The 53,736-nt window shown below is 71.2% G+C and carries 71 protein-coding genes, 1 tRNA gene and 2 pseudogenes (1 of these 74 only partly in view); 65 read left to right on the plus strand and 9 right to left on the minus strand.

The features are described 5' to 3' along the window. The 4 genes and pseudogenes from ABZ172_RS04820 to ABZ172_RS04835 form a co-directional block, all read left to right on the plus strand. Positions 1-485 (plus strand): annotated as a pseudogene (locus ABZ172_RS04820) (DNA primase); the annotation flags it as partial. Positions 486-487: 2 nt separating this feature from the next. Next, the gene (locus ABZ172_RS04825; RefSeq protein ID WP_356880242.1) at positions 488-1,966 is read left to right on the plus strand and encodes an ATP-binding protein; all 1,479 of its coding nucleotides are present in this window, start codon (positions 488-490) and stop codon (positions 1,964-1,966) included. Between the two features lie 452 nt (positions 1,967-2,418). Continuing rightward, the gene (locus tag ABZ172_RS04830) at positions 2,419-2,616 is read left to right on the plus strand and encodes a helix-turn-helix domain-containing protein (RefSeq protein ID WP_356880244.1); all 198 of its coding nucleotides are present in this window, start codon (positions 2,419-2,421) and stop codon (positions 2,614-2,616) included. Continuing rightward, positions 2,616-3,764: a tyrosine-type recombinase/integrase gene (locus ABZ172_RS04835; RefSeq protein WP_356880246.1), complete on the plus strand. Its 1,149-nt coding sequence runs from the start codon at positions 2,616-2,618 to the stop codon at positions 3,762-3,764. The genes ABZ172_RS04830 and ABZ172_RS04835 overlap by 1 nt, the downstream gene beginning before the upstream one ends. A 199-nt stretch (positions 3,765-3,963) precedes the next feature. On the opposite strand, the gene ABZ172_RS04840 is transcribed toward ABZ172_RS04835, so the two are convergent. Both ABZ172_RS04840 and ABZ172_RS04845 read right to left on the minus strand, forming a co-directional pair. Further along, positions 3,964-5,211, minus strand: a complete 1,248-nt coding sequence (locus ABZ172_RS04840; RefSeq protein WP_356880248.1) for a hypothetical protein — start codon at positions 5,209-5,211, stop codon at positions 3,964-3,966. A 288-nt stretch (positions 5,212-5,499) separates the two neighbouring features. Beyond that, positions 5,500-6,003: a helix-turn-helix transcriptional regulator gene (locus ABZ172_RS04845; RefSeq protein ID WP_356880250.1), complete on the minus strand. Its 504-nt coding sequence runs from the start codon at positions 6,001-6,003 to the stop codon at positions 5,500-5,502. A 212-nt stretch (positions 6,004-6,215) separates the two neighbouring features. On the opposite strand from ABZ172_RS04845, the gene ABZ172_RS04850 reads away from it, so the two are divergent. The 20 genes from ABZ172_RS04850 to ABZ172_RS04945 all read left to right on the plus strand — a co-directional run bounded on the left by ABZ172_RS04850 (position 6,216) and on the right by ABZ172_RS04945 (position 17,232). Then, the gene (locus ABZ172_RS04850; protein WP_356880252.1) at positions 6,216-6,428 is read left to right on the plus strand and encodes a helix-turn-helix transcriptional regulator; all 213 of its coding nucleotides are present in this window, start codon (positions 6,216-6,218) and stop codon (positions 6,426-6,428) included. Further along, positions 6,425-6,706, plus strand: coding sequence for a hypothetical protein (locus ABZ172_RS04855; RefSeq protein WP_356880254.1), 282 nt, complete (start codon positions 6,425-6,427; stop codon positions 6,704-6,706). Before ABZ172_RS04850 ends, ABZ172_RS04855 begins: the two co-directional genes overlap by 4 nt. A gap of 88 nt (positions 6,707-6,794) precedes the next feature. Then, positions 6,795-7,130, plus strand: coding sequence for a hypothetical protein (locus ABZ172_RS04860; protein WP_356880256.1), 336 nt, complete (start codon positions 6,795-6,797; stop codon positions 7,128-7,130). 8 nt (positions 7,131-7,138) lie between these two features. Further along, positions 7,139-8,110 (plus strand): hypothetical protein, encoded by a 972-nt coding sequence (locus ABZ172_RS04865; protein ID WP_356880258.1) that lies wholly within the window; start codon positions 7,139-7,141, stop codon positions 8,108-8,110. A 69-nt stretch (positions 8,111-8,179) separates the two neighbouring features. After that, positions 8,180-8,362: a hypothetical protein gene (locus tag ABZ172_RS04870; protein WP_356880260.1), complete on the plus strand. Its 183-nt coding sequence runs from the start codon at positions 8,180-8,182 to the stop codon at positions 8,360-8,362. Further along, on the plus strand, positions 8,359-8,637 hold the full coding sequence (locus ABZ172_RS04875) for a hypothetical protein (RefSeq protein ID WP_356880262.1): 279 nt from the start codon (positions 8,359-8,361) through the stop codon (positions 8,635-8,637). The genes ABZ172_RS04870 and ABZ172_RS04875 overlap by 4 nt, the downstream gene beginning before the upstream one ends. Beyond that, complete coding sequence (locus tag ABZ172_RS04880; RefSeq protein ID WP_356880264.1) at positions 8,634-8,876, plus strand: hypothetical protein; 243 nt, start codon at positions 8,634-8,636, stop codon at positions 8,874-8,876. The genes ABZ172_RS04875 and ABZ172_RS04880 overlap by 4 nt, the downstream gene beginning before the upstream one ends. Positions 8,877-8,967: 91 nt before the next feature. Next, on the plus strand, positions 8,968-9,846 hold the full coding sequence (locus ABZ172_RS04885) for a PD-(D/E)XK nuclease-like domain-containing protein (protein WP_356880266.1): 879 nt from the start codon (positions 8,968-8,970) through the stop codon (positions 9,844-9,846). Beyond that, entirely contained in the window at positions 9,843-10,667 is an 825-nt protein-coding gene (locus tag ABZ172_RS04890) for a hypothetical protein (RefSeq protein ID WP_356880268.1), read from the plus strand. The genes ABZ172_RS04885 and ABZ172_RS04890 overlap by 4 nt, the downstream gene beginning before the upstream one ends. A gap of 2 nt (positions 10,668-10,669) precedes the next feature. Then, positions 10,670-11,050 (plus strand): hypothetical protein, encoded by a 381-nt coding sequence (locus ABZ172_RS04895; RefSeq protein WP_356880270.1) that lies wholly within the window; start codon positions 10,670-10,672, stop codon positions 11,048-11,050. Beyond that, positions 11,047-11,484: a hypothetical protein gene (locus tag ABZ172_RS04900; protein ID WP_356880272.1), complete on the plus strand. Its 438-nt coding sequence runs from the start codon at positions 11,047-11,049 to the stop codon at positions 11,482-11,484. Before ABZ172_RS04895 ends, ABZ172_RS04900 begins: the two co-directional genes overlap by 4 nt. Then, positions 11,481-12,284, plus strand: a complete 804-nt coding sequence (locus ABZ172_RS04905; RefSeq protein WP_356880274.1) for a WhiB family transcriptional regulator — start codon at positions 11,481-11,483, stop codon at positions 12,282-12,284. Before ABZ172_RS04900 ends, ABZ172_RS04905 begins: the two co-directional genes overlap by 4 nt. A gap of 69 nt (positions 12,285-12,353) precedes the next feature. Beyond that, positions 12,354-13,226 (plus strand): hypothetical protein, encoded by an 873-nt coding sequence (locus tag ABZ172_RS04910; protein WP_356880276.1) that lies wholly within the window; start codon positions 12,354-12,356, stop codon positions 13,224-13,226. Then, positions 13,223-13,873: a cell surface glycoprotein gene (locus tag ABZ172_RS04915; RefSeq protein ID WP_356880278.1), complete on the plus strand. Its 651-nt coding sequence runs from the start codon at positions 13,223-13,225 to the stop codon at positions 13,871-13,873. Before ABZ172_RS04910 ends, ABZ172_RS04915 begins: the two co-directional genes overlap by 4 nt. Next, positions 13,870-14,040 (plus strand): hypothetical protein, encoded by a 171-nt coding sequence (locus ABZ172_RS04920; RefSeq protein WP_356880280.1) that lies wholly within the window; start codon positions 13,870-13,872, stop codon positions 14,038-14,040. The genes ABZ172_RS04915 and ABZ172_RS04920 overlap by 4 nt, the downstream gene beginning before the upstream one ends. Continuing rightward, a complete protein-coding gene (locus ABZ172_RS04925; RefSeq protein ID WP_356880282.1) occupies positions 14,037-14,432 on the plus strand; it encodes a hypothetical protein in 396 nt (131 codons plus the stop codon). The genes ABZ172_RS04920 and ABZ172_RS04925 overlap by 4 nt, the downstream gene beginning before the upstream one ends. Before the next feature lie 77 nt (positions 14,433-14,509). Further along, positions 14,510-14,878, plus strand: coding sequence for a hypothetical protein (locus ABZ172_RS04930; protein ID WP_356880284.1), 369 nt, complete (start codon positions 14,510-14,512; stop codon positions 14,876-14,878). 86 nt (positions 14,879-14,964) lie between these two features. Further along, complete coding sequence (locus ABZ172_RS04935) at positions 14,965-15,933, plus strand: hypothetical protein (RefSeq protein WP_356880286.1); 969 nt, start codon at positions 14,965-14,967, stop codon at positions 15,931-15,933. Next, positions 15,930-16,145, plus strand: coding sequence for a hypothetical protein (locus ABZ172_RS04940; protein WP_356880288.1), 216 nt, complete (start codon positions 15,930-15,932; stop codon positions 16,143-16,145). The genes ABZ172_RS04935 and ABZ172_RS04940 overlap by 4 nt, the downstream gene beginning before the upstream one ends. Positions 16,146-16,494: 349 nt before the next feature. Further along, positions 16,495-17,232, plus strand: a complete 738-nt coding sequence (locus ABZ172_RS04945; RefSeq protein WP_356880290.1) for a hypothetical protein — start codon at positions 16,495-16,497, stop codon at positions 17,230-17,232. 60 nt (positions 17,233-17,292) lie between these two features. Here the strand turns inward: ABZ172_RS04945 and ABZ172_RS04950 are convergent, their stop codons facing one another. Then, entirely contained in the window at positions 17,293-17,532 is a 240-nt protein-coding gene (locus tag ABZ172_RS04950) for a helix-turn-helix domain-containing protein (RefSeq protein ID WP_356880292.1), read from the minus strand. 216 nt (positions 17,533-17,748) lie between these two features. Here ABZ172_RS04950 and ABZ172_RS04955 point away from each other — a divergent pair, with 216 nt between their 5' ends. From ABZ172_RS04955 to ABZ172_RS05120, 34 genes are all read left to right on the plus strand, one after another. Beyond that, positions 17,749-18,000: a hypothetical protein gene (locus ABZ172_RS04955; RefSeq protein WP_356880294.1), complete on the plus strand. Its 252-nt coding sequence runs from the start codon at positions 17,749-17,751 to the stop codon at positions 17,998-18,000. Beyond that, entirely contained in the window at positions 17,997-18,293 is a 297-nt protein-coding gene (locus tag ABZ172_RS04960; RefSeq protein WP_356880296.1) for a hypothetical protein, read from the plus strand. Before ABZ172_RS04955 ends, ABZ172_RS04960 begins: the two co-directional genes overlap by 4 nt. After that, positions 18,293-19,285, plus strand: a complete 993-nt coding sequence (locus ABZ172_RS04965) for a hypothetical protein (RefSeq protein WP_356880297.1) — start codon at positions 18,293-18,295, stop codon at positions 19,283-19,285. Before ABZ172_RS04960 ends, ABZ172_RS04965 begins: the two co-directional genes overlap by 1 nt. Then, positions 19,282-19,434 (plus strand): hypothetical protein, encoded by a 153-nt coding sequence (locus ABZ172_RS04970; RefSeq protein ID WP_356880299.1) that lies wholly within the window; start codon positions 19,282-19,284, stop codon positions 19,432-19,434. The genes ABZ172_RS04965 and ABZ172_RS04970 overlap by 4 nt, the downstream gene beginning before the upstream one ends. Before the next feature lie 9 nt (positions 19,435-19,443). Then, positions 19,444-19,992: a hypothetical protein gene (locus ABZ172_RS04975; RefSeq protein ID WP_356880301.1), complete on the plus strand. Its 549-nt coding sequence runs from the start codon at positions 19,444-19,446 to the stop codon at positions 19,990-19,992. Continuing rightward, complete coding sequence (locus tag ABZ172_RS04980) at positions 19,989-20,495, plus strand: hypothetical protein (protein ID WP_051800407.1); 507 nt, start codon at positions 19,989-19,991, stop codon at positions 20,493-20,495. The genes ABZ172_RS04975 and ABZ172_RS04980 overlap by 4 nt, the downstream gene beginning before the upstream one ends. Beyond that, complete coding sequence (locus ABZ172_RS04985) at positions 20,492-21,109, plus strand: hypothetical protein (protein WP_356880303.1); 618 nt, start codon at positions 20,492-20,494, stop codon at positions 21,107-21,109. The genes ABZ172_RS04980 and ABZ172_RS04985 overlap by 4 nt, the downstream gene beginning before the upstream one ends. 492 nt (positions 21,110-21,601) lie before the next feature. Further along, positions 21,602-22,009 (plus strand): hypothetical protein, encoded by a 408-nt coding sequence (locus ABZ172_RS04990; protein WP_356880305.1) that lies wholly within the window; start codon positions 21,602-21,604, stop codon positions 22,007-22,009. Positions 22,010-22,028: 19 nt separating this feature from the next. Continuing rightward, positions 22,029-22,412, plus strand: coding sequence for a DUF6221 family protein (locus ABZ172_RS04995; protein ID WP_356880307.1), 384 nt, complete (start codon positions 22,029-22,031; stop codon positions 22,410-22,412). A 64-nt stretch (positions 22,413-22,476) separates the two neighbouring features. Next, the gene (locus ABZ172_RS05000) at positions 22,477-22,710 is read left to right on the plus strand and encodes a hypothetical protein (RefSeq protein WP_356880309.1); all 234 of its coding nucleotides are present in this window, start codon (positions 22,477-22,479) and stop codon (positions 22,708-22,710) included. Between the two features lie 270 nt (positions 22,711-22,980). Then, complete coding sequence (locus ABZ172_RS05005) at positions 22,981-23,337, plus strand: hypothetical protein (protein ID WP_356880311.1); 357 nt, start codon at positions 22,981-22,983, stop codon at positions 23,335-23,337. A gap of 171 nt (positions 23,338-23,508) precedes the next feature. Beyond that, entirely contained in the window at positions 23,509-23,988 is a 480-nt protein-coding gene (locus tag ABZ172_RS05010; RefSeq protein ID WP_356880313.1) for a hypothetical protein, read from the plus strand. Continuing rightward, positions 23,978-25,606 (plus strand): hypothetical protein, encoded by a 1,629-nt coding sequence (locus ABZ172_RS05015; RefSeq protein ID WP_356880620.1) that lies wholly within the window; start codon positions 23,978-23,980, stop codon positions 25,604-25,606. Before ABZ172_RS05010 ends, ABZ172_RS05015 begins: the two co-directional genes overlap by 11 nt. Positions 25,607-25,615: 9 nt before the next feature. Further along, the gene (locus ABZ172_RS05020; protein WP_356880315.1) at positions 25,616-27,091 is read left to right on the plus strand and encodes a phage portal protein; all 1,476 of its coding nucleotides are present in this window, start codon (positions 25,616-25,618) and stop codon (positions 27,089-27,091) included. After that, positions 27,088-28,053: a hypothetical protein gene (locus ABZ172_RS05025; RefSeq protein ID WP_356880317.1), complete on the plus strand. Its 966-nt coding sequence runs from the start codon at positions 27,088-27,090 to the stop codon at positions 28,051-28,053. Before ABZ172_RS05020 ends, ABZ172_RS05025 begins: the two co-directional genes overlap by 4 nt. A 53-nt stretch (positions 28,054-28,106) precedes the next feature. Next, positions 28,107-28,823, plus strand: coding sequence for a hypothetical protein (locus ABZ172_RS05030; RefSeq protein WP_356880319.1), 717 nt, complete (start codon positions 28,107-28,109; stop codon positions 28,821-28,823). Positions 28,824-28,838: 15 nt separating this feature from the next. Further along, entirely contained in the window at positions 28,839-29,702 is an 864-nt protein-coding gene (locus tag ABZ172_RS05035) for a P22 phage major capsid protein family protein (RefSeq protein WP_356880320.1), read from the plus strand. Positions 29,703-29,716: 14 nt separating this feature from the next. Continuing rightward, on the plus strand, positions 29,717-30,082 hold the full coding sequence (locus ABZ172_RS05040; protein ID WP_356880322.1) for a hypothetical protein: 366 nt from the start codon (positions 29,717-29,719) through the stop codon (positions 30,080-30,082). A gap of 1 nt (position 30,083) precedes the next feature. Continuing rightward, on the plus strand, positions 30,084-30,437 hold the full coding sequence (locus ABZ172_RS05045; protein ID WP_356880324.1) for a hypothetical protein: 354 nt from the start codon (positions 30,084-30,086) through the stop codon (positions 30,435-30,437). A 16-nt stretch (positions 30,438-30,453) separates the two neighbouring features. Next, the gene (locus tag ABZ172_RS05050) at positions 30,454-31,044 is read left to right on the plus strand and encodes a hypothetical protein (protein WP_356880326.1); all 591 of its coding nucleotides are present in this window, start codon (positions 30,454-30,456) and stop codon (positions 31,042-31,044) included. Then, entirely contained in the window at positions 31,041-31,394 is a 354-nt protein-coding gene (locus ABZ172_RS05055) for a phage head closure protein (RefSeq protein ID WP_356880328.1), read from the plus strand. Before ABZ172_RS05050 ends, ABZ172_RS05055 begins: the two co-directional genes overlap by 4 nt. Beyond that, positions 31,391-31,564 carry a hypothetical protein gene (locus tag ABZ172_RS05060; RefSeq protein ID WP_356880330.1) on the plus strand — a complete coding sequence of 58 codons (174 nt, stop codon included), beginning with the start codon at positions 31,391-31,393 and terminating at the stop codon, positions 31,562-31,564. The genes ABZ172_RS05055 and ABZ172_RS05060 overlap by 4 nt, the downstream gene beginning before the upstream one ends. Before the next feature lie 2 nt (positions 31,565-31,566). Beyond that, positions 31,567-31,983, plus strand: a complete 417-nt coding sequence (locus tag ABZ172_RS05065) for an HK97-gp10 family putative phage morphogenesis protein (RefSeq protein ID WP_356880332.1) — start codon at positions 31,567-31,569, stop codon at positions 31,981-31,983. Next, complete coding sequence (locus ABZ172_RS05070) at positions 31,980-32,432, plus strand: DUF3168 domain-containing protein (protein ID WP_356880334.1); 453 nt, start codon at positions 31,980-31,982, stop codon at positions 32,430-32,432. Before ABZ172_RS05065 ends, ABZ172_RS05070 begins: the two co-directional genes overlap by 4 nt. 66 nt (positions 32,433-32,498) lie before the next feature. Continuing rightward, positions 32,499-32,912, plus strand: a complete 414-nt coding sequence (locus tag ABZ172_RS05075) for a phage tail tube protein (RefSeq protein WP_356880336.1) — start codon at positions 32,499-32,501, stop codon at positions 32,910-32,912. Positions 32,913-32,924: 12 nt separating this feature from the next. Further along, positions 32,925-33,326: a hypothetical protein gene (locus ABZ172_RS05080; RefSeq protein WP_356880338.1), complete on the plus strand. Its 402-nt coding sequence runs from the start codon at positions 32,925-32,927 to the stop codon at positions 33,324-33,326. A 20-nt stretch (positions 33,327-33,346) separates the two neighbouring features. After that, a complete protein-coding gene (locus ABZ172_RS05085) occupies positions 33,347-33,643 on the plus strand; it encodes a hypothetical protein (protein ID WP_356880340.1) in 297 nt (98 codons plus the stop codon). Next, positions 33,643-35,607, plus strand: a complete 1,965-nt coding sequence (locus tag ABZ172_RS05090) for a phage tail tape measure protein (protein ID WP_356880342.1) — start codon at positions 33,643-33,645, stop codon at positions 35,605-35,607. The genes ABZ172_RS05085 and ABZ172_RS05090 overlap by 1 nt, the downstream gene beginning before the upstream one ends. Positions 35,608-35,617: 10 nt before the next feature. Further along, positions 35,618-38,374 (plus strand): hypothetical protein, encoded by a 2,757-nt coding sequence (locus ABZ172_RS05095; RefSeq protein WP_356880344.1) that lies wholly within the window; start codon positions 35,618-35,620, stop codon positions 38,372-38,374. A 9-nt stretch (positions 38,375-38,383) separates the two neighbouring features. Next, positions 38,384-38,881: a hypothetical protein gene (locus ABZ172_RS05100; protein WP_356880346.1), complete on the plus strand. Its 498-nt coding sequence runs from the start codon at positions 38,384-38,386 to the stop codon at positions 38,879-38,881. Between the two features lie 60 nt (positions 38,882-38,941). Beyond that, positions 38,942-39,745, plus strand: coding sequence for an N-acetylmuramoyl-L-alanine amidase (locus ABZ172_RS05105; protein ID WP_356880348.1), 804 nt, complete (start codon positions 38,942-38,944; stop codon positions 39,743-39,745). A 2-nt stretch (positions 39,746-39,747) separates the two neighbouring features. Next, positions 39,748-40,020 (plus strand): holin, encoded by a 273-nt coding sequence (locus tag ABZ172_RS05110; RefSeq protein WP_356880350.1) that lies wholly within the window; start codon positions 39,748-39,750, stop codon positions 40,018-40,020. Then, complete coding sequence (locus ABZ172_RS05115) at positions 40,020-40,442, plus strand: hypothetical protein (RefSeq protein WP_356880352.1); 423 nt, start codon at positions 40,020-40,022, stop codon at positions 40,440-40,442. Before ABZ172_RS05110 ends, ABZ172_RS05115 begins: the two co-directional genes overlap by 1 nt. Further along, the gene (locus tag ABZ172_RS05120) at positions 40,442-40,714 is read left to right on the plus strand and encodes a hypothetical protein (RefSeq protein ID WP_356880354.1); all 273 of its coding nucleotides are present in this window, start codon (positions 40,442-40,444) and stop codon (positions 40,712-40,714) included. Before ABZ172_RS05115 ends, ABZ172_RS05120 begins: the two co-directional genes overlap by 1 nt. A 67-nt stretch (positions 40,715-40,781) precedes the next feature. Here ABZ172_RS05120 and ABZ172_RS05125 read toward each other — a convergent pair whose 3' ends face one another. Then, the gene (locus ABZ172_RS05125; RefSeq protein ID WP_356880356.1) at positions 40,782-41,027 is read right to left on the minus strand and encodes a winged helix-turn-helix domain-containing protein; all 246 of its coding nucleotides are present in this window, start codon (positions 41,025-41,027) and stop codon (positions 40,782-40,784) included. Between the two features lie 346 nt (positions 41,028-41,373). Between ABZ172_RS05125 and ABZ172_RS05130 the strand changes: the two genes are divergently transcribed. After that, on the plus strand, positions 41,374-41,514 hold the full coding sequence (locus tag ABZ172_RS05130; RefSeq protein ID WP_356880358.1) for a hypothetical protein: 141 nt from the start codon (positions 41,374-41,376) through the stop codon (positions 41,512-41,514). A 51-nt stretch (positions 41,515-41,565) separates the two neighbouring features. Here the strand turns inward: ABZ172_RS05130 and ABZ172_RS05135 are convergent, their stop codons facing one another. Beyond that, the gene (locus ABZ172_RS05135) at positions 41,566-41,802 is read right to left on the minus strand and encodes a helix-turn-helix transcriptional regulator (protein ID WP_356880360.1); all 237 of its coding nucleotides are present in this window, start codon (positions 41,800-41,802) and stop codon (positions 41,566-41,568) included. A gap of 412 nt (positions 41,803-42,214) precedes the next feature. Further along, positions 42,215-42,287: transfer RNA gene (locus tag ABZ172_RS05140), tRNA-Arg, on the minus strand. Positions 42,288-42,691: 404 nt separating this feature from the next. On the opposite strand from ABZ172_RS05140, the pseudogene ABZ172_RS05145 reads away from it, so the two are divergent. Continuing rightward, positions 42,692-44,479 (plus strand): annotated as a pseudogene (locus ABZ172_RS05145) (class I adenylate-forming enzyme family protein). Here ABZ172_RS05145 and ABZ172_RS05150 read toward each other — a convergent pair. Next, complete coding sequence (locus tag ABZ172_RS05150; RefSeq protein WP_356880362.1) at positions 44,466-45,743, minus strand: M6 family metalloprotease domain-containing protein; 1,278 nt, start codon at positions 45,741-45,743, stop codon at positions 44,466-44,468. The pseudogene ABZ172_RS05145 and the gene ABZ172_RS05150 overlap by 14 nt on opposite strands. A 260-nt stretch (positions 45,744-46,003) precedes the next feature. Here ABZ172_RS05150 and ABZ172_RS05155 point away from each other — a divergent pair, with 260 nt between their 5' ends. Continuing rightward, the gene (locus ABZ172_RS05155; RefSeq protein WP_356880364.1) at positions 46,004-46,666 is read left to right on the plus strand and encodes a TetR/AcrR family transcriptional regulator; all 663 of its coding nucleotides are present in this window, start codon (positions 46,004-46,006) and stop codon (positions 46,664-46,666) included. A gap of 194 nt (positions 46,667-46,860) precedes the next feature. Beyond that, positions 46,861-48,381, plus strand: coding sequence for an MFS transporter (locus tag ABZ172_RS05160; protein WP_356880366.1), 1,521 nt, complete (start codon positions 46,861-46,863; stop codon positions 48,379-48,381). Between the two features lie 224 nt (positions 48,382-48,605). On the opposite strand, the gene ABZ172_RS05165 is transcribed toward ABZ172_RS05160, so the two are convergent. Further along, the gene (locus tag ABZ172_RS05165; RefSeq protein WP_356880368.1) at positions 48,606-49,118 is read right to left on the minus strand and encodes a MarR family transcriptional regulator; all 513 of its coding nucleotides are present in this window, start codon (positions 49,116-49,118) and stop codon (positions 48,606-48,608) included. A 183-nt stretch (positions 49,119-49,301) separates the two neighbouring features. Here ABZ172_RS05165 and ABZ172_RS05170 point away from each other — a divergent pair, with 183 nt between their 5' ends. Continuing rightward, positions 49,302-50,084 carry a class III extradiol ring-cleavage dioxygenase gene (locus ABZ172_RS05170; protein ID WP_356880370.1) on the plus strand — a complete coding sequence of 261 codons (783 nt, stop codon included), beginning with the start codon at positions 49,302-49,304 and terminating at the stop codon, positions 50,082-50,084. A gap of 455 nt (positions 50,085-50,539) precedes the next feature. Next, complete coding sequence (locus ABZ172_RS05175) at positions 50,540-51,541, plus strand: sigma-70 family RNA polymerase sigma factor (RefSeq protein ID WP_356880372.1); 1,002 nt, start codon at positions 50,540-50,542, stop codon at positions 51,539-51,541. Between the two features lie 395 nt (positions 51,542-51,936). Here ABZ172_RS05175 and ABZ172_RS05180 read toward each other — a convergent pair whose 3' ends face one another. Beyond that, positions 51,937-52,683: a DUF6227 family protein gene (locus tag ABZ172_RS05180; RefSeq protein WP_356880374.1), complete on the minus strand. Its 747-nt coding sequence runs from the start codon at positions 52,681-52,683 to the stop codon at positions 51,937-51,939. 554 nt (positions 52,684-53,237) lie between these two features. On the opposite strand from ABZ172_RS05180, the gene ABZ172_RS05185 reads away from it, so the two are divergent. Beyond that, positions 53,238-53,736, plus strand: the beginning of a protein-coding gene (locus ABZ172_RS05185) for an MFS transporter (RefSeq protein ID WP_356880376.1). 674 nt of this gene lie beyond the right edge of the window; the window shows 499 of its 1,173 coding nt (coding positions 1-499); the start codon lies at positions 53,238-53,240; its stop codon lies beyond the right edge, outside the window.

A 53,736-nucleotide genomic window follows, 5' to 3' on the forward strand; every position in this document is an offset into this window, starting at 1 on the left:
CCCGCACCGTGCCGACGACCCGAGGCGAGCACTGGATCTACCGGGGCGCGATGCAGTCCGCGAACGCGGTTCGGCCCGGCGTCGACATCAAGTCCGCGATGTCCTACGCCCGATGGCTCGGACCCGGCACCGGCACCATGACCGACCTGCCCGACGCCGTGCGCGCCCTGATCATCAAGAAGCCGTCGCCGGTCCGCCCCGTCACCGCCCCCATGCCCGCCGGGGGCGGGGGATGCCGTCACCGCACGCCCGCCTACCTGGACCGTGGCATTGCCATGGCTGAGCAGCAGATCACCGAGGCCACCACCGGGGTCCACGCGACGGTGTACCGGACGTTCCTCGCGGTGCTGTCCGCTCACGGCCGGTGCGGGTGCCTGACCGACGCCCACACCGGGCGGCTGTTCGCCGCCGCGCAGGCCAAGGGCGAGACCGTCCGGCACTGCACCGAGGCGTGGACCAACGCCCTCACCCGGTTGGGACTGTGAGCATGGCTGACGACGAGAAGAACCCCGCCCGCGAGGTCATCACCGACTACGCACAGGCGCACTTCCGGTACTTCCGCACCGCCGACGGCACCGTCTACGCACAGAGGAACGGCCACCCCGTCGCCCGCCCGATCCGCTCCCAGGGCACGACCGGCAGTCACCGGCAGGAACTCATGGTCGGCCTGTTCAAGGACGGGCGCGGCGTGTTCAACGGGACCGCGCTCAAGGAAGCGCTGGACCTGATCGAAGCCCTCGCCCTGACCGAGAACACCCAGCCCGTGCACATCCGTGTCGCCCCCGGGTTCGACGGGGCGACGTGGCTGGACCTCGGGCGCAGCGACGGGCAGTCCGTCCGTATCCACCCCACCGGCTGGGACATCACCGTGCCCGACCCGCGTGAGGTGTGCTGGCGGCGCACCCAGCTCACCGGCGAACTGCCGCTGCCGGTCAAGGACACCGACGGCAAGGGCATCGACCTGCTGATGCGGGTGTGCAACTTCGCCACTGCCGAGACGGAGTGCCTGGCCATCGCCTGGCTGATCGGCTGCCTTGGACCGTCCGTGCCCGTCCCGGCCCCGTTCCTCACCGGCCCCCAGGGAGCGGGGAAGTCCACCGGCGGCCGGATGCTGGTCCGGATCATCGAGGGCATGACCGGGGACCTGCGCCGGGCCCCGAAGGACGAGGAAAACCTGATCGCGGCCGTCGCCGCAGGGTGGGTCACCGCGCTGGACAACCTGTCCCACATGACGCCGGACCTGTCCGACGCCATGTGCTGCATCGTCACCGGAGCCGAGTCGGTCAAGCGCGCCCTGTTCACCGACGGGGATGTCCACCGGGCCCGCTACCGCCGTCCCCTGCTCCTGACCGGCATCGACGTGGGCGTCATCCGGCCCGACCTCGCCGAACGGCTCTTGCCCCTGCGCCTGGAGCGGCCCCGCGTGCGGCGCACCGAGGCTGAACTGTGGGCGGAGTTCGAAGAGGCGCTGCCGGTCATCCTCGGCTCGCTCCTGGACCTCACGGTCAAGGTCCGCGCGGCCGAGGCGGAGACGCCCACCGACCTGCGGATGGCGGACTTCGCGCACCTGTGCGCGCAGCTCGATGCGGCCACCAGTCTCGGAGCGCTCCCCGCCTACCGGGCCAGCCTGGACGACCTGAACGACGACGTGATCGAAGGTGACCTCCTCGCTCAGACCGTCCTCGCCCACGCCGACAGCATCAGCCCGGGTGGCGAGCAGCGAATGACATCCACCGAGTGGCTGCACTGCCTCAGCCGCGTCTACAGCGGCGACGAACTACGCCCCCTGCCCAAGGGGTGGCCCACCACCGGGAAAGTCCTCTCCGACCGCCTCAAGCGCCTCCAGCCCACACTCGCCGCCCGGGGGGTCCTGATCGACTCGGGCCGCACCAAGACCGGCCGCTACCTCGAAGTGAGCCGCCGGTCCACCGCCCCGGCCCCACCCGAGCAGACCGGCGCGTTCTGACCCGCACCACCGGTCACCGGACAAGCAAGAAGAGCACGCCACCGTGCGGGGTGCTCCTCTTGCTTGTCCGGCGGAACGCCGCGCTAAAGGCGTGCCCGAAGGGCTCCCTTCACGCCTGAAAGAGACGCCGCCACTACTACAGAAACTCCCCGCCTTTTTCCTAAGTAGGGAAGGTCTGCGTCACCTGCGTCACCCACGACGAAAAACGGCCCCTGAGCTGCGGCAACAGCGGTGACGCAGACGCCCGACTCTGCGTCATCCTGCGTCACCTGCGTCACCCGGTGACGCAGGCGGTGACGCACCGGTGACGCACCCCCGCCCAGCTGCGTCACCCAAAGCCCCTGGTCAGAAGCCCAGATGACGCGGGTGACGCGGTGACGCAGAAATCCACACCTAGGACAGCCGCGCCCCTCGGAACGCACACAGCACACGCCGCTCTCTTGGAGGCCGCCGTGAGTTCTGCCCTGCCCACCACCCATCGAGCACTCAAGGTTCCCGAAGTCATGGAGGCCTTGGGGCTCAGCCGCTTCAAGGTCTACGACCTCATCCGCTCGCGAGAGCTGGCGAGCATCACCATCGGCCGAGCTCGCCGAATCCCCGCTGAATCTCTCCGCACATTCATGGAAACCAAGCTGGAGGAAGCCGCCTGATGGCCCCGAAGAAGAGGAACCCCAACGGCGCCGGCAGTATCTGGCAGCGCAAGGACGGGCGGTACGAAGCCCGCGTCTACGTCCCCCAGCCCGACGGAACGCGCAAGCGTAAGACGGTCTACGGCGGCACCTGGGAGGAATGCGACACCAAGCGGCAGGAGTTGGTCCTGCGCGATCGGCAGGGCATCCCGACTCCCACCAGGTCTGCCAAGCTCTCCGAGTGGCTGCCCTACTGGTTGGAGCACTACGTCCAGTCGCGTCGCAAGCTCAGCACTCTGGACAAGTACGAGGCGCACGTTCGCCTCTACCTGACCCCCATGCTCGGCACGAAGCGGCTGGAGACGCTGAGCGTCGCCGACGTGCGGCGGTTCATCGCCCGGGTGCAGGCCGCTCAGACGCCTGCCACGGCGAAGGAAGCCCATCGGGTGCTGCGCACCGCGCTCACAGCGGCGGTGCGCGAGGAACTGATCACGCGCAACGTCGCCTCCCTGGTGGAGCCGCCCCGTGTGAAGCAGCGGGAGATCAGCCCGTGGTCACTGAAAGAGACCCTGTCCTTCCTGGAGGCTGCGCGCCGGGACCCGCTGTACGCGGCCTTCATGCTGGCCATTTGCATGGGGCTGCGGCGCGGTGAACTGGTGGGGCTGCGCTGGTCTGACGTAGACCTGGACAACCGGGTGCTGCACGTTCGCCACCAGACGCAGCGCCGCCGGGGCACGCTCTACGACGACGACCCCAAGAGCAGGCGCCGCAGGGTCGTGCCGATGCCCGCCCTGTGCGTCGCACCGCTGCGCTGGCACCGGCTGAAGCAGCGGGAGGCGTTCGCCGCTACGGGCGTCACATGGTCCGAGGGCGGCTACATCTTCGCCACGAGGAACGGCCGGCCTGTGGAGCCCCGGAACGTCTACCGCTCGTTCACGCGGGTCGCTGCCGATGCCGGTCTGCGGGTGGTCCGACTGCACGATGCCCGGCACGGCTGCGCCACGCTGCTGACGGCGGCTGGCGTCGCTCCGAGGGTCATCATGGAGATCCTCGGCCACAGCCAGATCAGCATCACGATGGACGTCTACACCCACGTCGTCCACGACACCCAGCGGGAGGCGATCAGCCATATGGACCGCCTGCTCAAGCGCCGTCTGCCGGGCGCCTGAGACGCGACTGCCGTCAAATGGTGCCGTCAAAAAGGCCCGGACCATGATCAGTCCGGGCCTTTTCCCTGGTGCCCCCGGCAGGATTCGAACCTGCGACACCCGCTTTAGGAGAGCGGTTGTTGAACCATTCATTCGCCCTGATGAGGTGTGGTGCCCGCCCCCCGATGAAGATCGAATGGGGCAGAATTGGGGCGCTAGGTCAGCGACTTGGCTTCCGGAGGTCGACCCGACCCCACAGGGTCCGGAGCCCGACGTTCGCCATCGCCTTCCAGAATACTTCTTCGAGCCCTTCCAGGCGCTCGGCACGCATGTCCGGCGTCGGCTTCTGGTAGTGCCGCTTGATGCCCGGCCGCCGGTGCCCAGCCGCCTCGAACGCCAGCGGCTCCTTCACCCCGATCTGCGCCTGGAGCGTGTCGTGCAGCGACCGCAGCGCGCGCATGTCCAGGCCGGGCAGGATCGGCTCCCACTCCGCCCGGAACGCGACGCCCTGCCGGCGCGCCCGCTCGTCGCGCCCGTCGCACGCCGGACGGAAGTCCCTGCTCCAGTTGCCCCGGCGCCACGGCTTCCCCGTCGACGTGGCGAACGGCCGCTCGTACGGCCAGTCGTCCAGGTGGTGTTGCAGCAGCCGCGCGAGGAACGGCGGCACGTCGACATCCCGCGTCGACCCGTCGTTCTTCGTCGGCTCCAGCTGGAGGAGGTAGCCGCGCTTCGTGCCGTCGCCGTCGCGCTCCTGGTACTCCGCGTACTCCTCCACCACCCGCAGGACCGGGCACACGAACTCGCCGTTGCCCCACGGCTGCCGCCGCTCCAGCAGCACACGGTCCCGGTGCAGCCCCAGACCCTCGCCCCAGCGCAGCCCGGTGAACGCGGTCGTCAGCACGTGGATCCCGCGCGCCGGCCCGAGCCGTTCGGCCACCAGCAGCGCGTCCTCGGGCCGCGGGTCGCGGCTGACCTTCGGGGCCTTCGGCGCCGCGGCGTCACCGGCGGTGTCCCGCGTGCGGCGCCGGCCGAACAGCGGGTTGACCGTCAGATGCTGGGCGTCCACGGCCGCAGTGAGAATCGTGGACATCAGGCTGACGCAGTGCCCGCGCGACACGTCAGCGATCGTCATGCCCTGCTGCCACGCATCGACTTCGTACCACGTGATCCGGCCGAGCGACGTGTCCGACCACCGCGGCAGGATGTGGCTGTCCAGCTTCTCCCACCGGGTGCCCACCGTGCGCCCGCGCTTCCGCCGCGACGCCATGAACGAGGCCGTGAACTCCCCGAACGTCACGGCCTGGAGGCCCGGGTCGACCCACCGGCCAGCCCGGATCGCTGCTTCTTGCTCGCGTCCCCACGCCAGCGCGGTGCGCTTGGTGGGGAAGCCGGGCTCGGACCCGCGGACCCCGTCGGGCCGCATGTAGCGTGCTCGCCACCCGCGCCCGTGCTTCTCTGCCCCTGCCATAACGCCCCCTTAGCTGAGCCTCCAGCGGGGCTTGATGACGAGCGGCTCACTGCCCGGGACGGACCCACCGAGCAACCGCAGGACTTCTTCGGCGATGTACAGAATCCACTCGCCGCCCCGCTTCAACAGCCACGCGCAGACCCCGTACGGCATCTGTGCAACACACCTGATCTGAACCCGCATCGGACCCCCTGAATTGTCCCGAGCGGCGGCACCCCCAGGTTCACCATGCAATCACATCTCACGGTATATGCGGAGTCCCTTACGTAACTTGCAGCTCAGCCCTGGTCACTCCTTGCCGGAGTTCCTGATCTGTGCCTCGGTCCTCTCCCACTGGAGCAACGCCTTCCGCATCTGCTCCGGGGTGACGTCGCCGGAGCGGCCCTTCACGACGATGACCATCTGCGCGTCGGAGTCCTCGCCGTCCTCGCTCGGCAGGTTGATGACGGCCGTGTCGAGGACGGGCCCGCCGCCGGCGAGCGCGGCCTGGATCCGCAGGGGGAGTTCCTCCGGGGTCTCGACGGTGACGGTCGTCGTCGGGTCGTCGGGAGGCACGGTCTCTCGGGTCGGGTCGCCGCCGTTGAGTACGGCGTCGATGCTCGCTTCGGTCCACCCGACGATGCGGGTGTACTCGCGGACGGTGGGGGTGACTCGGCTGATCTCGCCGACCTCGATGTTCCGGAGCGCGTTACGTGTGACGCCGATGCGTTCGGCCACGTCCTTCTGCCCCAGCCCGAGATCGTCGCGCGCTGCCCGGAGGGCTGATCCCAGCCGTGCCCAGTCTCGATCCATGAGGCACATCATGCCGCATCGCGGTGCAACCCAATAGTGGGGGTCTCAGCCTCTGAGCAGCAGTTACTAAGCGTGTGAGGGGCGCACGGGTTGCAGATAGTGCGCTGCGTGTGCGCCGGGCGGCACTCAGTGACACGTCGAAAGCTAAGAAACTGTGCACTCAACGGGCGAGAGTGCTTGCGTAACGGGACTCGACGTGTCAGTCTCTTAACGTGACACCGAACGGCGACGCAATCAAAGCCATCCGGACTGCACAGAAACTGAGCATTCGTGCACTTTCTCTGCGCACCGGGCTGAACCGCGGCTACCTCTCCCGGCTCGAACGCGGGCTCATCGCCCAACCAGGAGACGACAAGGTCGCCCTGATCGCAGCGGCGATGCAGGTGTCTACCTCAGCCATCACTCACAAGGAGACACCGACGTGACGACTACGACGGCCAAGAAGCAGGTGCGCCCCACCGCCCCGGCCGGCGGCGCCACGGACCTGAGCGAGCTCGTGCACTACAAGCCGGAGCAGGTCGCCGCCGCGGGGTGGCTGCCGTTCTCGGCGCGCACGCTCCGCGACAAGGCGACCGCCCACGTCTTCCCCCACAGCAAGGCGGGTGGCCGGATCACATTCCTGCCGCGCCACATCCGGGAGATCGCGGCGATGCACGAGGTCCGGCCGGCGAACGAGCGCAAGCGGCCCGCCGCGACTGCCTGACCCACGTATTGCGGGGCCGCCCCGGACGGATCAGGTCCCGGACAGCCCCGACTCGGCAAGACCTCAACCACGTGAAGAAGAGGACACCGTGAAACAGAATCCTATCCCTCAGCCGCAGGTGGGTGCCGCGTCGGCGCTGGTGCAGCTGCTCACCGAGAACCCGGACCTCCCGATGCTCGACTGGTCGCTGCCCGGGGACGCCGGGGGTGCGCTGGAGGGCATCGTCGTCAACGGCGGTGTCGACATGCGGCCGGTGGTCGACGCGTATGCGGTGGCGCTGGGTGGTGTGGTCTCCGAGTTCGAGTTCGTCGGGTCGGTGGGTCGGATGTACTCGGCGACCCTGTTTGTGACGTGGCGGGACGTGCGGGTTCGGGTCAAGGGGATCTGCTCGGCTGCGGCGCACACGACGGCGGTGGCGGTATGAGCGCCCCGATGACTCTGGCTGCGGCGCTGGTGCGGCTGCGGCAGTACGGAGAGCGCACGTCGACGTGGTCGACCGCGACGTACAACGACGGCGCGGAGAAGGCGCTGCACGAGATCGCACTGACGCTGGCCGCCGAGGTGGATCGGCTGTCCGACGAGCTGACCGGCCGGAGCCTCGCCCTGTACGAGGAGGAGCTGGGCACTGCCCGGCTGCGGCTGGCGCTGGCGTCGGCCAAGCGGGGGCGGCGGGAGGCGCGGGCAAAGCTGGCTGGCCTGCGGCAGGGGTACGCGGCGCTGGAGGCCCGGTGCGACTACATCGCGAAGGCGGCGGTGTCGTGGCGTAAGGAGGCTGACGGCCGGAAGGCGTACGGCCTGACGCTCCGGGATGAACTGGCCTCGTACCGGGCGCTGGAGCTGGGCACCCCCGAGGGACGCGTGTCCGCCAGGTGCGAGGACTCCTCGCACCCGGTGTGGCTGCGTGACCGCGGCGACATGCGGGGCTGCCCGTGGTGCCGGGTCGCCGAGCTGGAGACGGCGCTCGTCGACGCCACCGAGCCTGACGTGGACGGTGCGGGTCGCACGTACCGGGAGTACAACCCCGCCCCGCGGGATCTGCGCCCTGGTGCGGAGGCGGCCCGCCGGATGCTCGCCGACCGGGAGGCCACCGAGCGGGCAGCGGTGGACCGGTCGGTGAAGGCCCAGTTCCCGGCGGTCGCTGCGTTCCTCGCCGAGGACCCGCACGACTCCCCGCTGCACCGCACGCACGAGACGGGCCACGACCTGCCCGAGGTCGACAGCTACCGCTCCGCTCCCCTCCCGGCTGCCGCCGCTCTCTGCGCCACCTGCGGACACACCGGGGCCGCGCACCACCACGCCGGGACCGCGTGCTGGGCAAACCTGCCGCGCGAGCACGACGCGGCAGGCACGTGGGACCCGATCCGTCTCTGCCCGTGCTCCGCGTTCGTCGAGGGGGCCCAGTGATCTGGCTCCTCGCGTTCTCCCTCACCTTCCTCGCTTTCTGGCTGCTCGAACTCGCCCTCGGAGGCACCGATGTCTGACCTGAGCCCCGAGGACGGGCCGACCCCCGACGAGCAGGCCATGGCCGAGGACGGGTTCACCTCGCCCGCCCGGTGGATGCCGCAGCAGATGCGACACCCGATGTACGCGGCGACCCGCCGGCACCTCGCCCAGCACCCGATGCCCCAGCAGAAGAACAGGCGGACCGCCGCATGAGCACCGTCGCACTGATCGAGTTCGAGCAGCCCGCCAGCAGCCTGATCAGGGGGGCCGCCCAGCGCACGGCCGTAGCCCAGGCCATGGCCACCCGCCCCGGCGAGTGGGTCCTGCTCGGGCAGTGGAACAACCCCGGCGCCCTGCGGCAGATGGCGTACTGCCTCCGCAACGGCCTCCCCGGGCGGCAGATGTTCGGCCCCCGATTTGAGGCCGAGTCCATGACGATGCTCGGTGAGCACCGGCTGTACGCCCGCTACGTGGGGGGCCGGTCATGAGGAACCCGACCGACGCCCGGCTGACCGTGCTCCGTGCGCTCGCCCGCGAGTACCAGGGGCCCATCACCACCCGCGTCGTACAGACCCTGTACGCGAACCGGTTCGGGCCCGGGGACTGGCGCGGCAAAGCCCGCCAGGACCTGGCCCAGCTTGTCGGGGAGGGGCTCCTCGTCCTCGACGACACCGACCCCGGCCGCCGCGTGTTCCGGCTCGTCCAGCGCTACGGCACGAGCCGGTGACCGGCCGCCAGGCGGCGGGCATCACCGCCGTCTCCCTCACCCTCTGGGCCGCCATCGCGGCCACCACCCTCGTCATCCTCAGGAGCATCACGTGACCGACACCGCGCTGGCCGGGGCTCCGGCCCCGGCCGCCGGGATCGCTCCCGGCCTGTACCCCGACCTCTCCATGGCCGCCTACCACGCGGACCGCACCTCGCTGTCCTCGTCCGGCGCCCGCCGCCTTCTGGCCCCCTCCTGCCCGGCCCTGTTCCGGCACGAGCAGGACAACCCGCAGCCGCCGAAGAAGACATTCGACCTCGGCAACGCCGCGCACCGCCTGGTCCTCGGTGAGGGACCCGACCTCGTCCGGATCGACGCCGACGAATGGCGGTCCGCCGCGGTCAAGGCTGAGGTGGCCGACGTTCGCGCCGCCGGCGGGGTCCCTCTGAAGCCTGCCGAGTACGAGCAGGTGCAGGCGATGGCCGACGTGATCCGCCGCCACCCCGTCGCGAGCGCCCTGTTCGCGCCGGAATCCGGCCGGCCGGAGGTGTCGGTGTTCTGGGAGGACGGGCCGTCCGGGGTCACCCGGCGGGCCCGGTTCGACTGGCTCCCGAACCCGCGGGCCGGGCGGCTGATCATCCCCGACTACAAGACCTGCCGGTCGGCTGAGCCCACCGCGCTGGCGCGGGCGGTCGACGAGTACGGCTACCACTGCCAGGACGACTGGTACCGGGTCGCCGCCCGCGCGGCCGGCCTCGCCGACGACCCGGCCATGGTCTTCGTCTGCCAGGAGAAGGCCGCCCCGTACCTCGTCACCGTCATCGAGGTCGACGCCGCGGCCCGCCGGATCGGCGCCGCGAAGAACCGCCGGGCGATCGAGACCTTCGCCCGCTGCACGGAGACCGGCTACTGGCCCGGCTACTCCGACGACATCACCTACCTCTCGCTCCCCGTCTGGGCCGAGCGACGCGACGAAGAGGAATACCTGTGAGCTACCAGCAGATCGAGCGCATGACTCCGGCCGCCGTTCCGGCCCGGGTTGGTCAGGGCACCGCGGTGGAGCAGTCCCGCGCGGTCGCCGAGGTCCAGGCCGCCGTCCTCGTTGCCCGTCAGTTCCCCCGGAACGAGGCGGCGTGCATCGCGAAGATGCAGACGGCGTGCGCCCAGAAGGAGCTCGCGCAGCGGGCGTTCTTCCGGTTCCCCCGCGGTAGCTCGAACGTGTCGGGCGAGACGATCCAGCTCGCGAAGGAGCTGGCCCGCTGCTGGGGGAACATCCAGTTCGGTGTTGCCGAGCTGCGCCGTGATGAGGAGTACGGCGAGTCGGAGATGCAGGCGTGGGCCTGGGACATGGAGTCGAACGAGCGCTCGTCGACGACGTTCATCGTGCCGCACGCCCGGTGGGCGAACGGTCAGGCGCAGAAGCTCGCTGACTTCCGGGACGTGTACGAGAACAACGCGAACAACGGTGCCCGCCGCCTCCGGGAAATGATCTTCACGGTGCTGCCCGTCTGGTACATCGAGCAGGCGAAGACCGCGTGCACGAAGACGCTGTCCTCGGGAGCGGGTGACGTGCCCCGCCCGCAGCGCATCGCCGAAGCGATCGGCGCCTTCGAGGGCATCGGCATCACCACCGACCAGATCGAGACCAAGCTCGGTCGGCCGTCGGCGAAGTGGACCGACATGGACCTGGGCCAGCTGCAGGTCATCTTCCAGTCGATCCAGCGCGGCGAGGTGACGGCCGACGAGGAGTTCCCCGCCCCGCGGGTGACCGCCGACGAGATCACCGGCACGGCCGGGAAGACGGAGGCCTGATCGTGTTCGTTCTCCGCAGCACGCACCGCGCCCTCCAGGCCGACTACGAGCGGGTCCTGGAGCAGCGCGACGCCGCCCGCCGGGAGGTGCGCGCCGGACGGACCGCGACCCGGACCGCGGCCGGCCAGTACACCAGCGCCGACGCCACCCTGCACCGGGTGCGGCTGGCCCGGATCACCGACGCCGTCCGGTACGGGCACCGCATCGAGCGTCTCGCCCGCGCCGTGGTCCGGCTGCGGCAGGCACTGGCCGCGGAGACCCGCCGCGCGGGCCGCCTCCAGGCCGCCTATGACAGCGCGGTCGGCCTCGACTCCCCGGCCCTCGACCTCGGCACCCAGTGGCAGCAGACCCGCACCGACAAGCCCAAGGCGGTGAAGGGATGACGGTTCGTGCCGACGTCGCCGAGCTGCTCCGTGCGGGCTGCTCCGACCGCGAGGTCGCCCGAAGGCTCCACGTCTGCGAGCGCACCGCCGGTGCCGCCCGGGCCGCCCTCGGTCTCCCGCTCCACAAGTCCGGGGTGAAGACCGCGGACAGCCCGCAGGACCTGTTTCGCCAGCGCACCACCCCGATCCGCGGCGGTCACCTCCGCTGGGACGGCTACCGCACCAACGACGGAACCCCCTTCTTCCGGTGGCAGAAGCGCGGGTTCACCGCCGGCCGTGTCGCGTTCGTCATGCGACACAACCGGCCGCCCGTCGGCCGGGTGCAGTCCGGCTGCGAGTACCCCGGGTGCGTCGCCCCCGACCACGTCGAGGACCAGCCCATGCGCGACCAGCTCAAGACCCAGATGACCGCGATCTTCGGAGGTGCCCTGTGACTGCCCTGTTCAGCACGCTCAAGCCGCAGGTCCCCGAAACGCTGGAGCCCGCCGACCGGTGGCAGCAGCGCGGCGCCTGCCGTGAGACCGATCCGGAGATCTTCTTCCCTGTTGGCGAGGGGCCCGACGCCCAGCAGCAGACCGACGACGCCAAAAAAATCTGCGGCACCTGCCCCGTCAAGGACATCTGCCGGGACTGGGCGATCGACACCCGGCAGGTGCACGGGGTGTGGGGCGGCATGACCGCGAAGGAACGCCACAACCTGCGCCGCCGCGAAGCCCGCGCCACCGCGTCCGACAACGAACTTCAGGAGCTCGCCGCCGCGCTCCTCAACGAGCACAGCGTGCCCGTCGGCGACCACCGCGAATGGCGCGGACCGATCAGCATCCGCATCAAGGGCGTCGCCACCACGGCGAAGCGCATCGCGTGGATCCACGAGCACGGAGCCCGTCCCGACGCCGCGCTCATCGTCGCCTGCGGGCACCCGAAGTGCATCCTCCCGGCCCACATGCAACTCCAGTCGGCCGGAGTCCCTGCCGAGCTCACTGAGGAAGAGGCGGCCGATTACCGGGCGGGGGTGTACACCTCCCGGTCCGTTGACGTCGGCGACGGCCACCGTGAGTGGCAGTCCTCCGAGCCGGTCACGGTCCTCGGTGCCTCGTACACCGCGCGGCAGCTGGCCTGGACTGTCACCCACGGCGAACGCCCGGCCGGCGTCATGAAGGTGATGTGCGGCCACCCGAAGTGCATCAGCCCGGCTCACCTCCGTGACCGCGGCGCCACCGCCCACGCGGCCTGATCCGCCGGCCCGGGGCCGCTGCGCCCCGGGCCACCACCCGCACCACCACGACCGTACGGAAGAGGACCGATGGGCTACGAGCTCCGCCGGCAACTGCGTGAAGTGCTGGGCCCCGACATCACCGGGCTCCAGCGGGCCGTCGCCCTGGAGATCGCCGACGACGCGAACGAGAAGACCCGCGAGAGCTGGGCCACCCTCGAAGACCTCGCGCGGTGGACCGCGGCGAAGGACCCGGCCGTCGTACGGAACGCGCTGAAGCGGCTGTCCGCGTCGGGCTGGGAGTTCCGTGTCCCGATCGGCAAGGGCAAGGACGGCCGGGTTCTCTACGCGGTGCCCGGGACGCGCATGACGTTCCTCGTCCCGCCCTTCGAAGGGGTAGCCACGGCTACCCCTAAGGGAGAGCAGGGGCTACCCCATGGGGGAGCAGGGGCTACCCCTTCCCCCCTCCAAGGGGGAGCAGGGGCTCACTCAGAAGGTGCCGGGGCTCCTTCAGAAGGTGCCGGGGCTCCCCCCTTCTCCTCATCCCCTCACTCTCCTCACGTAGATAAAGACTCTTCGCCCACGCCGCCGCCCCCCGATCACCACCTCGACGCCTTCGGTGCGTTCTGGCTGAACTACCCGAAGAAGAAGGCCCGCGAGGAAGCGAAGAGGGCGTGGATCGCCGCCCTCGAACGCGGCGCCGACCCCAAGGCCATCGTCGACGCCGCCCAGACATACGCCCGCGAGCGCGCCCAGCAGGACCCCACCTTCACCAAGTACCCGGCCACCTGGCTCAACAAGGGCTGCTACGACGACGAGCCCGACCCGGCCCCCGGCCTGCCCCAACTGCGCGGCGTCGGCGGCCCCGTCGCACCGCTCAGCCCGCAGGCCACCCGACGCCAGGCCAGCCGCGACTTCCTTGACCAGCTCTCCGACCAGCTCCGCGCAGGAGGCCAGCAGTGACCCCCGACCAGATCCCCCAACTCCTCAAGCAGGTGTCGTACGCGGACCCCCGCGTCCTCCCCGAAGACCCGAAGGAAGTCGCCGGCCTCGCCGCGCTCTGGGCCAGCGTCCTCGCCGACGTCGACGCGCAGTTCGCCATGCAGGCCATCGGCATCCACTACGCCCGCAGCCCGTACCCGATCAAGCCGTCCGACATCAGCACCCGGTGGCAGGCCGTCGTCCGAGACCGGATGCAGCGTGACGTCGATCCCGCCCCGCCCGTCGACCCCGACAACGAATCGGCGTACCGGCACGCACTCGCTGCCCACCGGCGTGCCGTCGCCACCGGCCAACAGGCACCGGTCGAACACAAGGCGCTCACGTCCGGGCCAGCAGCTGCCGAAGCTGAACGTCGACTCAAGGCCTTCGGTAGCTACGTTCCCCAGTCCGTTGACGAGGTGCTCGCCGCCTACCGGCCGCGCCGTGCCGCGCGCATCGCCGTCATCCGGGAAGGCCGGCCCGACGCGCTCGCCGTTTCGTGCCCCGTCGAAACCTGCCGGGCCGCTGCCGCTGCTCCGTGCACACGGCCCGGCAAGGGGTACACCCGGCACCAGCTCGCCGGACCCCACCCGTCCCGCATCGACGCAGCCACCAGGGCAGCCGCATGAACCCGTTTCCGCCGGCCGCCAGCGCGATCATCAACGCCGCCATCGACGACTACCGCCTCACCACCCCGCCCGACCAGCAGACCCCCGCGGCCCTCACCGACCGCATAGGGCAGTACCTCCTGTCCTCCGGCTACGTGATCCGCCCCGACGTCCGGGAGCCCGCATGACCACCGCCCTGGACCGGGCCCGCGCCCTCCTCGACACCCCGCCCACACCACCCGTCCCCGGACAACTCGACCTCACCAGGAGCGACATGACCAACGACCGCATCGTCCTCGACCAGTCGAAGATCCGTATCAGCGAAGCCCTGGACGTCAAGCCCGGAGCAGAGTTCCCCCGGACCCTCGCGTGGTGGCAGCGCTACGTGCCGCTCTGGCTGGACGCGTCGCTCGACTCCGACGGGCACGTCGTGTTGGAACCGAACGGCAGACGGGCCGACGGATCCGCCCTTGATGCCACCCCGGCATTGCGCAGGCGCCGCATGAAGGCTGCCGAGAGGTGGATGGACAACCAGATCCACCTCGACTTCACCAACGCCATCGCCCGCCCCACCCCGTGACCACGCAGACGGCCGGACCCGCGGGTATCGGGTCCGGCCACCGCCCAGCATCCCACCACACACACCGGAGACACACCGTGACCACTGACCCCCGGATCCTTCAGCTTGCCCAGCACCGCCAGCGCCTGTCCCACGAGGCCTACGGATCCGTCGCCCGCTGGGAGAACTTCACGGCGGGCGAGCAACAGCTCCTCCTTGAGGAAGCGGCCACCTGGCTGCGGGCCGCCGCCGAAGCCGGGATCGTCCCTGCGGCTGACCGGCCCACGCCGGACCACGACGCGATCCTCCTCGATAACCACGGCCAGATCTGGGGCGAGTACCAGACCTCCCCCTCATCGCACGGCGACGCTCTCCTCCGCCTGGTCTGGGCGTCTGAGCAGTGCAGTTCGAAGCAGGCGATGGAGGACGAGGGGGACACCTTCCGCCTCATCGGCTGGAGCCAGTAGCCCCACCCCACCCCCGCCGGCCCGGGGCACCACCACCGTCGCCCCGGGCCACCAGGACCACCAGGACCACCCTGAAGGAGAACACCGTGACCGAGACACCCGCCGACCAGCTCCGGGCCGCCGTCGAGAAGGCGCGCCCGACGATGCCCGAGCTGGCTGACTGGCTGACGTGCGAGGCCGAGCTCGCCAAGGCGGCCGAACTCTGGGCCGAGCGCGAGCCCTGCGGCTGGTGCGGCACCGGCATCAACGAGCACGCTCTCGTGGTGGCCCGCCGCATCCTCGGCACCCCGACGGCCGAGCACCCGCCCACCGCCGACAGCGACCCGCTGCACCAGGCGATTGCCGCCGCCGTGTGGGAGCAGTGCGCCACCGACCTTGCGCACACCATGACCTGTGACGACCCGGCCACCATCGCCACCGTCGCCGCTGCGGTGGCCCGGCAGGTCCTCGGCACCACCACCGGGCAGAAGTGCCCCGAGTGCGGCACGAGCGGCGCCTGCAACGGCGGCCCCTGCCCGCTCACCACCACCGGGCAGCCGGAGACCGAGGCGCCCGCCGTCGACCGGGGCACGGTCGCCGACGCGCTGGCCGACGCCGACGGATGGGAGTGGGCCCCCGGGTTCGACAAGACCCGGAGCCCCAGCTACCAGGGCTACCTGCGTCAGGCGGACGCGGTCCTGGCCGCCTTGGCCGCCGAGGCGCAGCAGCCCACCCCCGCCGAGGCCGAGGCGCACCAGCCGGAGCACACGTGGGCGGCCGAGCTCCACGACCCGCTTGCCGACGAGTGGGTCCCCGGTAGGCGCTACGTCACCCGCGCCCGCGCCGTGAACGACCTGGACCACGCCCGGAAGATCGCCCCCGCGTGGAAGGACGGCACCGCGACCGAGCGGCGCCTCGTCCGCGCCACGACCACGTACACGGTCGAGCAGCTGGCAGCCGAGGCGCAGCAGCCCACCCCCGCCGAGACCGAGGCCCCGCCGTTCTTCGTCTGCGACACCAACGACATGCAGATGGGTGAGCCGCCCGCCCGTCCCGCCACCGAGGAGCCGAAGTGACACAGCAGCACGTGACCAAGGTGGCGCCCAGCATGCGCGGGCTGGACCACCTCCTCGTCGGCAAGAACGCAGCCGCACGCGCCCGGAAGTGGCCGTGGGCCTGGTGGTGCACCTGCCCCGACGGGCACGGCGCTGCCAAGACGGAGCGGGAAGCCCGGGACGCTGCCGACGCGCACACAGCTCTCCGGCACGCCGCCACCACCGCCCCGTGACCACGGCTCGTGTCGTCCTGCCCCTGGCCCTGTGTGGCGCTGTCAGCGTCCTCGCCGCACTCCTCATCCGGCACAGGCCACGGGGACGGCACACGGGCACACAGGCCCCCACAACCACGAAGGGACACCCGATGCTCGGCGCCATCCTGCACCGCCTCCGACACCACCACCGCTCAGACCGAGCCCGCCGCCGGAAGCCCGTCTGCCGATGCGGACGCGACCACCTCGGGCCCCGCCGGAACTGCCGCACCGCCTGACCCGCGCCCGCCCCCGTCTCGTGGCCGCCCCACCCCGGGGCGGCCACCCCACCACCGCACCCCCTGTCCCATCACGCACCAGGAGCAGCCACGTGAGCACCGCAGCCGCCGACCTCCGCGCCATCGCGACCACCTGGACGGACCTCCACGACGCGCTCGGAGCCCCCGGCGTCATCAACGGCTTCGGCCGCGGCCTGTCCGCCTACCTCGCCGCTGCGGACGCCCTCGACGCCGACGAGGTCGAAGCCCGCGGCCACCGCGCGGCAGCCCTCCACCTGTTGGAGCGCGACCCCGCGCAGCTCGGCGCCCGGCCCATCCCGATCCGCCTGTCCGTGTACGAGACCATGCGCACCGTCCAGGCCGCTCTCGTCGAATGCGCCGACCAGATCGCCGCCGACGTCCAGCGCCCCGCCATGGGATACGCCCCGCGGAACTGGCCGGCCAACGACCGGCGCCGCCGCGACCAGCTCGCGCACGCCGACATCGTCGACCCCCGCCGCTGGCACTGGACCGGCACCCCGCCCACCGCCCCGTACGCCGCGCTGTGGCTCCTCGGCAGGGTCCAGGGAGCAGCGGGGCCCTTCCGCCCGCTCACGGACGCCCAGCAGGCGCACGTGGCCTCCGTGGCAGCCGAAGCCCGCCGCCGGGTGGAGCGCATCCTCGACACCGGGGCGGCCACCGCCGAACTCGCCCAGCCCTGCCCCACGGTTCTTGCCAACGGGAGACCGTGCGGCGGCACCATCCGCGTGTACGGCGGGGCCGGCGCCTCCCCGCTCGCCAACTGCTCGTCCTGCGGCGGCGTGTGGACCGAGATGGGCGCCGCGGCCTGACCCCGGGCACAACGAAGCCCCCGACCACATCCCGGTCGGGGGCTCGCTCGTGCGCGCGGGCTACTCCGCGGCCGGCGGCTTGTTGGGGTCGTCCGCGATGATCTGCCGGACTCGGCCGAAGCTGATGCCTGAGGCTTCAGCGATGTCGCGGTAGGTCATGCCGCTGGCTTGCATTTCGAGCACGGCCTCTCTGCGCTCGCGGCGTACTTTCTCGCCGACCGACTTCAGTAGCTCGGTCAGCCTCCTGGCTCTCGCCCCTGGGGGTTCCCCCTCGGTCAGCGCATCGATAGCAGTGATCACGCGCTTCACCTCCTCTGCCCGGTCATCCATGTCCGTCCCTCTCCGAGGCTCGGGGGGCGGATCGCTCATACCGTCTTGTGTAGAACCCTACACGTGTGTAGTGTCCTACACAACGGATCGGGGCCCGCCCCCACCGCAATGCACAACGGCCCCGACGGGAGCGGTAACTCCGGTCGGGGCCAGCCACCCACCTGATCTCACCAGGAGGACAGCCTCATGGATCGTATCCACACCCCGGCCGCCCCGCCCATGGGCTACGCCGACCTCGCGATGGCGCACCACAACACGCACTGCGCCCCCTGCCGCACCCTCACCGAGGAGTCCGACGCCAGGGAGGCCGCCAACGGGGAGTCCATCCGCCGCCGCGACCGCCGCACCCTCGGACTCCACCACCCCACCGACAGCGACCCCGACATGGACGAGGCCCTGCGCCGCGTCCTCGCCGGCCGCCCGGCGGTGACCGCGTGACGAACCACATCGACACCGAGCTCCGGAGGCTCCTCACCGAGCCGTCCCGCGCGAACCAGATCCTCACCGCGGTGGCGAGCAGCCTCCAGTCCGAGGACCCGTTCACCCCCCTCACCCTCGACACCCTCAACGCCACCCTGGACACGAGCGCCTACGTCCTCACCGACGGCGTCCCCATGGTCATCGCCATCGAGGCCACCGAACAGGCCGCCCGCGCCCTCCCCACGATCCACCCCGGCGAGACCGCCGACGCCTACGCCCTCCGCATCCTCCAGGCCGCGAGGGGGCTGTGATGTCCCGCAACGCCTGGCGCTTCGCCCTGACCATCGTGTCCCTGGCCGCACTCGCCACTACGGGTTGGTCGCTGTACGCCGTCGCCCGCCACTACGACGCCCCCGAGATCATCGCCGTCGCCGTGTTCCTCGTCTTCGACGGCATCGCCTACGCCTGCCTCCACCTCGCCTCCGAAGCATCCGCCGCCGGCCGATCCGCATTCGGAGCCCGCCTCACCGCCGTCGGCATGGCCGGAGTGTCCGTCTACCTCAACCGGTTCCACGCCGAGCTCATCGACGGCGGCACCCCCGCATTCCTGCTCTTCGCGATTCCCACTGTCGGCCTGCTGCTGCTCTCCGAACTGTCCTGGGCCGGACCACGGGCCGACGCCCGAGCGGCCCGCACCGAGCAGCCCTACCGGCTCCCCGCGTTCGGCGGATGGGCCTGGGCTCTCGCACCCCGCCTCGCCGGGAAGACCGTCAAAGCCCGAGCCGTCCACCACATCGAGCACGGGCCGCCGCTCCCGCCCGAGCCCACCCCGGCCACCCCCGCCCGGCACACGGCCACCGAGGTGCTGCGGCGCCGCTTCGCCGAAATGGACCCGGCTGACGCGATCCGCATCGCCCATGATGCGCACCCTGATACGCCCCCCGCCGAACTGGCGTCACTCCTCGTCACCTACGGCGTGATCGTCGACGCCGTGCAGGTCGCCCTCGTCCTCGGCAACAGGTCCGCGCACATCACCCTCGAACGCGATGACACGGATGATGCGCCCGATGATGCGGATGATGCGCCGCAGGTCAACCCGCTGGCCATCACGAAGAAGCAAGCCGTCCTCGACGCCGTCGACGCCCTCGGGCCGCGCGGCTTCACGTCCGCGGACATCGTCGACCGCGTGAAGCGCATCAACCGCCTCACCGTGAAGCCCGGGTACGTCCGCACCGTCCTCAGCCGCGAGAAGCCCGGCAAGCCCGACGGCGAAGCGCGCCCCATGGAAGGCGGCTTCCTGTGACCGCCGTCCTCGGCTGGTTCTTCGCGGTCACCGCCCTCGGAGCCCTCCTCATCCTCGGCGCGCTCGTCCTCCACGCCGTGCCCCGCATCCTCACCACCCTCGCCCTCATCACCACCCTCGCCGCACTCGCCGCGGCCATCCCGCACTGAGGAACGACCGTGGCCGACCGCCCGATCACCCCGACCCGGATCATCCCGGCCGGCGCCCCGCTGCCCGACCGCGGCCCGCTCCCCGGAGAACTCCCGCCCTGGTGGCAGCAGGCCGCACCACCGCCACCCCCGCCGCCGGCCGTTGTCGCCCCGCCCGCGCCCGCACCGCCGCCCGACCCGCAGATCCACGTCCACGTCGTCATCCCCTACGAGGAACCCCCGGAGCCCACCCGCTGGGAGCGGCTGTGGGCGTGGCTGCGCACGATCGGCCGCCCCTGGCAGGTGTGCGGGGCCCTCACCCTCGCGTTCCTGCCCCTCTTCGGCGGGGACAGCGTCGCCACGCTGTGGGCCAGCTGCGTCACCGAAGCCCGTGCCGAGGGAGGCCCGAGCGCCGCCTACACCCTCGCCCTGACCCCGCTCGCCATCGCCGTCATCCGCATCACCACCGGCGGCGGCACCGTCCTGCGCCTGCTGCTCCTCGCCGTCAGCATCGTCGGCCTGGCCGGCGCCATCGACCTCTACGACCCCGTCACCTGGATCACTGGAGTAACCCGATGAACGCCGCAACCGGCCTCAGCCTCGCCGGAGTAGCCGCCGCCCTGGCCATCCTCTATGCGAACTTCCGGCCGTGGTGGAAGGGCGGCCGCGACCCGAAAGCACTGCTCCCCTTCGGCTCCGGGTGGCTGCTCGGATCCCTCGCTACCGTGTGCGCCGGCGGCGCGCTCGGGTGGGGCGCCGCTGGGATCGCCGGACTCCTGTCCAAGGGCGGCGACACCGCCGTGGGCAGCCTCGTCGGCACCGGCGCGGCAGCCCTCGCGTCGCGCCGAATGGGCGCCCTGGACCCTGCGGGTGGCGTGGTCGTCGCCCTCGTCTTCTTCGTCGTCGCCCTCGTCTTCAAGGTCTCCGGGAAGCAGGACAAACGCCGCATCGTCGGAGGCATCGTGACCGGGGCGGTCCTTGGATTCCTGCCCGGCATCGCTGCGCAGCTCACCTTCCTGCCGGAGACCGCGAACTACGTGGGCGCGTGGGGCGCGAGCCTCGGCAACGGAGGCGGCGCGTGAAGCGGGCCGCGGCCGCATGGGCCGCCCGGGCCGCCACCGCGCAGCGCCTCTCCACCGGCAGCAGCGTTCTCCTTGCCCGGATCGGCGACCGGGCCGCCGCCTGGATCCGGGCCGGCCGCCGCGCCGACCTCACCGGTCTCGCCGCGGTCCTCGGCTGCATCCTCCGGGCCGTCATCGTCGGAGCCGGGGCCTACGCCCTGTGGCGGGTCGTCCGCGCCGCACCCGCGCTGCTCTGGGCCCTGGTCCCCGTGTGGTGCTGGGCGGCCCTCCGCGCCGCCCGTCGCGAGGCCACCGGGCCCGCCCCGGAGAAGGTCCCCGAGGGGCCCGAGCCGGACCCCCGCGAGGCGGTCCTCCGGCTGCTGTACGAGGCCCTCGGCGACCGCCCCTCCATGTACCTCTCCGACCTCCTCCAGCACCTCCAGGTGAAGGGCCACGGGAAGGGCTGGAAGGTGGCCGATCTGAGGGCCCGCCTGGAGGCCCTCAACATCCCCGTGGAGATGAGGCTCAAGACCGGCGGACGGGGGGCCAGCCGGGGGGTCGTCAGAGCGCAGCTTCCGCCCCTCCCCGGCCCCGAGCCCGCGGGGGCATCTCCCACCGCGTCTACCGCCGCCTGACCTGCACATCTACCGCGTCATCTACCGCGATCTCCCGGCGGATCTACCGCCGGTCTACCCGTGGGCGGCCGACTCACTGCCAGGCGACCGGCCGCCCCGGGCCCCATCCCTCACGAGACAGGACCCGCATCATGGCACTGGAGAAGACCATCAGCATCGGCGACCTCGCCAAGCGCAACGAGAGCAGCCAGCAGAAGCGCGCCGCGGAGAAGGCCGCCAAGCCGAAGTAACCCCCGCTGTCCCACCCGGGCAGTAGCCTGACCCCGAGCCCCGCCGTCCCCCGTCGGCGGGGCTCACCCACGCCCAGCGACACCCATAGTTGCGCACCGCCACCAACACCGGCATCATGGGGCGCAGATCCGGCATGCCCGGACACCAGGCCCCGCCCCACGGACGGGGCCTCCTTCGTGTCACAGGACAGTCACCCCGCCTTCACTCCACCCCCACATGTGCAAGCGTGGCCCCTTTCACCACTCAGTCCCAGGGGGGACCATGCGCACCCGCACCACCGCCGCACTCATCACGGCCGGCCTGCTCGCCACGCTCACCGCATGCGGCAGCAGCGACGACCAGGAGGGCAAGACCGTGGACACACCGAAGCCCCCGGCCTACACCGTGGTCAACAAGAAGGAGAAGACGAAGCTCGGCAGAGTCGACCTCGTCGTCCCCGACGCCACCGTCGCCCAGGCCAAGGCCGCCATCCAGGACTACGCCAAGACCATCGGCGACCAGTTCCTCAACTACGGCATCACCGTCGTCCGCAGCGACAGCGACAAGACCTACGTGTGCATGGGCGAGTGGGCCAAGGACGAGCAGGCCTCGCAGATCTACACCGGCGGCCGCATCAAGGGCGACACCTGGCCCGCCATCCTCATGAACTGCCCCGACCCCAAGGGCTGACCGCGAGAGACTGGGCAACATGAGCCGTGAACTACTGGACTTCCTGCGGGCACGCCTTCAGGACGACGAGGACTACGCGCGCAACGCCTACGCCGACCACAACGACGCGGGGCCGAAGTGGTACGAGCAGTGGTCAGGGGCCCTCAACATCGGTGAAGAGGAAGATCTCGTCCTCACCAACGACAGTGCCATCTCCCGGCATATGGAGCGCCATGACCCGGCCCGCGTTCTTGCCGAGGTCGAAGCGAAGCGGGCACTCCTCGACGACTACGAACGCTTCGTCGCTGAGCGCCGACGCATGATGGGCGGCTGGGACAGCTACCCCGAGACCTCGCCTGTCCTCACGGCCTTCGCCACTGTGTACGCCGACCACCCCGACTACCGCAGCGAGTGGCGGTCGTAGCCCAGTTCCATTCGAGCCCGGCCGGCACCATGCAGGCCGGGCTCACGCATGCCTGGAGGACACCGTGGCCGACAGTCAGCCCACCACAGTTCAGCTCCCGACCATCCCCGCCCACGTCTCCAGGGACACGCTGCGGGACATCTGCCAGCTACTCGGACTCGACCCCGGCAACGTGCTCGAACTCCGCCTCGGTCTGCACGACATCACCGCCACCCTCTACCTGTCCGAGCCCGGCGGACACAAGATCAAGTACGGCGATGGCCCAGCCATGATCGTCGTTGACATCCCCATCGCCTGAAGCGCCAGGAGGCGACTGTGCCCGTCTACCCGAACCGCGACCGCACGCTGCGCCACATCCACCGCACACGGGCCGCGTACCTCTACGGACGCTTCCCCCAGCGCATCGTCCTCGGCATGCCGTGCTGTGACCCTGGCTTTCTCACGCAAGGCAGGGACCACAGCAACGAGTGCCTGGCGAACATGGCACGACTCCAGGGAGCTGTGATGCAGCTGCAGGGCAGGATGCGGATGGCATACGAGGGCGCTTGCTTCCCCCAGGAGATACGGCGTGCCCACGCGTAGGGCCATGCAGGTCTGCCCGACACCAGGCTGTCCGACCCTCACCCCCCAGGGTCGATGCACCCCATGCCAGGCCAAGGCCACCCAGGCGAGGCCCGCCCACCGCAACGCAGGACGAGGTACCGCCTGGCGCAACGCCAGCACCGCATACCTACGCGACCACCCGTACTGCGAGTGCGACGAGTGCTCGGCCCTGCTGCCACTGCAGCGCGACCTGGCAACCGAGGTCGACCACATCGACGGCCTCGGTCCGCTCGGGCCGCGCGGTTTCGACCCCACGAACTGGCAGGCCATGTCCAAGAGGCATCACTCGCGGAAGACCGCACGCGAGACGTTCGGACACTGACCGGCCTCGTCACGCTGAGCGACCCGACCCAGGGGGGTACCCCCGGCTGACCTGGGGGTCCCAGACGCGGGGGAGGGCGCTCGGTGGTCCGCCGGGTTCATAGGGTCCACCGCCGTCACGCAAGGTGACGGCATCGGTGCCGCGCAATGCGGCGTTGAAGGAGTGATCGTCATGCCTCGTGGTGGAGCACGTGCGGTGTCCGGGCCGCCGCCGGACCCGCGGTCGTTGAAGAGCGCGGCGTCGATGGAGAAGGGCGGGTGGCGGACGCTGCCCGCCGAGGGCCGGCCGGGCGACCCCCCGGAGTGGCCGCTGACGGAGCCGACCGGCCGGGAGCTGGAGCTGTGGGAAGACCTGTGGGCCAAGCCGCAGGCGCTGGCGTGGGAGGACATGGGCCAGGAGCTGGAGGTGGCGCTCTTCGTCCGCACGCTGGCCGAGGTTGAGCGTCCTGACGCCCGGGTCGACATCAAGAAGATGGTCCGCGGTTACCTCGACAGCCTTGGGCTGAGCGTGGCGGGCATGAACCGGAACCGGTGGAGGATCGCCCCGGCCGCGGACGAGCCGCCCGCCGCCGGGCCGGAGAGCGCGCCGCCGGTGCGGCGCCCGTCTGCCCGGGACCGGTTGAAGGTCGTGCCCAGTGGCGATGGGGCCTGACGCCGGGGCCGAGTTCGTCGTTGACTTCCCCACGCTGTGGGTCGTCCCGGACTGGATCGAGCGCCATTGCCCGATCCCGGACGGGTTCCGTGCGGGTGAGGACATGGAGCTGTACCCGTGGCAGCTGTGGTGCACGGTCAACCACTACCGGGTGAAGCCGACCGCAGTGGTCGGTCAGCTGGCGCCCGCGTTTCGGTACCGCCGCAGCCAGGTGGTGGCGCCTCAGAAGACGGGCAAGGGCCCGTGGTCGGCGACGATCGTGCTGGCCGAGGCGGCCGGACCGGTGGTCTTCAACGGGTGGGCGCGCGGCGGCGAGCGGTACCGGTGCTCCGAGCACGGGTGCAGCTGCGGCTGGTGGTACGACTACCAGCCGGGCGAGCCGATGGGCACGCCGTGGCCGACGCCTCAGAGCCAGCTGACGGCGACGTCCGAGGACCAGGTGGCGAACGTCTACCGGCCGCTTCAGTCGATGGTCCGCCGCGGCCCGCTGTCCGAGCAGCTGCGCGTGGGTGAGGAGTTCACCCGGGTCGGCGAGCAGGGCCGTATCGACGTCGTCACATCGAGCGCGCTCAGCCGACTCGGCAACCCGATCATCTTCGCGATGCAGGACGAGACCGGCCTGTACACCACGGCGAACAAGTTGCGGCGGGTTGCCGAGACGCAGCGCCGCGGTACGGCCGGCATGGGCGGCCGGTCGATGGAGACGACGAACGGGTGGGATCCCTCGGAGAACAGCGTCGCGCAGACGACGTCCGAGGCGAAGGCCCTGGACATCTTCCGGTACCACCCGCAGGCACCGAAGACGCTGTCCTACGGCAACAAGCGGGACCGCCGGAAGATCCACACGGTGGTCTACGCGGGCAGCAGCCACGTCGACCTCGACGCGATCGAGGCCGAGGCCGCCGAGATCATGGAGAAGGACCCGGCGCAGGCCGAACGGTTCTTCGGCAACCGGTGCGTGGCCGGCTCCGCGGCCTGGCTGGACGCGGCGAAATGGGCGGCCAAGGTTGCCCCACGGCGGGTCCGGCCGATGACCCGGGTGGTCCTCGGGTTCGACGGGTCCGACTCGGATGACTGGACAGCGATCCGTGCCGAGACAATGGACGGCTACCAGTTCACCCCCATGTATGGGCCGGACGACGCGCCGACGATCTGGAACCCGGCCGACACCGGCGGGCAGGTGCCGCGGGCTGAGGTTCGCGCGGCAATGGATCAGCTGATGCGTCGGTACGACGTGGTTCGCCTGTACGCGGATCCGCCGTACTGGGACACGGAGATCGACGAATGGGTGGACCTGTACGGCGAGGAGCGGGTGATCCGTTGGCACACTCGCCGGATCGTGCAGATGCACTCCGCGTGCGAGCGGCTGAAGACCGACGTGATCAAGCGGAACTCGGAGGGTGCCGCGTTCACGCACGACGGGTGCGAGATCACCGCGTCGCACATCGCGAACGCCCGGGCGGCGGCGCGGCCGATGGACCGGTACGTGCTTCGCAAGGCGTCGCCCACGCAGAAGATCGACGCCACCATCCCATCGATCCTTGCGCACGAAGCGCTCGGTGACGTCATCGCGGCCGGCCTCGCCGAGCTGGAGACGTCCTACTACTACGGCGGATAGGGAGGGCTCATGGCTACGGAGGGGCAGGCTCTCCAGCTGGTCGCGCTGCTGGAGAACGAGTTGATCCGGCGGCGCGGCAGTATCGACCGGCACAACGCGTACTACCGGGGCCAACACCGACTCAAGTTCGCCTCGGCCGAGTTCGCGAAGTTCCACGGGGACCGGTACAAGGATTTCTCCGACAATTGGACGCAGGTGGTGGCCGACTCCCCCGTTGAGCGGCTGACCGTCACGGGGTTCCAGGCTGACGGGGAGACGTCCGCGGACAAGGAGCTGTGGAAGGTCTGGCAGGTCAACGGACTGGACGTGGACTCGCAGCTCGGTTTCCTCGGTGCGGTCACCGGGGCCCGGTGCTTCGTCCTGGTGTGGGGCGACCCTGACGACCCGGACATGCCCGTGGTCACCTTCGAGGACGCGTCGCAGTCGATCGTGGCCTACGAGCCCGGGTCGCGCCGCCTGCGCCGTGCCGCACTGAAGCGGTGGCAGGACGGCAACCAGGACTACGCCACGCTGTACCTCAAGACCGAGGTGTGGAAGTTCTGCCGTCCGCTGCAGCAGCAGGACAAGTCCCCGCAGGAAGCGGACGTGGACGAGGCGATGAAGCGGTGGCAGCCGCGGGAGCTCCGCGACGAGCCGAACCCGCAGCCGAACCCCATGGGCGTCGTACCGATGGTGGAGCTCCCGAACAAGCCGATGCTCGTCGACGAGCCGATGTCCGACGTGGAGGGCGTCACGTCGATGCAGGACGCGATCAACCTTCTGTGGGCGCAGCTGTTCACCGCGTCGGACTACGCCTCGTTCCCGCAGCGCGTCGTCATGGGTGCTGAGCGGCCCATGATCCCGAAGCTGAACAGCGCCGGGGAGATCATCGGCAAGCAGCCCGTCGACCTCGACAAGTTCCAGATCGACCGGGTCGCGTGGATCACGGGCAAGGACGCCAAGATTGCCGAGTGGCAGGCCGCCAACCTGGCTGCGTACACCGGGATTATCGAGGTGGCAGTCGGCCACCTCGCCGCCCAGACCCGGACCCCGCAGCACTACCTCATCGGGAAGATGGCGAACCTCAGCGCCGACGCGCTGCTCGCTGCCGAGACCGGACTCGTTCAGCGAACCGACGAGAAGAAGCTGTGGTTCGGGCAGGGGCTGCGCGAAGTCGCGCGGCTGATCGCCCTGGCCAAAGGGCAGGAAGGCCTCGCCGCCAACCTGCGGTCCGGCCGTGTTCTGTGGGCCGACTCCGAGTCCCGCTCGCACGCGCAGATGGCCGACGCGCTGCTGAAACTGAAGCAGCTGGGGTTCCCGTTCGAGTGGCTGGCCCTGCGCTACGGGCTCACCCCCACCGAGGTCGCCGACGTTACCGCGATGCGGGAACGGGAACTGGAGATGGACCCCGTATCCGAGATCACCCGGCAGCTCACCACCTCTGCCGGCCCCGCGCCGGGCGGGCCGGAGGCGGAGGACGAGCCGGACCCGGAGCCGGTCTCATGAGCCCGGGCCCGGCCGCGGTCGCGCACATGGAGGCCCGCGCGCGCCTGGCCGCCGCGGCGTCCCGGGCGGCCCGCTCGGCGTGGCTGCGGATCGACCGCTCCAACCTGCAGCCGTCGTGGCTGGGTGTCCTGGGCAGCGTCCTCGCGGCCGTGTCCGGGGCCCAGCTGGCCGCCGCCGGGTCGACGGAACCGTGGTTGGACGCGCTGCTCGGCGATGACGAGAACCGGGCAGCGTCCGACCGCCTGGACCCGGCCGCGCTGGCGGGCATCATGGGCGACGGAACGCCGCTCGCCAGCATGCTGCAGGTCCCGTTGTGGACCGCGCTGCGCATGGTGACCCGCGGCGCCCCGGTCGTCCAGGCCATGGCCCGCGGGCAGTTGCTCCTGGACCTCATGGTGCGTACCGCCGTCGCCGACGCGGGCCGCGCCGCCGACTTGGTCGGCATGGCCGCCCGCCCCGCCGTGACGTCCTACATTCGCGTCGTGGAGGGCGGGGCGTGCTCGCGGTGCATCATCCTCGCCGGGAAGGAATACGGCGTCTCCACGGGCTTCCTGAGGCATCCTCGCTGTCACTGCGGAATGGAGCCCGTCACCCGGGAGCACCGGCCGACGGCGCAGGACCCGCGCGCGGTCGTCGCCGCCATGTCGGACAAGGAGCGGCAGCGCACCGTCGGCGAGGCCGGCGCCAAGGCCATCGACGAGGGCGCCGACCTCGGCCTGGTCGTCAACGCGCGCCGCGGCATGGCCACGGCCACCGCTTTCGGCCGGACGCTGCAGGCCACGACCGAGGGCACGACCAGCCGCGGCATCGCCGGCAAGCGGGCTGGCAACCTGCAAAAAGTCCGCGGCCAGCGGTACCGGGTGAGCCGCACCCCCCGCCTGATGCCCGAGGAAATCTTCCGCATCGCCGACGACCGCGCCCATGCGATCCGGCTGCTGCGGCAGCACGCGTACATCTTCTGACCCGCCCGCGCGCAACGCCCGGGCCCGCCCCCGCCCCCGCACTGGGAGTCCTCATGAACCGCAGCACCCTGCCCCGCCATGCCCGCTCACGCGCGCACGCGCCCGCCTGGGCGCACCCCTACGCCGACCCGTTCACCCTGTACGCCGACGGCGGCGAGGAGGGCTCCCCGCCCGCAGACGCAGGCGAGGAGCCGCCCGAGGGCGACGAGCCGGACGACCAGCCCGAGGAAGGCGACGAGCCGGACCCGGACGGCGCCGACGAGCTGGGCGACAAGGGCAAGCGAGCCCTGGCGTCGATGAAAGGGAAGTGGCGGGCCGAGCGGGACCGGGCGCGAGAGCTGGCCGAGAAGCTGGCCGAGAAGGACGGCGCCGACGAAGCCGAGCAGGTCCGCCGCCAGGCCGAGACGGCCGCTCTGTCGAAGGCCAACCAGCGCATCATCCGCGCCGAGGTGAAGGCCGCGGCCAAGGGCGTGCTCGCCGACCCCGCGGACGCCTACAAGTTCCTCGACCTCGACCAGTTCGAGGTCGACGAGAACGGTGACCTCGACGCCGACGAAGTCACCGACGCCATCAACGAGCTCATCAGGTCCAAGCCCTACCTGGCTGCCGCAACGGCGAAGAGGTTCCAGGGCACTGGCGACGGCGGGGCAGCGCGCAAGGCGGGCCGGCCGAAGCAGCTCACCCGAGCAGACCTCAAGTCCATGTCCGCCGAGGCGATCGACAAGGCCCGTGAAGACGGCCGGCTCGACGACCTCATGGGCGGAAAGTAACCAGGAGGAATCACCATGTCCGTGCGGAACTTCGTTCCCGAAATCTGGTCGTCGCGGCTGCTCGTCGCGGTCCGGAAGAACCTCATCTACGCGGGCCCCACCGTCGTGAACCGCGACTACGAGGGCGACATCAGCGAGGCGGGCGACACCGTGCGCATCACCTCGGTGTCCCGCCCGGCGATCGGGACCTACGTCCCCGGCAGCACCGTCATCACCCCGGAGAAGCTGACCACCGGGCAGCGCACCCTCGTCGTCGACCAGTCGAAGTACTGGGCGTTCAGCATCGACGACGTCGACGCCCGCCAGGCCAAGGGCGGCCTCGTCCCCCAGGCCATGTCCGAGGCTGCCTACGGCCTCGCCGACACCGTCGACCAGTACGTGGCCGGTCTGTACACGCAGATCCAGGCGGCGAACTTCCTGAACGCCCAGGGCTCGCCGATCGACACGTACACCACGCCGACCGACGCCTACGACAAGGTCCTCGTCCCGCTGCGCACGCGGCTGACGAAGGCGAACGTGCCGACCGCCGGCCGGTACGCGATCGTGTCCGCCGAGTTCTACGCGTCGCTGCTCCTCGACTCCCGCTTCATCAAGGTGAACGAGTCGGGTACGGACGCCGGTCTGCGGAACGGCATGGTCGGCCGTGCCGCCGGGTTCGACATCTACGAGTCGAACAACATCCCCAACCCGGCCGGGGACACCCAGGTCGTCACCGCGGGCACGAACGCGGCGATCACGTTCGCCGAGCAGATCAACAAGACCGAGGCGTACCGCCCCGAGTCCTCGTTCTCCGACGCGGTGAAGGGCCTGGCCCTGTACGGGGCCAAGGTCGTCCGCCCGGACCACCTGGCCGCCGCGTTCATCAACCCCGCCGCCTGATTGGAGCCTGAGCCATGGCACGCACAGCAGTCCCGTACAGCAGCCTCCTCCCGAACGGAGCCCTCGCCGACCCGGCAGGGACCGCGGTCACCTCAGGGGCCGGCAACGGCGGCCAGGTCGCCAACGCCTTCCCGGAGCTGACGCTGCTCCGGGTGTCGAACGCCTCGGGCGGGTCCGGCACCGCGACGCTGCTCGCCGGCGCCCAGCCCGTCGCCATCGCGTCGGGGCAGGGGCCGCTCACGGTCACCGTCGCGAACAGCGCCACCCAGTGGATCGGCCCGGTGGAGTCCGGACGGTTCGTCCAGAACGACGGCTCGCTGATCGTGGAGGCGTCAGTCGCCATGACCGTGACCGCCTTCCGAGTCCCGAGGAACACCTGACATGGCCGAGACGATCCACGTCCGCGGGGAAGGCGGGTCCGTCTTCGCGATGAGCCTGCCCCTGCCCGAGGGCATCGCGGAACGGTACGAGCGAGGGCTGCTCGTCCGCGTGAACGAGGACGGCTCCCCCTACGCCGGCGCCCCCGCCCCCGCGCCCCGGGACCCGGACGCCAGCCCGGACACCCCGCCCGCCGCCGCCCCGGATTCCGAGCCCGTACCGGCCGGCGCCGCGGGGCGCCCGGCGGTCAACGCGCCCAAGTCCGAGTGGATCGCCTTCGTCGTCAGCCAGGGACACCTGTCTGCCGAGGACGCGGCGAACTACACCAAGGCTGACCTGATCGACATGGTCAGCTGAGACCCGGGAGGTCACCGTGGCACTGGACCCACTGGCGACGGTGGCCGACCTGGCCGCCCTCGGCCTGGTCATCGACGACGACGAGACGGCGGTGGCGACGCGGTACCTCACCGTCGCCTCGGCCGCCGTCCGGGACGCCGCTGGCAGCCCGATCTCTCAGACGACGTCGACGGTGACGCTTGAGGGTGAAGCGGATCAGCGGCTCCGGCTGCCCGGGCCGCCGATTCAGTCCGTGAGCGCAGTCGCCATCGACGGCGCCGCGGTCACGGACTGGCGGCTGCGCACCGACCGGCTGTGGAGGTTCGGCGGCTGGACTCGCGCCGAACCCTCCGAGGTCGAAGTGACGTACACCCACGGCCTGCCCGAGGTGCCGGCCGACATCGTCGACCTGGTCGGTCGCCTGGTCGCCGGGGCCATGGCCTCGTACCGGGCTGAGGACGGCGGGGCGAGCCTCGGCACGCAGGTCGTCACCTCCGAGCGGATCGGGGACTACGCCGTCACCTACGGCGGGGACGGCCTGGCCACCGACATGGAACTGCCCGCGTACCTGCGCGAGCGCCTGGCCGCCCGCTTCGGCGGCGGCATGTCCCTCATGCGGTCCCGGTGAGGGGGCCGGGTCGGTACCTGAACCGGCGCCTCACGGTGTGGCGGCCGGTCACGGTCGACGACGGGTACGGCGGGCAGGAAACCACGTTCGTCCAACAGCCCGGGACCGTCCGGGCCAAGGTCGACCAGCCGTCCAACGCGGACCGGATGCTGGCCGCGCAGGCGCAGTCCAAGCACGACCACACCGTGTTCCTCCTGCCGCGCGCGGACGTCCGCCGCGGCGACGAGCTGCGCGGCACCGATGCGCTGGGCCAGGAGCAGACGTTCCGGGTGCTGGCCGCGGTGCAGCCGTCCACGCCGGTCTACTCCAAGGCCCCGTGCCAGCTGATCCAGAGAGAGGGTGTGCGATGACGCAGCAGGAGCGGCCGAGGCTGCCGCAGGTGGAGCCGCACGAGGCCCGGCGTACAGCCGAGGACCTCCTGGGCCCGGACGCCACCGGCGGGGGCGTAACCCGGGCGATCGCCTGGGGCCTGGTCGCGGTGGCCGGTGAGCTCGCCGCGATCCGCCGGAAGCTGAAGTAGCCATGGCGCGCGGGCGGGGGCGGTCCGGGGGCCGGGGCGGCGGCACCAGGTCGAGCGGGATCACCGTACAGATCGAGGGCCTGGACCGGCTGCGCGAGCAGCTCGCCGACCTCACCCCAACCATCCGGGCCGCCGGGTTCAAGGCCCTGCAGGAGTCGGCCGAGGCGATCCGCGCGGACGCGTCCGCCGGTGTCCGGGTCCGGTCCGGGAACCTGCGGAACAGCGCGAAGGCCCGGTTCCACAACAACCAGTTGCGCGCCGAGATCGGCTGGTGGGACCCGGACGACTTCTACGCGATCCTCCACGAGTTCGGCACCCGCAGGATCCGGGCCCGGCCGGTCCTCGGGCCCGCGGCCGCATCCGAGCGCTCGAAGATCGCAGCCCGTATTCAGGCCGAGGTGAGGAGGGCCCTGTCGTGACGACCGCCCCGTCCCCGATGCTCGGCGTCCAGGGCGCCATCACCGGCCTGCTGCGCGGCGATGCCGCGCTGCTCGCCATGGTCAGCGCCATGCGGGGGGCCGAGGCGACACCGGCCAGCACGGTGTACGACTTCGTCCCCGAGGACGTCCCCTATCCGTTCGTCGTGATCGGCGAGGCGATCGAGACACCGGACAACCGGCACGGCGGGTTCGGCCGGCAGACCGTGCCGACTCTGCACGTCTGGGACCGGTACCGCGGGTACACCCGGGTGCTGCGGGTCGGGGCCCGGGTGACCGAGCTCCTGGACCACCAGCCGCTCACGGTCCCCGGGGCGGACTGGATCGCCACCCGGTACGAGTTCTCCCAGACGCTCACCGACCCGGAGCCGCCGGGCGACATCCGCCACCTGGTGCTCCGCTACCGCGTGGTCACCGAGCAGCACCCCTGATCGCTCCCCCTGCAACAGCCCCGCGCCGCCCGGCCCGGGGCTTTCTTCTTGCCCAGGAGGCACCCCATGGCCGGTATGGACGGCTTCGGAACGAAGCTCAAGCGAGGCGACGGTGAGACCCCCGAGGTCTTCACCGAGATCGCCGACATCACGAACCTGTCGGGCCCCGGCCTCTCCCGGGAGACCCTCGACGTCACGTCGCACGGGTCGCCGGACGGGTGGATGGAGTTCCTCGGCGGGCTCAAGGACCCCGGCGAGGTGTCCGCGGACATCAACTACCAGCCCGCCCTGCACGACCTCCTCGTCGCCGACTTCGACGACACGGCGCCGCGGAACTACCAGATCGTCTTCCCCGACGAGGACGCCACCACGTGGGCGTTCCCCGCGATCCTCACCGGGTTCGAGCCGGAAGCCCCCTACGACGACAAGGCCGCCGCCTCGCTCACCTTCAAGGTGTCCGGCAAGCCCACCATCTCCTGAACGGACACGCACATGGCACTCCTCAGCAAGGACCAGATCGCCGCGGCCGACGACCGCACGTGGGAGGACGTCGACGTCCCGGAGTGGGGCGGCACCGTCCGGGTCCTCGGCATGTCCGGCACCGAACGCAACGCCTACCAGTCGAGCCTCGTCGTGCTCGGGCCGAACGGCTCCGTGCAGCGGATGAACATGGCCGACCAGCTCGCCAAGCTCGTCGGCAAGTCCCTCGTCGGCGAGGACTTCGAGCGCCTCTTCACCGACAAGGAGGTGGCCGCCCTCGGCAAGAAGAACGGGGCCGTCCTGGAGAGGATCGGCCAGGTCGCACAGCGCCTGTCCGGGCTCCGCAAGGAGGACGTGGACACCGCGGCGGGAAAATCCGGAGCAGCCCCGAGCGACGGTTCTACCACCGTCTAGCGCTCGGACTCGGCTGCACCGTGCCCGAGCTCCTCGCCCGGTGCACGTCGGCCGAGCTCACCGAGTGGATGGCCTACGAGCAGGTCACCGGCCCGCTCGGACCGGAGCGCCTGGACCTCCTCTTCGGGATCCTCACCGCGACCGTGTCCAACGGGTCCCGTGGCAAGGGCCAGCGGGCCAAGGAGCCCCGGGACTTCATCCCGAAGTGGGACCAGGGAGCCAGGCGCGAGCCTGCGGACTGGCGGCAGATGCTCGCTCAGGTCAAGTCGATGAACCGGCGCCTGGGCGGTGCTGACCTCAGAGAGAAGGGGCGCTGATGGCCACGCTCGAAGAGCTCCTCGTCTCGGTCGGGATCAACACCGACGACCTCACCGGCGGGGCCCAGGGCGCCGCCGACGAGGTCGGCACCAGCCTCGGCGGCATCCAGACCGCTGCGGCCGGTGCCGCGGTCGGCGGCATGTTCGTCGCTGGTCTGAACGCGGCCATGGACCTGCAGTCGGTGGAGACCAGCCTGCAGAACCAGCTCGGGCTGACTGAGCAGGAAGCCGCGCGGGCGGGCGACGCGGCCGGCCGGGTGTACGCGGCCGGGTGGGGCGAGTCGATGCAGGAGGTCGGCGACGCCCTGGGTGTCGTGGCGCAGGCCATGGGCGGGGTCGGTGAGATCTCCGACGCCGAGATGGACGACCTCACGAAGAAGGCGCTGATGCTCGGCGAGACGTTCGAGCTGGACGTCGCCGAGTCCGCGAACGCCGCCGGAAAAATGATCAAGCTGGGGATGGCGAAGGACGGCAAGGAGGCGTTCGACATCCTGACCGCCGCCGCCCAGGAGATGCCCGCGATGATGCGCGACGACATCCCCAAGGTCATCGAGGAGTACGGCAAGCACTTCCAGCGCATGGGCATCGACGGCAAGACCGCGTTCGGGATGATGTCGCAGTACGTGCAGGCCGGCGGGCGCGACATCGACCAGGCCGCGGACGTCGTGCACGAGTTCGCCCGCATCACGTCGGAGGAGACCGACAAGGCCGCCGCCGCGTTCAAGGCGTTGGGCCTGCCCGCCAACGCGATGTTCGCCGACATCAACAAGGGAGGCGACAGCGCCAAGGCCGCTCTCAGCAAGACCCTTCAGGCTCTGCGCGGGGTGAAGGACCCGGCGGATCAGTCCGCCCTCGCGGTGGAGCTCTTCGGCGACATGGCCGGTGAGGGCGCCGACGCCCTGTGGGCGATGGACCCGGCGACCGCGGCCGCGGCCGGGGGGATGGCCGACGTTGCCGGCGCCGCCGACAAGGCCACCGAGTCGGCCGAGGCCGCCAAGTCGTTGGACGCGATCTGGCGGACCATGTCGGTGACGCTCGGGGAGATGCTGCAGCCCGCCCTGGCGTTCCTGTCCGACTTCATGCAGGAGAACCCCGGCCTGGTGAAGATCCTCGCGGGCGCGCTGCTCCTGCTGGGACTGGCGATCGGCATCGCGGTGATCGCCCAGTGGGCGTGGAACACCGCGCTGTGGGCGTTCCCCGGTACGTGGATCATCGCGGGGATCATCGCCCTGATCGCGATCATCGTGCTGATCGTCGTCTACTGGGACGAGATCGCCGCCGCCACCGGCCGCGCCTGGGACTGGATCACCGGCAAGCTCGGCGAGGCCTGGCAGTGGATCAAGGACCAGTGTGCCGCGGCCTGGGGCTGGGTCTCCCGGAAGACGGGCGAGGCCTGGGGCTGGGTACAGCAGAAGATCGCCGACGCCATCGCCGCAGTGATGCAGCGGGTGCAGTTCCTCGCGTCGATCCCCGGCAAGGTCGCCTCCTGGTTCGGCGAGGTCGTCGCCTGGATCAGCAGCCTCCCAGGGAAGATCAGCCGCGCCGCGTCGGGCATGTGGGACGGCATCAGCCGGTCCTTCCGCAGCATGGTCAACCAGCTGATCAGCGGCTGGAACAACCTGTCCTTCACCATCGGCGGCGGCTCCATCATGGGCGTCTCCATCCCGTCCCTGACCCTGTCCACCCCGAACATCCCGATGCTCGCCGAGGGCGGCGTCACCACCGGCCCGACCCTCGCCATGATCGGCGAGGGCTCCGAGCAGGAGACCGTCCTGCCCCTGTCGAAGCTCGACGGGATGCTCCGCTCCGTGGCCGGCAGCGTCCGCGACACCGGCGGCGCCGGACGGGGCGAGGTCCGTATCACCCTCGACGCCACCGGGGGCAGCAGCGCGCTGCGCACCGCCCTGCAAGAGATTGTCCGAGTCGACGGGCGCGGCGACGTACAGCTGGCCTTCGGGCAGTGAGGAGACACCGATGGCCCTGTCCGTAGACCGGCGCACAGAGATCAGCGTGGGCGGCACCTGGACGGATATCAGCGGGGACGTCCGGGAGCGGGACCCGGTCGTCATCGAGCGCGGCGCGAAGAACGAGAGCTCCAAGTTCGCACCGTCGAAGGCGACGCTGACGCTGAACAACCGGCACGGGCGGTACTCCCCGCGCAACCCGCGCTCCCCGTACTACGGGCTGATCGGCCGGAACACTCCGATCAGGGTGTCGGTGAAGGGGCCGGAGTCGTACCTGCAGCTGGAGGGCAACACCGCCTCCTACGCCCATGCCCCGGACGCGTCGACGCTCGACATCACGGGGGACATCGACATCCGTATCGAGGCGACCGTCGACTGGTACGCCAACGAGACTCAGGCCCTGATCGGGAAATACATCGTCGCGGGGAACCAGCGGAGCTACTCGTTGCAGCTGAGCGCCGGCGGGATCCTGACGCTGTGGTGGTCCGCCGACGGGACTGCCGCGTTCTTCGCTCAGCAGCCGCTACCGGCGCTGCCGCGACGCGCTGCCGTCCGCGCCACCCTGGACGTCGACAACGGGGCGGGCGGCTTCACCGCCCGGATCTACTGGGCTGAGTCCCTGGACGGCCCGTGGGCCCAGATCGGTGACCCGCTGAGCGCGTCCGGGGTGACGAGCATCTACAACTCGTCGGCACCGCTGGAAATCGCGCCGACGGGGATTCCGGCTGCGTCACCCGTACAGGGCCGGGTGCACCGTGCCGAGGTCCGGTCGGGGATCGGCGGCACCATCGTGGCGTCACCGGACCTGCGGGCCCTGCCCGAGGGGGCAACCTCGTGGGCGGACACGGCGGGCCGCACGTGGACGCTCGGCTCTCAGGCCACGATCAGCGACCGGGAGTACCGGTTCACCGGTGAGATCTCGGCGTGGCCGGTGCGGTGGGACCTCTCCGGGGCGGACGTGTGGGTGCCGATCGACGCGGCCGGGGTGACCCGCCGCCTCGGGCAGGGCCAGAAGGCCCTGGAGTCCACGCTGCGCCGCCGTATCCCCTCGGACCCGGACCTGGTCGCGTACTGGCCGATGGAGGACGGGAAGGAGGCCGTGGCCGCGTACTCCCCGCTGCCGGGGATCCGGCCGCTCGCCCTGACCGGCTGGGACATGGCGGCAGACGACTCCCTCGGCGGCGCCGACGCCCTGCCCAAGGCCAAGAACCCCGCGACCCTGCGCGGGACCGTGCCGCGGTCCTCCACCGCGGGATGGCAGGTGGAGTGCGTCTACTACCTGCCGACGCTCGCAGCCACCCAGACGGAGGTCCTCCGGGTCGCCGTCGCCGGATCGGTGATGACGACCGCCGTCGTCTACGCGAGCACCGCTGGCGTCCGCATCGAGGCCCGCGACTCCGACGGCGGCCTGCTCGGCGCGTTTGTTTTCGCCGACGCCGGCGCGCTCGCCGACTTCTGGGGCCGGTGGAACCGGCTCGCCATCTACACCGCGGCGTCCGGCGGCACCTGCTACCTCTACGCCAGCTGGCGGGACATCGCAGCGAACTCCCGATGGTCCGCCCGCACCAGCTTCACCGCCGGGCAGGGCGCCGTCGTCGGCGTGTCCGGCAGCTACGGCGCCAACACCACCGGCCTGGTCCTCGGGCATCTGGCTGTGTTCGACATCCCCGCCGCGTCGACCGCTCTCGATGCCCCGCCCGCAGCAGCCGTTTTCACCGGCGCCGACGATGGTTTCGCAGGTGAGAGCGCCATCAACCGCATGTACCGGGTGACCTCCGAGGAATCGGCGCAGGTGTCCCTGACCACGATCGACGGCGACCTCACCGTCCTGTCCGAGGCGATGGGGCCGCAGCGTCCCGGCACGCTCCTGGAGCTCATCGAGGACGCTGCGGCCACCGACGGCGGGATGCTCTACGAGAGGCGCGACGCCCTGGCGCTCGTCTACCGGGACCGCAGCACCCTGTACAACCAGCCGGTGGCCCTGGCCCTGGACTACCTCGCACCGGGTGAGGTGCCGCCGCCCCTGGAGCCCACGGAGGACGACCAGCGGCTGCGCAACGACGTGACGGTCACGCGGCGGGGCGGGTCATCGGCCCGTTCAGTTCTGGAGTCCGGCCCGCTGTCCGTCCAGCCGCCCCCGTCCGGCGTCGGCCCCTACGACGAGGCGGTGACGCTCAGCCTCTACACCGACGAGCAGCCGCAGCCGATCGCCGACTGGCGGGTGCACCTGGGCACGTGGGACGAGGCCCGGTACCCCACGGTCACCGTGTGGCTCCACGCAGCCCCGCACCTCGTCGACCGCGTCCTGACGATGGACATCGGCGACCGGCTGCAGATCTCCAACCTGCCTCCGTGGCTCCCGCCCGGGCTCATCGACCAGCACCTGCTCGGCTCCACCGAGCGGATCACCGCAGTCGAGTGGGCCCTGACCATGAACTGCACGCCGGCGGGCCCGTGGCAGGTCGGCGTCTACGACGACCCGGCCCGGGGCCGGTACGACACCGGCGGGTCCGCCCTGGCGTCCGGGGTCACGGCCACGGCCACGACCCTGTCCGTCGCCGTGTCGGACGGCACCCGGTGGACCACCGACCCCGCGGACATGCCGCTGACGGTGCAGGTCGGCGGCGAGGAGATGACCGTCACCGCGATCACCGGCACCAGCAGCCCGCAGACCTTCACTGTCGCCCGCTCCGCCAACGGCATCGTCAAGGCGCACTCCGCGGGCGCGGATCTCCGCCTGGCCCGACCCACCCGCTACGCACTGTAGGAGGCGCACATGCCCGACCTCGCCCGGGCCGGACAGCGGCTGATCGCGAGCACGGAGAACGCGCGCGCGCCTTTCACCGTGAACTACACGGCCATCAACTCGAATACGTCCCCGGTCACCAACGAGACCGCCTGGGTCACCACCGGCCTGATCACGTTCCGGCCGGGCCGCGCGTACCGGATCACCGTCAAGGGGCTGCTCACGCCGACCGCGGCGAGCAGCGAGGGACGGATCCGGGTGCGCCGGGACACCGCCAGCGGCACCACGCTGTACGACTCGTTCCGGATCACCACGCCGAGTTCGGGGGCGAACTACGGGTTCGAGTTCTCGAACCTGATCGTGAACTCGGGGACCAGTCAGGTCCTCGCGCTGCTCGTGGGCACCGTGGGCCGTGACTCCGGATCCGCGACGTACAGCGTGTCCAGCTCAGCAACCCACGTCGCCTACCTCCACACCGAGGACTTCGGGCCCGCCGCAGACTTCCCCGGGGCCACCCCCCTCACCTGACCCACCCGATCCCCGAGCCCCGAGCCGATGGCCGGGGCTCTACGCATGTCTGGAGACCTCATGGCCTGGTACCCCAGAGCTACGAAGATGGAGCTGCAGCCGGAGTCCGACGCCCAACCGGCGATACGGCCGACGCAGTTCATCGTCCACTCGATCATCGCCCCGTGGACCGCGAAGCGCGTCTACGAGTACTGGCGTGACAGCACCAACCTGGAGTCCCACTTCGGGCTCGGGTACGCCGGCGACCTCGGGCAGTTCATCGGGACGGAGACCCGTGCCGACGCGAACGCCGGCGCGAACCGGCGCCCCGACGGCACGGGCGCGGTGAGCATCGAGACCGCGTCGAACCTGCAGGGCTCCGACCCGTGGACGGACGAGCAGGTCGAGGAGCTCATCGAGCTCGGTGTGTGGCTGCACCAGAAGCACGGGGTTCCGCTGCGGATCTGCCGCACTCACGACGACCCGGGGTTCGGGTACCACTCGATGTTCTCGCAGTGGTCGACGTCGGGTACCGCCTGCCCCGGGAAGGCGCGCATCGCCCAGTTCAAGACCGTGGTGTTCCCGGGCATCGTCGCCCGGGCCACCGGCAAGACCGACCCCCCGAGCAAGGAGCCCGACATGGCACTGACCGACGCCGAGATCAAGAGGGTCGCCGACGCGGTCGTCGACCGCATCCTGTCGAAGGACGCGTTCAGCGCGCCGATGGACGCCGCGGACTACAGCCCGGACCCGAAGAGCAGCAAGCACTACTGGTCCGGCCGGACGGTGTTCGGCGACCTCGTCACCCGGGTCCGCCGTATCTCCGCGGAGGTCCGCCGGATCTCCGCGGACACCGCCGCCATCCGCAAGAAGATCGGAGCCTGACCATGAGCACTCTGACCACCTCGTCGTTCTGGAAGGCGACCGGCGAGCGGGCGGTGAGGACCTTCGCGCAGGCGGAGCTCGCGCTCCTCGGCGGTGACGGCCTGGGTCTGGTCGATGTCGACTGGGGCCCGGCGCTGTCCATCGGCGGCCTGGCCGCGCTCCTGGCCGTGCTGACCGCGGTCGTGGCCAGCGGGTCCAGCACCGACGGGCCCGGTGTCACCGAGACGGTGGCCCCGGACCTGCCGCCGGTGACCTACCGAGGACCGGCCGCCTGATGCGGGCGCCCGGCGGGCAGTTCAGCCGGCGCCGGGCGTTCCTCGCGACGCTCGGCGCGGCATGGCTCGGGTACGGGGCCGGGATCATCATCGATCCCCGGTACGGGACAGCCCGCGGGCTGGGCACGGTGGTGCGGTACGTGCCGCTGGACGCTCTGGGCGGGATATGGGTGGGCTGCGGTCTCCTGGCCTTGGCCGCGGCCTGGGCGGCGTCCTGCCCGCGGGTGCAGGCGGCCGGGTTCGCGGCGCTCGCAACTCCGGCCGCCCTGTGGGGGGCGGCGTTCACGGTCTCGTGGGCGGGCGGTGGGTTCCCGTCGGCCGGCGGGAGTGCCGCGGCCTGGGTGGGGTTCGCGCTGAGCGTGGTGTGGGTGTCGGGCATGGATGATCCGCTGCCGCCCCGCCTGAGAAAGAGGTTCCGCTGATGGATGTGGGTGCACTGGCTGCTGCGGGGGTGGCGCTCCTCGTGGGGGTGCTGACGTGGACGCAGTCGAGGGCGACGAACCGCCGCGCGGATTTCCTGGCGATCACGGACCGGCTGGATCGTGATGTGGCCACCGAGCGGGTGCAGCGGAAGCTGTTGACGCGGGCGTATCTGGATCTGTTGGGGTGGGCCCGCCGGGTCGGCCCCGACAGTCCGGCCGGCCCGGCGCCCGAGCCCCCGGTTGATCTGGACCTCGCGCCCTGGCAGCACTGATCACTTCCGCAGCACCGCGATCACGCCCCCTGCACCTGGCTTCGGCCGGGCGCGGGGGGCGGTTTCGTCATGTTCGGGGTGGCTCCGGCAGCTTCGCGACGAACGTCCCGATGCCCGGCTCCATATACGCCAGCCCCGCCGCCCGCAGCTCCTGAAGGACACGCCGACCCGTCATCGGGCTGATCCCGGTCTCCGCCTGGAGGTCTAGCGCGGACGGCAGGCGGGTCCCCGGCGGGTACGCCCCGCTGTCGATGCGCTCCTCCAGCAGGGCGTACACCTGCCGCCACCTGGGGATCTCCGGTGTCCAGTCCATGCTCGTGACGCTAGGCCCGCCCTGCCCGCTGGGCGAGACAGGGCCGACCGGTTGGCCTAGTTCACCTATCGGACCTATCGCGCCGGGCATATGGTGGGCGTCACATAGATAACCCCCGCGGCCGTGTCACCGGCCCGGGGGTGCGGACACCAGCCTGAGGAGCTGATGGCATGGCATACGGTACCGCTGGCCAGTCCCAGACGGACAGGGCCATAGACGACACGTACCGGCGGGTGCTTCGCCACACGGAGGGGTGCCGGCCGTGCAACACCGCGGGCGCGGAATGCCCCGAGGGTGACAGGCTGCGGGCCGGGCACCGTACCGCGCTGGCGACGGAGGCCCGCCGGTGAGCGCGACCACACCACCGCCGCGGGAGTCGTCCGAGGACTCCGTCCTCACGAATCTGATCTGGCTCCAGCGCACCCGCCAGGAGCGGCTGGCTGACGCGCGTCGGCTGGCTGAGCAGCCTCGGCAGCGCCGGCACTGAGGCTCCCTGCCCGCACCCCGAGGTCGGCGGCGGCCGGGGGCGCGGGCAGGGTCACGTCCGGACGAGGTCGGCGAGGGGGACGTCGAGCGCGTCCGCGATGAGCAGCAGGTGGTCGAGGAGCGGTGAGTGTGTGGCCTGCTCTATGCGGTTCACCGTCTTGCGGTCGATTCCTGCGCGGCCGGCCAGTCCTTCCTGGGTGAGTCCGGCCCGGGTGCGGGCGGCGCGGACGTTGTCCCCGACGGCTCGGCGGCGGGCTGGGACCCAGTCGGGCAGGGGGTCGGTTGGCACTCGTCAACGCTCTGGGCTGCACCCTCGCGGTGTCAGTACCATCGATGGTACAAAGTTGATCAGTTGTCGCTATCACTCCTTTGAGGGATTGCGTCAAGATTCGAACGCGTGTTCCGATGGTTGTGCGCGCCATCCGGTTGCGCGCTGATCGTGCCGGGCACGGCGGGGCGGCACCCCCCAGCTCGGCACACGGCGGTCCCTCGCTCCGGCGGGGGGCCGCTTCTGTGTGTCCGGTAGTGCTCACCTGCGGATACCTCAAGATCCACTGGGGCAGAATTGGGGCAACAGGTCGCGTGCTCAGTACGTGAGGGAGCGTGCGAGAGCGTGAGAAGAACGGGGCCACACGGAGAAGGGCCAGGCGGGGCATGTGCCCTGACCTGGCCCTTCGGGTGATCCGTGCTGGTGAAGAGTGTGCCCCCGGCAGGATTCGAACCTGCGACACCCGCTTTAGGAGAGCGGTGCTCTATCCCCTGAGCTACGAAGGCGGAAGGCGTGGTGCGGTCGATGACGGCCGCCTCACCGGTGACAGTGTAGCGGGTGGGCGCTCCGGGCCCGGAGGGTCGTGCGGCGCCGTCCCGGTGGGGTGGCTGCCGTATCGCGACGGGGCTGCGCCACGGGACACGGCGGTCCGGGCGGGCAGCGGCACGGGCCGACGCCCGAGCCGGGCGTACGAGCCCGAGCCCGGCGGTACGGGCCGGCATCGGGGTCAGTGGTACGAGCCCGCGCCCTCAGCGGTGTGGCCCGGCACCCGGATGCCCGGGCCCCAGTCGTACGGCTCGCCGGGTGTCCGCGGGGCTCGGCCGCTGCGGTCTGTGGTGGCTCCTTGACGGGGTCCGGGGCGGGCCGTAGCGTCGCCGGATTGTCGAGCCAGCACGTGGAGAGGCCGTTCGTGCCGCACACCGATCCCAGCCGGTCGCCCGGCACACAGGAGCTCGCCCGCGTCGAGGCGTCGCTGACCGCTCCGGGTGCTCCGTTCGCCGTGGTGCGCGCCGAGCACGGACCGCTCGTGTACGCCAACGGCCCCCGGACGCTGCGGGAGTTCGTCGAGACCACCTGGGCGTACGGCGACCAGCCGTTTCTGATCTCGGGTGAACGGACCTGCTCGTACGGTGAGTTCTTCGCCGCCGCCTCCGCCCTGGCCTGCCGGCTCACCGATGTGTACGGCCTGCGCTCCGGTGACCGTGTCGTGGTGGCCATGCGTCAGCACGCCGAGTGGCAGATCGCCTTCTGGGCGGTACAGCTCGCCGGTCTCGTCGCCGTACCGCTCAACACCTGTTGGACCGAGGCGGAGTTCGGGCAGGCCCTCGACGACTGCGAGCCGAGGGTGCTGCTGGTCGACGCGGAGCAGGTGCCGAAGGTGGCCGGGTGGAGCCGCGGGGCGGGGGCGCTGCTGGTCGTCTTCCATGACGAGGGGGAGGTGCCGGCCGGTGCCGAGCGGTACGCCGACCTGCCGGAACCTGATCCGTCGGCGGCGCCGCCCGAGGTGGAGGTCCGGCCCGAGGACGATGCCACGATCCTCTACACCTCCGGCACGACCGGGCGGCCCAAGGGGGCCGTGGCCACCCATCTCGCGCAGGCGGGCGCCGCGCTTAACCCGCGCTACCAGGCGGCGTTCTCCGCGTTGGCCCGTGGAGTCGTCCCCGGTCAGGGGCCGGCGCCGGTCACCCTGGTGACGTTCCCGTTCTTCCACGTCGCGGCGTTCACCGGCCTGTACGGGGCGATGGCGGTGGGCGGCACCCTCGTCCTCATGCCGAAGTGGGATGCGGACGAGGCCCTGCGGCTGATCCGGCACCACGGGGTCACTCATTTCGCGGGCCTTCCGACCACCGCGCTCCAGTTGCTCGCGGCGGCGGAGCGCGCGGGCGACGGTCTGGAGGGCCTGGCGGGGCTGAACACCGGCGGGGCGGCGGCTCCGCCCGATCTGGTCGCGCGGCTCACGGCCCGGTACGGCGAGCGGATCGAGCCGCGCAACGGCTACGGGCTGACGGAGACCAGCGGCGGGGTCCTGGCCGTCTCCGGAGCGGCGTACCGCGAGCACCCGGACTCCGTGGGCACCCCGACGCCCGTCACCGAGGTGCGGATCGCCGGTCCTGCGGGCGACGCGCTCCCCGACGGCCGGGCCGGTGAGCTGTGGCTGCGCGGCCAGTCGCTGGTCCGCGGCTACTGGCGTGACGAGGCGGCGACGGCCGCGGCGTTCACCGGCGGCTGGTTCCGTACGGGGGACCTGGCCGTCGTGCGGGACGGGCGGGTCCACATCGTCGACCGGATCGCGGACCTGGTGGTGCGGGGCGGCGAGAACGTGTCCTGAGTGGAGGACGAGGCCGTGCTGCACGGCCACCCGGACGTCGAGGACGCGGCGGTGCTGGGCGTTCCGCATCCCGGGCTGGGGGAGGAGGTCGCGGCGGTCGTCCGGGTACGCCCGGGGTCCGTCGTCACGGCCGACGCACTGCGGGCCCATGCGGGGCGGGTCCTGGCCGCGTTCAAGGTGCCGGCGCACATGAGACTGACGCGCGATCCTCTGCCGCGGAACGCGACCGGGAAGGTCCTCGAGCGGGACCTCCGCGACACTCTCCAGGAGCAGGAGCAGGAGCAGGAGCAGGAGCAGGAGCAGGAGCAGGAGCAGGAGCAGCAGCAGGGCGGCCGGAGGCGGGCTCCGGGCGGTCTCACGGACGGGTGATCCGGACCCGGTAGTTTCCGTCGGTGTTCTTGTCCAGCACGGATATCCGTATGCCGTCGGCCTGGTCGGTGAAGGTCTCGCCGGGTTCGAAGGGGGCGTCGGAGAGTTCGGTGTGGACGTTGGGCCGGCGGGTGCATCCGCCGCTGTCCTCCGTGCTGTCCTCGACGGCGACGGGACCCTGCCCGGTGTCCACGTCGGAGCTGACCTTGTAGACGAGGACGCCGGGCCGGCAGACCGCCTCGTCGTTGCCCTCCGCGGTCCGCACCTCCACCGCGTAGCCGGACTGCGCGCTCACCGGCACGAAGACCAGTTTCCGGCCGCCGGTCGTGGCCAGGGGTTCCAGGACGTGGTCGCTGGTGCCGGGCATGGCGGCGCAGTCGACCTGGTCGTTGTCCAGCCAGCCGAGCTTCCACTTGTGCCAGCCCAGCAGGTCGTTGTTGGCCCCCCAGTCCTCGGACATGATGTCCCAGTGCCCGACGGAGCCGCCGCCCTCCATCGTGTAGAGGTCGGGCAGTCCGAAGACGTGGCCGTTCTCGTGGGGGAGGACGCGGTAGCCGGTCTCGGTGTAGGTGCCCGATCCGTCGTCCTGCCGGCTGTAGACGAAGGACGTGTTGGCGAGCGGGACGCCGTCGGCGGAGGGCGCGTCGTCGTTGCCGGAGAAGGTCACGGACAGGACGGTGTCCAGCGCGGAGGGTCCGGCGTTCGGGGTGACCAGTACGTTGACCAGGTCGTACGCGGAGAAGTCGACCTTCGGGTCGGCGACGGCCACCAGGTCCTTGACCATCTTGCGGTAGCCCGGTTCGTACGGTGAGCCGCGTTCTATGCCGTACGCGGAGAACGGCTCGGGCATCCGGAGCCAGTCCTTCACGGGTGCCTCGGGCACGTAGGTGAGCCGGCCGTAGGAGCTGGTGCGGAACCAGTCGGAGGTCTGCGGGAAGAATTCCGCGAGCCGGTCGGCCGCCGGTTCCTTCGCCTCCGCGTCGGGGAAGTCGATCATCAGGTTGAGCGCCCTGATCCGTCCGGTGGAGCGCGCGTAGCCCGGAGGCGTGGGCATTCCCTCCGACATCTGCACGCCCATCGAGGTGGCTATCCGGCACGGTGCGAGGCCGGTCCCCCGCGGCGTCGACACCGGTCCGGCGGAGGCGCGGCTGGCGATGGGGAGGGTGGTGCTGGCCGATGCCATCGTCGCGATGACCAGGGCCGTCGCTCCCGCGAGCGCGAGGGGCCGGCGGTGTCCGCGTATCCGGTGGCGGGGCTGCTGCATGGGGCGTCGCCTTCGGTCGGCGGCAGCCGGCCCGGCCCTGACTGCGCTCTGGCGATCAGCCTGTGCCGGGTTGCGGGGGACCGCTCGCTGGGTGCGCCGATAGGGGGATTTCCGGCGCACACCCGTTTGTTTCCCAGGTCACATGAAGGGGTGAAATAACCGGGGACCCTCTCCCCGTTTGCACCTGTGTCCCCGCGAAACGGGGATACGGTCCCCGGTTCCCCGGAGGATCGCACGCACCGGAGAGAAGGGCCGTCGTCGTGGAGTCCGCCACCGAGACCGTCACCTGCGCCGCACAGCGCCGTACGCCCCGTCCGCGGGCCGACGCGCTGCGCAACCGGGAGCGGATCGTGGTGGCCGCGCGTGAGATGTTCGTCGAGTTCGGGCCCGATGTGCCGCTCGACGAGGTCGCCCGCAGGGCCGGAGTCGGCAACGCCACGCTCTACCGGAACTTCCCCGACCGTGCAGCCCTGGTCCACGAGGTCGTGCTCGCCGTCACCTCCCGCACCACCGACCGGGTGAGGGAGGCCGTCGCGGCCGAGTCCGACCCGTTCGCCGCGCTCAGCCGCTTCGTGCACGCGGCGGCCGACGAACGGATCGGCGCCCTGTGCCCGATGCTGTCCGGCGGTTTCGACACCGACCATCCCGAACTGCTCACCGAGCGCCGCCGCCTCGAAGAGGCCGTCGAGGGGCTCGTGGAGCGTGCCAAGTCCGCAGGGAGGCTGCGCACCGACATCGCCGTCGGTGACGTGCTCGTCGCCCTCTCCCAGCTCACCCGTCCGCTGCCCGGCGTCGCCTGCCCGGGTATCGACCGGTTCACCCACCGCCATCTGCAGCTCTTCCTGGACGGCCTGGAGTCCCCGGCCCGTTCCGAGCTGCCGGGATCGGCGGCGACCTTGGAGGACCTGCGCGCGGGGTCCTGACGCCCGCGCACCGGAGAACCGACCCACAAGACCTGCGGCCCCCAGCGGCCCACACCAGCCCGTGAATCCGGCCCGGCCCTGACGTAGAGGGCCCGGCGGCCGGTTCAGCTCACCCTCTTCGGCCCGGTACGCGGTCCCTGCGCGGGCCCGTCCGCCGCATCCGTACCCTCTCGTGTCCTTAGGTGGCTATTCCCATGTCGAAAACAGCCGGCACCCTTCCGGATCCCAGTCGCTGGAAAGCGCTGGCGTTCATCGCCCTCGCCCAGCTGATGGTCGTGCTCGACGCGACCATCGTGAACATCGCCCTGCCGTCCGCCCAGGGCGACCTGGGCATCTCCGACGGCAACAAGCAGTGGGTGATCACCGCGTACGCGCTCGCGTTCGGCGGGCTCCTGCTCTTCGGCGGGCGCATCGCCGACCTCTGGGGCCGTAAGCGGACCTTCCTGGTCGGCCTGATCGGCTTCGCCCTCGCCTCCGCGCTCGGCGGCGCCGCCACCGGCCAGGCCATGATGTTCGGTTCGCGCGCGCTGCAGGGTGTCTTCGGCGCCCTGCTCGCACCGGCCGCGCTCTCGCTGCTCGCGGTGATGTTCACCGACGCCAAGGAGCGTGCCAAGGCCTTCGGTATCTACGGGGCCATCGCCGGTGGCGGTGGCGCGGTCGGCCTGATCCTGGGCGGCTTCCTCACCGAGTACCTGAACTGGCGCTGGACGTTCTTCGTCAACATCCCGTTCGCCGTGATCGCCGCCGCGGGCGCGTACCTCGTCATCCGGGAGCCGGCCGGCGGCCGCAACCGCTCGCCGCTCGACATCCCCGGTGTGGTCCTGTCCACGCTCGGCCTGGTCTCCCTGGTGTACGGCTTCACCCGCGCCGAGTCGGCCGGCTGGTCGGACTCGCTGACCATCGGCATGTTCGTCGCCGCCGGTCTGCTGCTGATGGCCTTCGTCGTCACCGAGTCCCGCGTGAAGTCCCCGCTGCTGCCGCTGCGTGTCCTGACCGACCGCAACCGCGGAGGCGTCTACCTCTCGCTGGGCCTCGCCATCATCGCGATGTTCGGGCTCTTCCTCTTCCTCACCTACTACCTGCAGGTGGTCAAGGGGTACACCCCGGTCAAGACCGGCTTCGCCTTCCTGCCGATGATCGCGGGCATGATCACCGGTTCCACCCAGATCGGCGCACGGCTGATGACCCGGGTCCCGCCGCGCCTGCTGATGGGTCCCGGCTTCCTCGTGGCGGCCGTCGGCATGCTCCTGCTGACCCAGCTGGACCTCGACACCTCCTACGCGGCGGTCATCCTGCCGGGCCAGCTGCTGCTCGGCCTGGGCATGGGTACCGCGTTCATGCCGGCCATGTCGCTGGCCACCCACGGCATCGAGCCGCGTGACGCCGGTGTGGCCTCCGCGATGGTGAACACCTCGCAGCAGGTCGGCGGCGCCATCGGTACCGCGCTGCTCAACACCATCGCCGCCGGTGCCACCACCGCGTACATAGCCGACCACGCGGCCGGCGCGACCGACCCGAGGCTGCTCCAGCTCCAGGCCATGGTCACCGGCTTCGCCTCCGCGATCTGGTGGGCGGTCGGCATCCTGGTGATCGCCTCGGCGATCGCGGTGACGCTGATCAACACCGGTCGCCCGGGCACCGGTTCGGCGGCCGGCTCGGGGCAGGCAGGGGACGGGGCTGAGGAAGAGTTCAAGATCCCGGTCGTCGCGCACTGACCTCGCCCACCGACGCCGCGCACGGAGCGGTGTGCCGGGCCGGGTGACCGGCCCGGCACCGGCCCCCGGGGTGACGCTCGGGCTCTGAGGCCCCGGATCTTTCACCTCGGGCGGCCGGCGGGCGGGTGGCTCCTTGCCGGATGCCCCTCGCCGGGTCGCTTGTCGTCAGGCGATCCCCCGGGCCCGGCCCGCCGTGTCCGCCCGCCCTTCTGCCCTGGTTCCGCTCAGCGGAGCCAGGGCAGATCCGCGTCCGTGCCCTCCGGCTGCAGGCCGGTGGCGATGAGCTGCATGATCTCGCCGAGGCTCTGCACCTGCTGCGGGCTGAGCCGGTCGAACATCGCCTGGCGTACCGCGTCGACGTGTCCCGGTGCGGACCGCGCCAGCATCGCGTAGCCCTCGTCGGTGAGGACCGCGTTCTGGCCGCGTTTGTCGGAGGGGCAGTCCTCGCGGCGCACCCAGCCGTTCTTCTCCAGCCGGGCGACGGCGTGCGAGAGGCGGGAGCGGGTGATCTTGGCGTCCTTGGCCAGCTCGGTCATGCGCTTCCGCCGCCGAGGTGCCTGGGAGAGGTTCACCAGCAGCCCGTAGTAGATGTGCGGCATGCCGGCGTCGCGCTGCAACTGGCGGTCGAGGTGGTCCTCCATGAGCGTGGTGGCGTGGAGGTACGCGCGCCACACGCCCTGCTCTTCGTCGGTGAGCCACCGGGGCTCGCCGGGTGATGCCGTGGTCATGTACTTCACTGTACGACCTTTTCTTGAAAGTTGAACTAGATGGAGCTAAGGTCTCTGATGGTTAGAACTTGAAGATTCAAAGATTCGGTCCCGAAGAGCCGATCCACCGAATCCCGGGTGTGTGCGCAGGGGTGCGTTCCCGGTAGCTGTGCACACCACACATACCTTGATCGGCAGAGGAATGGGAGTGCCATGACAGTCGCTGCGGAACGTATGCCCGCCCTCTACCTCTCCCACGGCGCCCCGCCGCTCGCCGACGACCCGGTGTGGCCCGGAGAGCTGGCCGCCTGGTCGGCGGGGCTTCCCCGTCCGAACGCGATCCTCATGGTCTCCGCGCACTGGGAGGAGGCCCCGCTCGCCCTCGGCGCCACCGAGACCGTGCCGCTGGTCTACGACTTCTGGGGCTTCCCCGAGCACTACTACCAGGTGGAGTACGCCGCTCCGGGGGCCCCGAAGCTCGCGGACGACGTGCGCAAGCTGCTGCGCGGCACGGGAACCCCGGTCCAGGACATCCCCGACCGCGGCCTCGACCACGGCGCGTACGTGCCGCTGGTCGAGATGTTCCCCGGTGCCGACATCCCCGTCCTCCAGATCTCGATGCCGACGCTCGACCCGCAGAAGCTGATGGACATCGGGCGCAAGCTCGCCCCGCTGCGCGACGAGGGCGTGCTGATCGTCGGCAGCGGCTTCTTCACGCACAACCTGGCGGCGCTGCGGCACGCGGGCGGCGGCACCCCCGGCTGGTCCGCGGAGTTCGACGACTGGGGGCACCGGGCGCTCCAGGCGCAGGACGTCGACTCCCTGCTGGACTTCGAGCACGCCTCCCCGGCCGGCCGGCTGGCCCACCCGCGCACGGAGCACTTCGCCCCGCTGTTCGTCACGCTCGGCGCGGCCGAGTCCGAGCTCGACCAGGGGCGCAGCGTCATCGACGGCTTCTGGATGGGCCTGGCCAAGCGCTCGGTGCAGTTCGGCTGAGCAGTCAGCGGTCTCCCGTACCGGGGGACCGGGGTGCCGTACGGGCCGGCCGGGTTCTGCCGGTGACGAGGTCGGTGACATGCGTCGCGCCGTCCCGGGTACCAGGCTCCCGAGCAACCGGAAGCCGGTGGGGGCCGTCTTCAGGGTGGGGGTGCGGCGTCCGGGGGCGGTCGTCGCCTCGGGGTCGATGCGGCCGTGTCGCGTGTGAGCGCGGTCTCACGGACTGAGCGGCCGCAGAGGTCCGCGAAGGCTTCCGGAACTGCCTGCACCGCGTGTCTGACCTGCGGTTCTGTGGGTATGTGCACCATCTGTCCCTCGGTGGGAGGAGATAGGGTACTGCATGATCTCGAAAATGAATGGTCCCCCTGGGAATTCTGTCCGGATTCCAGTCGTTGTTTCCATCGGATGCAGGGCACCCGGGAGGGTGTCGCGACCTACTCAGTAAGGGAGCTCGCATGGCAACCCGTGCCGTCGCCCGTCGTTCGTCCGCCAGCACCGGCGGGACCGACCGGGCAAGCAGTGTTCGCGCCGTGGGCGGGGAGATCGCCGATCGCGACCTGGTCGGCATGTACCTCGACGAGATCGCCCGGACACCCCTGCTCGACGCCGCGAAGGAGGTCGAGCTCTCCCAGACGATCGAGGCGGGCGTCTACGCCCAGCAGATACTCGACGGAGTGGTGGAGAGCGACGCCTCCGGAGCGACGCGGGAGGAGCTCGAGGCGCTGGTCGCCGAGAGCGAGCGCGCCAAGGACGTGTTCATCCGTTCCAATCTCCGGCTCGTCGTCGCCGTGGCCAGGCGCTACCCGAGGGCAGGTCTGCCCCTGCTCGACCTGATCCAGGAGGGCAACGCGGGCCTGGTGCGCGCGGTCGAGAAGTTCGACTACGCCAAGGGCTTCAAGTTCTCGACGTACGCCACCTGGTGGATCCGTCAGGCCATCACCCGCTCCATCGCCGACCAGTCCCGCACGATCCGGCTCCCCGTCCACCTCGTGGAGGAGCTCGGCAGGATCCGGCGGGTGCAGCGTGAGTTCAACCGCGAGCACGGGCGCGACCCGGAGCACGCGGAGATCGCCGCCGAGCTGGACTCCAACGCGGAGCGCGTGGGCAACGTCCTGGACTGGGCCCGCGACCCGGTCAGCCTGAACATGTCCGTGGACGACGACGGCGACACCCAGTTCGGTGACCTCCTGGAGGACACCTCCGCCGTCTCGCCCGAGCAGTCCGTGATGACGCTGCTGCGCAGCGAGGAGCTCGAGGACCTGATCGGCAAGCTCGACCACCGCACCGCCTCCATCATCAAGATGCGGTACGGGATCGAGGACGGCCGCGAGCGGACCCTCACCGAGGTGGGCAAGCAGCACGGCCTGACGCGGGAGCGGATCCGGCAGATAGAGAAGCACGCGCTGCTCGAATTGAAGCGAATGGCTCACGACACGGGCTTTGACGCTGCGGCGTGAGCGATTAACCCGTAATCTCCCCATCAAGCCGGTTCGCACCGGCCCGACGACCGGTCTCCTTCCGGTCCCCTGAGCTGAGTCCCGGCGCCCACCCCCCCCCCCGGCGCCGGGGCTCATTCATGTGCGGCCCGGGGAGCACGGGCCCTCCGGAGCCGCCCCCGGGTGCACGGACCGCCCGGTCGCTCCGGTACGCGCACCTCGGTCCGCGCCGGCGCACGGTCCGGCCCTCGGGCTCCGGGCCGCTCCGGTGCGCGAACCCCCGGGACGCCCGGCTGGGTCGGTCTGCGGCGGCCGGGCGCGGTCATCGGTGCGCGAACCCCGCGCCGCCTGGCGTGGTCACCGGTGTGCGAGCCCCGGGCCGTCCCGCCGGGCCGGCCTGCGGCGGTCGGACGCGGTCAGCAGATCCCGGTGCGGTTCTCCATGGCGTTGCGCGCGCTCTGCTCGTCGTCGTAGACCTCGCACATGTGGCGGCCGTCGGGTGTCGCCGTGTGCTCGACCTCCCACAGGCTCGTCTCGGTGCCGTCCAGGAGGAGGAAGGCGTGCTCGTAGAGCGTGAAGCCGGCGTCCCGTCCGTCGACGCGGTACTGGCGGCCGAAGACCTGGGTGATGTGGTGGGCGAAGGCCGCCCGCAGCCGTCCGGCCGTCGCCGCGCCCGGACGGTCGCCGTTCTCCGCGCGGCGCAGGACCCGGCGGGCGTGGTCCGCCGAGTTGTCCGGGGCGTACGTCCGGGGGAGGGGGACCGGGGGGACGCTCATGAGCAGGGTGAGCGCCTCCAGGTCCTCCCGCGCGCTGTCGTCGCCGAGGGCGGGGGTGTCCCAGAAACTGCCGGCGAGGCGGGAGGCGGCGATCTGGGCCTCGTCCTCGTCGTCGTACAGCTCGTGACGGCGCGGCGAGGGGACGTCCCTGCCGCCTCCGTGCACCAGCTCCCACAGGGTGAGCGTGGTGCCGTCCGAGAGGAGGTAGCTGTGCCGGTAGGTTTCGCGGTGCAGCACGGCGCTGTGGTGGGACGAGTGCAGGGCGCTGCTGTGCGCCAGGGCCGTCCCGAGCCGGTCGACCGTGGTGTCGGAGAGGTCGAAGGAGTTGAGAGCGCATCGCAGGAGTCGCTCGAGGTGCTGCTCGGTTGTCTCGTACGGATCGCTCAAGGTGCTGTCTCCAGGCCGTTGCCGCATGTGACTTGATGCGTGCATAACGTAGTCCCTGGGTCTGACATCGTGACCGGGGTTCGCGAAAAACGTATGGCGCAGGCCGAAGGTTCCCGGCCCTCCGCGCGCCGCCCTCCCGGCCCTCTCCGCACCGCCCTCCCCGCTCTCCGGGCGCCGCCGCGACGGCACGCCTCTCCTGCGGCGCTGTGCGGCCCTCCCCGGCTCTCCGGCCCCTGGCATGCGAAGAGATCCCCGGCCCCTCGCCCGCGGTGCCGCGTGACAGCCTGCCCCGTCCTGGCCCGCGTGGTGTCCTGCGGCGCCCCCTGCCCCGTGTTCCGGGCCTCGGGAAGCGGCCGGGCCGGTCGGCGGAGCAAGGGGGAGGAGGGGGCGTGCCCACCGGAGTGCCGGCGGATCCGCGCGCCCCTGAATGCGCGGGTGGACGGCGGGGAGCCGCGAGGGCGAGGCTCGCTGCGGGGCGGGCCACATGGAGGACGCGGCCACACCATAGAGGCATATAACGGGACCAAACGCCTATTCGGTCCTACGGTAGCCGGGTGACCGAGCCACCAGAACCGTCCGCCCCGGCCGAGCAGTCCGAGCCCGGTGCCCGCACCGGCACGTCAGGCGGCCAGGACGACGGCCACGGTGGCCCGCCGGCCGCCCCGGGGCCCTCCGTCGCCACGCGGGCCGCCCGGCGCCTTCCCCGGTCCGTCTCCGGCCGGGCGTCCCTGGCCGGTGCCGTCGTGTCCGGTCTGCTGGTCCTCGCGATCGTGCTCGGCAGCCGCCTGCTGCACGACTTCGACTCGGCGCTGCTGCCGTACGCCGTCGCCACCGTGTTCCTCGCCTTCGGCGTGGCCTACCGCTACACGGTCTGGGTCTCCGCGCCCGGCGCCCGGCGGCTCTTCAGGAACGGCCGGCGCAGCCTGTTCTCGGCCGAGAACTTCCGCAGGGCGCCCACCGCGCTGCCGAAGATGATCGCCACCTATCTCGGTTTCCAGAAGTTCCTCGGTGCGCGCTCCCACGCGCGGTGGATCGCCCACCAGTCGATCTTCT

The sequence above is a fragment of the Streptomyces sp. NPDC006296 genome (assembly GCF_040613235.1).
Classification (GTDB): domain Bacteria; phylum Actinomycetota; class Actinomycetes; order Streptomycetales; family Streptomycetaceae; genus Streptomyces.

Bases quoted from the DNA above. Each gene is read 5' to 3' on its own strand.
- ABZ172_RS04825 (WP_356880242.1), top strand. From the start codon at position 488: ATGGCTGACGACGAGAAGAACCCCGCCCGCGAGGTCATCACCGACTAC.
- ABZ172_RS04835 (WP_356880246.1), top strand. From the start codon at position 2,616: ATGGCCCCGAAGAAGAGGAACCCCAACGGCGCCGGCAGTATCTGGCAG.
- ABZ172_RS04840 (WP_356880248.1), bottom strand. From the start codon at position 5,211: ATGGCAGGGGCAGAGAAGCACGGGCGCGGGTGGCGAGCACGCTACATG.
- ABZ172_RS04845 (WP_356880250.1), bottom strand. From the start codon at position 6,003: ATGGATCGAGACTGGGCACGGCTGGGATCAGCCCTCCGGGCAGCGCGC.
- ABZ172_RS04865 (WP_356880258.1), top strand. From the start codon at position 7,139: ATGACTCTGGCTGCGGCGCTGGTGCGGCTGCGGCAGTACGGAGAGCGC.
- ABZ172_RS04870 (WP_356880260.1), top strand. From the start codon at position 8,180: ATGTCTGACCTGAGCCCCGAGGACGGGCCGACCCCCGACGAGCAGGCC.
- ABZ172_RS04875 (WP_356880262.1), top strand. From the start codon at position 8,359: ATGAGCACCGTCGCACTGATCGAGTTCGAGCAGCCCGCCAGCAGCCTG.
- ABZ172_RS04880 (WP_356880264.1), top strand. From the start codon at position 8,634: ATGAGGAACCCGACCGACGCCCGGCTGACCGTGCTCCGTGCGCTCGCC.
- ABZ172_RS04900 (WP_356880272.1), top strand. From the start codon at position 11,047: ATGACGGTTCGTGCCGACGTCGCCGAGCTGCTCCGTGCGGGCTGCTCC.
- ABZ172_RS04910 (WP_356880276.1), top strand. From the start codon at position 12,354: ATGGGCTACGAGCTCCGCCGGCAACTGCGTGAAGTGCTGGGCCCCGAC.
- ABZ172_RS04920 (WP_356880280.1), top strand. From the start codon at position 13,870: ATGAACCCGTTTCCGCCGGCCGCCAGCGCGATCATCAACGCCGCCATC.
- ABZ172_RS04925 (WP_356880282.1), top strand. From the start codon at position 14,037: ATGACCACCGCCCTGGACCGGGCCCGCGCCCTCCTCGACACCCCGCCC.
- ABZ172_RS04955 (WP_356880294.1), top strand. From the start codon at position 17,749: ATGGATCGTATCCACACCCCGGCCGCCCCGCCCATGGGCTACGCCGAC.
- ABZ172_RS04965 (WP_356880297.1), top strand. From the start codon at position 18,293: ATGTCCCGCAACGCCTGGCGCTTCGCCCTGACCATCGTGTCCCTGGCC.
- ABZ172_RS04980 (WP_051800407.1), top strand. From the start codon at position 19,989: ATGAACGCCGCAACCGGCCTCAGCCTCGCCGGAGTAGCCGCCGCCCTG.
- ABZ172_RS04990 (WP_356880305.1), top strand. From the start codon at position 21,602: ATGCGCACCCGCACCACCGCCGCACTCATCACGGCCGGCCTGCTCGCC.
- ABZ172_RS04995 (WP_356880307.1), top strand. From the start codon at position 22,029: ATGAGCCGTGAACTACTGGACTTCCTGCGGGCACGCCTTCAGGACGAC.
- ABZ172_RS05010 (WP_356880313.1), top strand. From the start codon at position 23,509: ATGCCTCGTGGTGGAGCACGTGCGGTGTCCGGGCCGCCGCCGGACCCG.
- ABZ172_RS05015 (WP_356880620.1), top strand. From the start codon at position 23,978: ATGGGGCCTGACGCCGGGGCCGAGTTCGTCGTTGACTTCCCCACGCTG.
- ABZ172_RS05020 (WP_356880315.1), top strand. From the start codon at position 25,616: ATGGCTACGGAGGGGCAGGCTCTCCAGCTGGTCGCGCTGCTGGAGAAC.
- ABZ172_RS05025 (WP_356880317.1), top strand. From the start codon at position 27,088: ATGAGCCCGGGCCCGGCCGCGGTCGCGCACATGGAGGCCCGCGCGCGC.
- ABZ172_RS05030 (WP_356880319.1), top strand. From the start codon at position 28,107: ATGAACCGCAGCACCCTGCCCCGCCATGCCCGCTCACGCGCGCACGCG.
- ABZ172_RS05035 (WP_356880320.1), top strand. From the start codon at position 28,839: ATGTCCGTGCGGAACTTCGTTCCCGAAATCTGGTCGTCGCGGCTGCTC.
- ABZ172_RS05040 (WP_356880322.1), top strand. From the start codon at position 29,717: ATGGCACGCACAGCAGTCCCGTACAGCAGCCTCCTCCCGAACGGAGCC.
- ABZ172_RS05045 (WP_356880324.1), top strand. From the start codon at position 30,084: ATGGCCGAGACGATCCACGTCCGCGGGGAAGGCGGGTCCGTCTTCGCG.
- ABZ172_RS05060 (WP_356880330.1), top strand. From the start codon at position 31,391: ATGACGCAGCAGGAGCGGCCGAGGCTGCCGCAGGTGGAGCCGCACGAG.
- ABZ172_RS05065 (WP_356880332.1), top strand. From the start codon at position 31,567: ATGGCGCGCGGGCGGGGGCGGTCCGGGGGCCGGGGCGGCGGCACCAGG.
- ABZ172_RS05075 (WP_356880336.1), top strand. From the start codon at position 32,499: ATGGCCGGTATGGACGGCTTCGGAACGAAGCTCAAGCGAGGCGACGGT.
- ABZ172_RS05080 (WP_356880338.1), top strand. From the start codon at position 32,925: ATGGCACTCCTCAGCAAGGACCAGATCGCCGCGGCCGACGACCGCACG.
- ABZ172_RS05090 (WP_356880342.1), top strand. From the start codon at position 33,643: ATGGCCACGCTCGAAGAGCTCCTCGTCTCGGTCGGGATCAACACCGAC.
- ABZ172_RS05095 (WP_356880344.1), top strand. From the start codon at position 35,618: ATGGCCCTGTCCGTAGACCGGCGCACAGAGATCAGCGTGGGCGGCACC.
- ABZ172_RS05100 (WP_356880346.1), top strand. From the start codon at position 38,384: ATGCCCGACCTCGCCCGGGCCGGACAGCGGCTGATCGCGAGCACGGAG.
- ABZ172_RS05105 (WP_356880348.1), top strand. From the start codon at position 38,942: ATGGCCTGGTACCCCAGAGCTACGAAGATGGAGCTGCAGCCGGAGTCC.
- ABZ172_RS05110 (WP_356880350.1), top strand. From the start codon at position 39,748: ATGAGCACTCTGACCACCTCGTCGTTCTGGAAGGCGACCGGCGAGCGG.
- ABZ172_RS05115 (WP_356880352.1), top strand. From the start codon at position 40,020: ATGCGGGCGCCCGGCGGGCAGTTCAGCCGGCGCCGGGCGTTCCTCGCG.
- ABZ172_RS05120 (WP_356880354.1), top strand. From the start codon at position 40,442: ATGGATGTGGGTGCACTGGCTGCTGCGGGGGTGGCGCTCCTCGTGGGG.
- ABZ172_RS05125 (WP_356880356.1), bottom strand. From the start codon at position 41,027: ATGGACTGGACACCGGAGATCCCCAGGTGGCGGCAGGTGTACGCCCTG.
- ABZ172_RS05150 (WP_356880362.1), bottom strand. From the start codon at position 45,743: ATGCAGCAGCCCCGCCACCGGATACGCGGACACCGCCGGCCCCTCGCG.
- ABZ172_RS05160 (WP_356880366.1), top strand. From the start codon at position 46,861: ATGTCGAAAACAGCCGGCACCCTTCCGGATCCCAGTCGCTGGAAAGCG.
- ABZ172_RS05170 (WP_356880370.1), top strand. From the start codon at position 49,302: ATGACAGTCGCTGCGGAACGTATGCCCGCCCTCTACCTCTCCCACGGC.
- ABZ172_RS05175 (WP_356880372.1), top strand. From the start codon at position 50,540: ATGGCAACCCGTGCCGTCGCCCGTCGTTCGTCCGCCAGCACCGGCGGG.